Origin of the sequence: Cylindrospermum sp. FACHB-282, assembly GCF_014697195.1 — a bacterium.
In the GTDB taxonomy this organism is placed as follows: domain Bacteria; phylum Cyanobacteriota; class Cyanobacteriia; order Cyanobacteriales; family Nostocaceae; genus Cylindrospermum.
Genome location: NZ_JACJRJ010000029.1, coordinates 1 through 57,671, shown reverse-complemented (window position 1 = coordinate 57,671; position 57,671 = coordinate 1). Strand labels below are relative to the sequence as shown.

Annotated in this window: 50 protein-coding genes and 1 tRNA gene (1 of these 51 running past the window's edge); 24 read left to right on the top strand and 27 right to left on the bottom strand. The window is 42.1% G+C overall.

Going from position 1 to position 57,671, the window contains the following annotated elements; translation table 11 throughout:
• Positions 1 to 351 carry the 3' end of an undecaprenyldiphospho-muramoylpentapeptide beta-N-acetylglucosaminyltransferase gene (murG, locus tag H6G32_RS15955; RefSeq protein ID WP_190460000.1) on the top strand. It extends 723 nt beyond the left edge of the window, so the window shows 351 of its 1,074 coding nt (coding positions 724-1,074); the start codon falls outside the window, past its left edge; the stop codon is at positions 349 to 351.
• A gap of 44 nt (positions 352 to 395) precedes the next feature.
• On the top strand, positions 396 to 2,363 hold the full coding sequence (locus tag H6G32_RS15950; protein WP_190459998.1) for a DNA cytosine methyltransferase: 1,968 nt from the start codon (positions 396 to 398) through the stop codon (positions 2,361 to 2,363).
• A 535-nt stretch (positions 2,364 to 2,898) separates the two neighbouring features.
• Here H6G32_RS15950 and H6G32_RS15945 read toward each other — a convergent pair.
• Entirely contained in the window at positions 2,899 to 4,401 is a 1,503-nt protein-coding gene (locus H6G32_RS15945; protein WP_190459996.1) for a glycoside hydrolase family protein, read from the bottom strand.
• Positions 4,402 to 4,885: 484 nt separating this feature from the next.
• Between H6G32_RS15945 and H6G32_RS15940 the strand changes: the two genes are divergently transcribed.
• Positions 4,886 to 5,371 (top strand): hypothetical protein, encoded by a 486-nt coding sequence (locus tag H6G32_RS15940; RefSeq protein WP_190459988.1) that lies wholly within the window; start codon positions 4,886 to 4,888, stop codon positions 5,369 to 5,371.
• A 125-nt stretch (positions 5,372 to 5,496) separates the two neighbouring features.
• On the top strand, positions 5,497 to 5,736 hold the full coding sequence (locus H6G32_RS15935) for a DUF6737 family protein (RefSeq protein ID WP_190459986.1): 240 nt from the start codon (positions 5,497 to 5,499) through the stop codon (positions 5,734 to 5,736).
• Positions 5,737 to 5,750: 14 nt separating this feature from the next.
• Here H6G32_RS15935 and H6G32_RS15930 read toward each other — a convergent pair whose 3' ends face one another.
• Positions 5,751 to 7,085 carry an MFS transporter gene (locus tag H6G32_RS15930; protein WP_190459984.1) on the bottom strand — a complete coding sequence of 445 codons (1,335 nt, stop codon included), beginning with the start codon at positions 7,083 to 7,085 and terminating at the stop codon, positions 5,751 to 5,753.
• 28 nt (positions 7,086 to 7,113) lie between these two features.
• Entirely contained in the window at positions 7,114 to 7,704 is a 591-nt protein-coding gene (locus H6G32_RS15925; protein WP_190459981.1) for a thioredoxin family protein, read from the bottom strand.
• A gap of 126 nt (positions 7,705 to 7,830) precedes the next feature.
• On the opposite strand from H6G32_RS15925, the gene H6G32_RS15920 reads away from it, so the two are divergent.
• Together H6G32_RS15920 and H6G32_RS15915 are read left to right on the top strand one after the other, a co-directional pair.
• Complete coding sequence (locus H6G32_RS15920) at positions 7,831 to 8,235, top strand: NIL domain-containing protein (RefSeq protein WP_190459980.1); 405 nt, start codon at positions 7,831 to 7,833, stop codon at positions 8,233 to 8,235.
• Positions 8,236 to 8,371: 136 nt separating this feature from the next.
• Positions 8,372 to 9,340 (top strand): CHAD domain-containing protein, encoded by a 969-nt coding sequence (locus H6G32_RS15915; protein WP_190459978.1) that lies wholly within the window; start codon positions 8,372 to 8,374, stop codon positions 9,338 to 9,340.
• Between the two features lie 49 nt (positions 9,341 to 9,389).
• Here H6G32_RS15915 and H6G32_RS15910 read toward each other — a convergent pair whose 3' ends face one another.
• The 3 genes from H6G32_RS15910 to H6G32_RS15900 form a co-directional block, all read right to left on the bottom strand.
• Positions 9,390 to 10,022 carry a hypothetical protein gene (locus H6G32_RS15910; protein ID WP_190459976.1) on the bottom strand — a complete coding sequence of 211 codons (633 nt, stop codon included), beginning with the start codon at positions 10,020 to 10,022 and terminating at the stop codon, positions 9,390 to 9,392.
• Between the two features lie 120 nt (positions 10,023 to 10,142).
• Positions 10,143 to 10,559: a hypothetical protein gene (locus tag H6G32_RS15905; RefSeq protein ID WP_190459974.1), complete on the bottom strand. Its 417-nt coding sequence runs from the start codon at positions 10,557 to 10,559 to the stop codon at positions 10,143 to 10,145.
• An 89-nt stretch (positions 10,560 to 10,648) separates the two neighbouring features.
• Positions 10,649 to 11,281, bottom strand: coding sequence for a hypothetical protein (locus H6G32_RS15900; RefSeq protein ID WP_190459972.1), 633 nt, complete (start codon positions 11,279 to 11,281; stop codon positions 10,649 to 10,651).
• Positions 11,282 to 11,494: 213 nt separating this feature from the next.
• On the opposite strand from H6G32_RS15900, the gene H6G32_RS15895 reads away from it, so the two are divergent.
• On the top strand, positions 11,495 to 12,079 hold the full coding sequence (locus H6G32_RS15895; protein WP_190459970.1) for a hypothetical protein: 585 nt from the start codon (positions 11,495 to 11,497) through the stop codon (positions 12,077 to 12,079).
• A 5-nt stretch (positions 12,080 to 12,084) separates the two neighbouring features.
• On the opposite strand, the gene H6G32_RS15890 is transcribed toward H6G32_RS15895, so the two are convergent.
• Positions 12,085 to 13,023: an N-acetylmuramoyl-L-alanine amidase gene (locus H6G32_RS15890; RefSeq protein WP_190459967.1), complete on the bottom strand. Its 939-nt coding sequence runs from the start codon at positions 13,021 to 13,023 to the stop codon at positions 12,085 to 12,087.
• Positions 13,024 to 13,505: 482 nt separating this feature from the next.
• Here H6G32_RS15890 and bchH point away from each other — a divergent pair, with 482 nt between their 5' ends.
• Positions 13,506 to 17,204: a magnesium chelatase subunit H gene (gene bchH, locus H6G32_RS15885; protein ID WP_190459966.1), complete on the top strand. Its 3,699-nt coding sequence runs from the start codon at positions 13,506 to 13,508 to the stop codon at positions 17,202 to 17,204.
• Positions 17,205 to 17,221: 17 nt separating this feature from the next.
• Here the strand turns inward: bchH and H6G32_RS15880 are convergent, their stop codons facing one another.
• From H6G32_RS15880 to H6G32_RS15870, 3 genes are all read right to left on the bottom strand, one after another.
• On the bottom strand, positions 17,222 to 17,713 hold the full coding sequence (locus H6G32_RS15880; RefSeq protein ID WP_190459964.1) for a GNAT family N-acetyltransferase: 492 nt from the start codon (positions 17,711 to 17,713) through the stop codon (positions 17,222 to 17,224).
• 129 nt (positions 17,714 to 17,842) lie between these two features.
• Positions 17,843 to 19,240 (bottom strand): hypothetical protein, encoded by a 1,398-nt coding sequence (locus H6G32_RS15875; RefSeq protein WP_190459962.1) that lies wholly within the window; start codon positions 19,238 to 19,240, stop codon positions 17,843 to 17,845.
• 202 nt (positions 19,241 to 19,442) lie between these two features.
• Positions 19,443 to 19,661 (bottom strand): hypothetical protein, encoded by a 219-nt coding sequence (locus H6G32_RS15870; RefSeq protein WP_190459960.1) that lies wholly within the window; start codon positions 19,659 to 19,661, stop codon positions 19,443 to 19,445.
• 418 nt (positions 19,662 to 20,079) lie between these two features.
• Here H6G32_RS15870 and H6G32_RS15865 point away from each other — a divergent pair, with 418 nt between their 5' ends.
• Positions 20,080 to 21,678, top strand: coding sequence for an Hsp70 family protein (locus tag H6G32_RS15865; protein ID WP_190459958.1), 1,599 nt, complete (start codon positions 20,080 to 20,082; stop codon positions 21,676 to 21,678).
• Positions 21,679 to 21,697: 19 nt separating this feature from the next.
• Here the strand turns inward: H6G32_RS15865 and H6G32_RS15860 are convergent, their stop codons facing one another.
• Together H6G32_RS15860 and H6G32_RS15855 are read right to left on the bottom strand one after the other, a co-directional pair.
• Positions 21,698 to 21,892: an RNA-binding S4 domain-containing protein gene (locus H6G32_RS15860; RefSeq protein ID WP_190459957.1), complete on the bottom strand. Its 195-nt coding sequence runs from the start codon at positions 21,890 to 21,892 to the stop codon at positions 21,698 to 21,700.
• An 89-nt stretch (positions 21,893 to 21,981) separates the two neighbouring features.
• The gene (locus H6G32_RS15855; RefSeq protein WP_190459955.1) at positions 21,982 to 22,518 is read right to left on the bottom strand and encodes a L,D-transpeptidase; all 537 of its coding nucleotides are present in this window, start codon (positions 22,516 to 22,518) and stop codon (positions 21,982 to 21,984) included.
• 742 nt (positions 22,519 to 23,260) lie between these two features.
• On the opposite strand from H6G32_RS15855, the gene H6G32_RS15850 reads away from it, so the two are divergent.
• On the top strand, positions 23,261 to 23,503 hold the full coding sequence (locus H6G32_RS15850; protein ID WP_190459953.1) for a hypothetical protein: 243 nt from the start codon (positions 23,261 to 23,263) through the stop codon (positions 23,501 to 23,503).
• Positions 23,504 to 23,852: 349 nt separating this feature from the next.
• Here the strand turns inward: H6G32_RS15850 and H6G32_RS15845 are convergent, their stop codons facing one another.
• Together H6G32_RS15845 and H6G32_RS15840 are read right to left on the bottom strand one after the other, a co-directional pair.
• Positions 23,853 to 24,365 carry a L,D-transpeptidase gene (locus tag H6G32_RS15845; protein ID WP_190459952.1) on the bottom strand — a complete coding sequence of 171 codons (513 nt, stop codon included), beginning with the start codon at positions 24,363 to 24,365 and terminating at the stop codon, positions 23,853 to 23,855.
• Positions 24,366 to 24,454: 89 nt separating this feature from the next.
• Positions 24,455 to 25,087: a bifunctional 4-hydroxy-2-oxoglutarate aldolase/2-dehydro-3-deoxy-phosphogluconate aldolase gene (locus tag H6G32_RS15840; protein ID WP_190459950.1), complete on the bottom strand. Its 633-nt coding sequence runs from the start codon at positions 25,085 to 25,087 to the stop codon at positions 24,455 to 24,457.
• Positions 25,088 to 25,258: 171 nt separating this feature from the next.
• Between H6G32_RS15840 and H6G32_RS15835 the strand changes: the two genes are divergently transcribed.
• Positions 25,259 to 25,537 (top strand): hypothetical protein, encoded by a 279-nt coding sequence (locus H6G32_RS15835; RefSeq protein WP_190459947.1) that lies wholly within the window; start codon positions 25,259 to 25,261, stop codon positions 25,535 to 25,537.
• A 120-nt stretch (positions 25,538 to 25,657) separates the two neighbouring features.
• Here the strand turns inward: H6G32_RS15835 and H6G32_RS15830 are convergent, their stop codons facing one another.
• The 3 genes from H6G32_RS15830 to H6G32_RS15825 form a co-directional block, all read right to left on the bottom strand.
• A complete protein-coding gene (locus tag H6G32_RS15830) occupies positions 25,658 to 26,536 on the bottom strand; it encodes a DUF4231 domain-containing protein (protein ID WP_190459945.1) in 879 nt (292 codons plus the stop codon).
• A 432-nt stretch (positions 26,537 to 26,968) separates the two neighbouring features.
• Positions 26,969 to 27,097 carry a hypothetical protein gene (locus tag H6G32_RS27120; protein ID WP_255502427.1) on the bottom strand — a complete coding sequence of 43 codons (129 nt, stop codon included), beginning with the start codon at positions 27,095 to 27,097 and terminating at the stop codon, positions 26,969 to 26,971.
• A 3-nt stretch (positions 27,098 to 27,100) separates the two neighbouring features.
• A complete protein-coding gene (locus H6G32_RS15825) occupies positions 27,101 to 27,361 on the bottom strand; it encodes a hypothetical protein (protein ID WP_190459943.1) in 261 nt (86 codons plus the stop codon).
• A 779-nt stretch (positions 27,362 to 28,140) separates the two neighbouring features.
• On the opposite strand from H6G32_RS15825, the gene H6G32_RS15820 reads away from it, so the two are divergent.
• The 4 genes from H6G32_RS15820 to H6G32_RS15805 all read left to right on the top strand — a co-directional run bounded on the left by H6G32_RS15820 (position 28,141) and on the right by H6G32_RS15805 (position 33,950).
• Positions 28,141 to 30,039, top strand: a complete 1,899-nt coding sequence (locus H6G32_RS15820; protein ID WP_190459940.1) for a transketolase — start codon at positions 28,141 to 28,143, stop codon at positions 30,037 to 30,039.
• A gap of 498 nt (positions 30,040 to 30,537) precedes the next feature.
• Positions 30,538 to 31,380, top strand: a complete 843-nt coding sequence (locus H6G32_RS15815; RefSeq protein ID WP_190459938.1) for a DUF2382 domain-containing protein — start codon at positions 30,538 to 30,540, stop codon at positions 31,378 to 31,380.
• 584 nt (positions 31,381 to 31,964) lie between these two features.
• A complete protein-coding gene (locus H6G32_RS15810) occupies positions 31,965 to 32,861 on the top strand; it encodes a DUF2382 domain-containing protein (RefSeq protein ID WP_190459936.1) in 897 nt (298 codons plus the stop codon).
• 225 nt (positions 32,862 to 33,086) lie between these two features.
• Positions 33,087 to 33,950 (top strand): YsnF/AvaK domain-containing protein, encoded by an 864-nt coding sequence (locus H6G32_RS15805; RefSeq protein WP_190459924.1) that lies wholly within the window; start codon positions 33,087 to 33,089, stop codon positions 33,948 to 33,950.
• Positions 33,951 to 34,033: 83 nt separating this feature from the next.
• On the opposite strand, the gene H6G32_RS15800 is transcribed toward H6G32_RS15805, so the two are convergent.
• Positions 34,034 to 35,221, bottom strand: a complete 1,188-nt coding sequence (locus tag H6G32_RS15800; protein WP_190459922.1) for an MFS transporter — start codon at positions 35,219 to 35,221, stop codon at positions 34,034 to 34,036.
• Positions 35,222 to 35,331: 110 nt separating this feature from the next.
• Here H6G32_RS15800 and H6G32_RS15795 point away from each other — a divergent pair, with 110 nt between their 5' ends.
• From H6G32_RS15795 to H6G32_RS15780, 4 genes are all read left to right on the top strand, one after another.
• Complete coding sequence (locus H6G32_RS15795) at positions 35,332 to 36,246, top strand: ion channel (protein WP_190459921.1); 915 nt, start codon at positions 35,332 to 35,334, stop codon at positions 36,244 to 36,246.
• 287 nt (positions 36,247 to 36,533) lie between these two features.
• Positions 36,534 to 37,040, top strand: coding sequence for a phage tail protein (locus tag H6G32_RS15790; RefSeq protein WP_190459919.1), 507 nt, complete (start codon positions 36,534 to 36,536; stop codon positions 37,038 to 37,040).
• 43 nt (positions 37,041 to 37,083) lie between these two features.
• On the top strand, positions 37,084 to 37,566 hold the full coding sequence (locus tag H6G32_RS15785) for a GNAT family N-acetyltransferase (protein WP_190459917.1): 483 nt from the start codon (positions 37,084 to 37,086) through the stop codon (positions 37,564 to 37,566).
• 40 nt (positions 37,567 to 37,606) lie between these two features.
• Positions 37,607 to 38,437: a hypothetical protein gene (locus tag H6G32_RS15780; protein WP_190459915.1), complete on the top strand. Its 831-nt coding sequence runs from the start codon at positions 37,607 to 37,609 to the stop codon at positions 38,435 to 38,437.
• 8 nt (positions 38,438 to 38,445) lie between these two features.
• Here the strand turns inward: H6G32_RS15780 and H6G32_RS15775 are convergent, their stop codons facing one another.
• Positions 38,446 to 39,102 (bottom strand): hypothetical protein, encoded by a 657-nt coding sequence (locus tag H6G32_RS15775; protein WP_190459913.1) that lies wholly within the window; start codon positions 39,100 to 39,102, stop codon positions 38,446 to 38,448.
• A 129-nt stretch (positions 39,103 to 39,231) separates the two neighbouring features.
• Positions 39,232 to 39,417 (bottom strand): hypothetical protein, encoded by a 186-nt coding sequence (locus tag H6G32_RS15770; RefSeq protein ID WP_190459911.1) that lies wholly within the window; start codon positions 39,415 to 39,417, stop codon positions 39,232 to 39,234.
• A gap of 194 nt (positions 39,418 to 39,611) precedes the next feature.
• Between H6G32_RS15770 and H6G32_RS15765 the strand changes: the two genes are divergently transcribed.
• Complete coding sequence (locus tag H6G32_RS15765; RefSeq protein WP_190459909.1) at positions 39,612 to 41,285, top strand: alpha/beta hydrolase; 1,674 nt, start codon at positions 39,612 to 39,614, stop codon at positions 41,283 to 41,285.
• 574 nt (positions 41,286 to 41,859) lie between these two features.
• On the opposite strand, the gene H6G32_RS15760 is transcribed toward H6G32_RS15765, so the two are convergent.
• The 7 genes from H6G32_RS15760 to alr all read right to left on the bottom strand — a co-directional run bounded on the left by H6G32_RS15760 (position 41,860) and on the right by alr (position 52,878).
• Positions 41,860 to 44,862 (bottom strand): hybrid sensor histidine kinase/response regulator, encoded by a 3,003-nt coding sequence (locus tag H6G32_RS15760; protein ID WP_190459907.1) that lies wholly within the window; start codon positions 44,860 to 44,862, stop codon positions 41,860 to 41,862.
• 158 nt (positions 44,863 to 45,020) lie between these two features.
• A complete protein-coding gene (locus tag H6G32_RS15755; RefSeq protein WP_190459905.1) occupies positions 45,021 to 47,873 on the bottom strand; it encodes a methyl-accepting chemotaxis protein in 2,853 nt (950 codons plus the stop codon).
• A gap of 62 nt (positions 47,874 to 47,935) precedes the next feature.
• The gene (locus H6G32_RS15750; protein ID WP_190459903.1) at positions 47,936 to 48,433 is read right to left on the bottom strand and encodes a chemotaxis protein CheW; all 498 of its coding nucleotides are present in this window, start codon (positions 48,431 to 48,433) and stop codon (positions 47,936 to 47,938) included.
• A 4-nt stretch (positions 48,434 to 48,437) separates the two neighbouring features.
• Positions 48,438 to 48,815 carry a response regulator transcription factor gene (locus tag H6G32_RS15745; RefSeq protein ID WP_190459900.1) on the bottom strand — a complete coding sequence of 126 codons (378 nt, stop codon included), beginning with the start codon at positions 48,813 to 48,815 and terminating at the stop codon, positions 48,438 to 48,440.
• A gap of 72 nt (positions 48,816 to 48,887) precedes the next feature.
• A complete protein-coding gene (locus tag H6G32_RS15740) occupies positions 48,888 to 49,928 on the bottom strand; it encodes a response regulator (protein ID WP_190459898.1) in 1,041 nt (346 codons plus the stop codon).
• Between the two features lie 1,575 nt (positions 49,929 to 51,503).
• Positions 51,504 to 51,585, bottom strand: a tRNA-Leu gene (locus tag H6G32_RS15735).
• Between the two features lie 105 nt (positions 51,586 to 51,690).
• Positions 51,691 to 52,878: an alanine racemase gene (gene alr / locus H6G32_RS15730; RefSeq protein ID WP_190459896.1), complete on the bottom strand. Its 1,188-nt coding sequence runs from the start codon at positions 52,876 to 52,878 to the stop codon at positions 51,691 to 51,693.
• Between the two features lie 430 nt (positions 52,879 to 53,308).
• On the opposite strand from alr, the gene H6G32_RS15725 reads away from it, so the two are divergent.
• From H6G32_RS15725 to H6G32_RS15710, 4 genes are all read left to right on the top strand, one after another.
• The gene (locus H6G32_RS15725) at positions 53,309 to 53,806 is read left to right on the top strand and encodes an HNH endonuclease (RefSeq protein WP_190459894.1); all 498 of its coding nucleotides are present in this window, start codon (positions 53,309 to 53,311) and stop codon (positions 53,804 to 53,806) included.
• A gap of 857 nt (positions 53,807 to 54,663) precedes the next feature.
• Positions 54,664 to 55,944: a DHH family phosphoesterase gene (locus tag H6G32_RS15720; protein ID WP_190459892.1), complete on the top strand. Its 1,281-nt coding sequence runs from the start codon at positions 54,664 to 54,666 to the stop codon at positions 55,942 to 55,944.
• Between the two features lie 164 nt (positions 55,945 to 56,108).
• A complete protein-coding gene (locus H6G32_RS15715; RefSeq protein ID WP_190459890.1) occupies positions 56,109 to 56,579 on the top strand; it encodes a DUF29 domain-containing protein in 471 nt (156 codons plus the stop codon).
• 15 nt (positions 56,580 to 56,594) lie between these two features.
• Positions 56,595 to 57,644 carry a hypothetical protein gene (locus tag H6G32_RS15710; protein ID WP_190459888.1) on the top strand — a complete coding sequence of 350 codons (1,050 nt, stop codon included), beginning with the start codon at positions 56,595 to 56,597 and terminating at the stop codon, positions 57,642 to 57,644.
• The last annotated feature ends 27 nt before the right edge of the window (positions 57,645 to 57,671 follow it).

The following is a 57,671-nucleotide window of genomic DNA, read 5'->3' as shown; positions in this document are numbered from 1 at the left end:
TTTTACAACGATATGGCACCATTATTGCGACGAGCAAATTTAGCAATTAGTCGTTCTGGCGCCGGCAGTTTAACAGAATTGGCCGTGTGTGGTACTCCAGCGATTTTGATTCCTTACCCCTTTGCGGCGGAAGATCATCAATCTTACAATGCAGACGTGTTTACCAAGGCTGGTGCGGCCTTAACTTTTAAGCAATCAGAATTGACGGCGGAGATATTGCAAAATCAGGTTTTGAGTTTGTTGCTCTCACCAGCAGAATTGGCGAAAATGGCAGAATTAGCAAAGGCGATCGCAGTTCCCGATAGTGCTGAGAAGTTGGCTTCTTTGGTGCGTGAGGTGGTGGAGACATAACACCTCAAAACTTTATTATGGGAGAGTTAAGCTCAAAAGTCAGTATGCAACAACTGTCCCTGCCTTTAAATCTACCAAACGCCGACATTGATCAAATTACTTGGTTCCAAAAAATATTAACATTTCTAGGAATAAATCGTGGTGCGGCATGGTGCGATCAATTTGGCTTATCTCTCCGTTACAGGCTAAATCAACAAAGTCATAGTCCCATAAAAACCCTCAGCTTGTTTTCTGGGGGTGGTGGACTGGATATTGCATTTCATGATGCAGGCTTTGATATAGTTCAAATGGTAGAACTAGAACCTAAGTACATCCAGACCCTAGAAAAAAACTCACAAACAGGGCAATGGCTAGAAAATTCTCAACCAATCTGCATTGATATTCGCAAATTTTTCCCCAGTCCTGATTTAAAAGTTGATTTCATCATTGGTGGGCCACCTTGCCAAAGTTTCTCAGCAGCCGGTCGCCGGGCCGCTGGAGTAGCCGGAACTAAAGATACTCGCGGGACACTCTTTCAAGAGTATGTACGGCTACTAAAAACACTACAGCCAAAAGGCTTCCTCTTCGAGAACGTCTATGGAATTACCGGAGCACAAAAAGGAGAAGACTGGCAAGAAATCCAAAATGCCTTTAAACAAGCCGGTTATACAATTCATTTTCGGTTGCTAGATGCTGCGGATTATGGTGTACCCCAGCATAGAGAACGTTTATTTATTGTGGGAGTGAAAACAGGGAATTATCTTTTTCCCTACCCCACTCACGGGCCTGACTCCCCTGGAAAAGAACCTTTTTACACAGCCAAAGAAGCCGTTACAGGAGTTGATAAATCCCACACAGAACCCGGACTTACTGGTCGCTACGGTCATTTGCTGACAGACATACCACCAGGACTAAATTACAGCTTTTACACAACAGAAATGGGACACCCTCACCCAGTGTTTAGCTGGCGTTCCAAATTTTCAGACTTTCTCTACAAAGCTGATCCCCATAGTCCAGTACGAACAATTAAAGCACAGGGGGGACAATATACAGGCCCTTTCAGTTGGGAAAACCGCAGATTTACAATTGCTGAATTAAAGCGGTTACAAACAATTCCTGATGCTTATGAAATTGTCGGGAATGATCAAGCCTGTATTCAACAGATTGGTAATTCAGTACCACCCCAACTTGGTAGAATTTTGGCTTTGAGTATTTTGGATCAAATTATGGGTGTGGCCCTACCATTTCCCATGCAATACATGAGTCCCAACAAGCAATTAGGATTTAGGCAGCGTAAACGACAGCTAACCAAAATATACGCCCAAAAAAGCTCAGAAGCAATTGCTCTTTTATATATTAAAAATAAATCATCAAATATTCAAATAATTACAGGGAAAGAAGTACGATTTTTATCCTCAGATTTTGGCTGGAGTAAAAACAAATCTGATCACAGCATCAAAATAAATCTAACATACGAACTAAATACATCTTGCTGGATGATTACAGCACAAACTAGTGATATCTTGACAGAAGAAAATAAATTTGTGCTTGACGTGTTTCCCACTTTGGGTAACGAAAATTGGGTAATAGAGACAGACAAAGTCAAGTTATGTGCTAACGAGTTAAACCCCCATTTATTTACAGCATTATGGAAAGCTTTTGAGGAAAAGATTCTCGATATAACTGGTATGGCAGACTTAGTACAGTTGTCAGGCTATTATCAATATAATCCTCGCTTTCATGGGGTGATGACTTTTTCTCCTGGATTACAAATAAATCTTTTCTGGCTTGTTGTTCAATGTGTCGTTAGGGGGATAGGAGTGGCAAATCAACTCTCTGCTCAAAATTTGTCTTTGCTATGGGGAGTAAAGACAGAAAATATATTTTCCTACCTTCAGTCTTTGCGTAGCATGGGTTATGAAGTTAGAAATCATCATACTAACCCCCAAATTCCTCAAGGAGAGTATTTAATTCCTTATATTTTCCCAACATTAACACCAAGAACTGTACAATTGCGAAAAAATCTAGGTTAACGTCTCTACACCTAAATTCATGCATCCTACCCGTAGTGTGCGTTCCCTAACGCACAACCTATAGGACTTTCAGATACCCATATTTACCGTTTTTTCTCAATGGGTAAGTCCTATATAGCAATCCGATTTGATTTTTGAAAAAATCTAAGTAGATGTAGGGTGTGTTGTGTTACGGCTGACCTAACGCACCATCCGAAAGTTTTGGTGCGTTAGCCTATGGCATAACACACCCTACTGGCGTGGCAAGCCTAAAAGGTTGCAAAAAATTTTCTTGTGGTGTAGGCATCTTGCCTGCACTGGACGGGCAAGATGCCCATCCCACAAGAGTTTGCCAATGCACAAATTTAGTCTTGACACGCTACTACTGGCGTGACACGCCTTAAATGTTGCTTTAGAAAAATGCTCGAAACTTGATTGAACAAGAACAAAGACCGAAAATCGATTGCACTATTTTAGCCTTGTCACGCCACTACGTGTATTTCAAAAATCAAATATGAGTCCTATAATTTTACAAACCAAATAGACACAGGGAGAATTATGGTTGAGGACAAGTACCTTTTTCCCAATCAACAAATAAATCACGGGGATCTGTGTCACGTAACCAACTTACCAATTGCTGGAAATCGCCAATACCATAAACGCCGATGCAACCGATAGTACCTGGAGAATTTGCTCGGTTCCAGTCAAGATGAATAAGTATTTCACTGCGTCTAGTCTTGCCAGGTTCGACATAGTTTAGAGGAATTTTTACTGGGCCAAGACCATCGCCAAAACTTCCGCGATACTTATCTTTTTCCCCTACCCACTGAATATTATCAATATACCATTTTCCTTCTGGTAATGGCTGTGCATTGGGGACGCTTTCTCTACCCGTCTCGAACAATTGACGGTGAGGCTGTCCAGAGCAGACATCTATACTACCCTGTAATTGTCCATTTTTGAAATACTCCAACTTTAAAATGAAACATCCATAGGTATCTTTGCGCTGAGTTTTAGTCAGCCGGAGATAATTTTTACCTGGAGTACTGGAAGCAGTGGAAGTGGGAACAGAAACAGTAGGTGCATCAATTCCCCATAATTTACTCCAAGTATTACTTCCTACTTTACCATCAACTGTAATCGATTGCTTTTTCTGAAATTCTCCTACTGCTTCTTCAGTTTTTTTGCCAAAGATGCCATCAGCTTCACCAGCATCAAAACCAAGATCATTTAATCGGTTTTGGAGTTTTTTAACATCATCACCTTCAACACCACGAACTAACAACGGAGTATTGAGAGTTGGTGGATTACTTACCTTGAGAATTGTTGGTTTTCTAGCAGTAACTAAAACCCGTTCTCCACTAGGAATTACCTTTGTGGCAGGGGCAAAGACAAAATTTCGCGCATTTTTATATTGTTCCAATACGGAAATTAGGTCAGATTTTTCTAAGGTGGATAGGGTGAGAATTTCCACAAGTTTGTTAACACCATCAGAGCCATTCCAAGCGACAATAACATTTTGATCATTGTCCCGATATCCTTCCAACCATGTAACCTGATCTTGGGGGGATATTGGAGCATTAAGAGGGATTGCTTCTCCGTCTTTTTTCTCAAACAGTGTTCGCTCGTCTTTTCTGCGATTAGTCAAACCAGCAAATACAACTTTTTCACCGTTGACTATAGCTTTATTCCACCTCTCAAACTCTGACGCTGCACCAACAAAGTCATTTGCTTTCAGTTTTTTCAACAGGGTACTTTCTGCTAATGCCCCTGTACCCAAGTTATAGCAAAATGATACAAGAGCATCAAATTGATTCTGGTTCAGTGAAATACCGCTAACTAATTTAGAGACTTCTTCGGCTTTTTGATCACATTCGTCTTTCAGGTAAGCTTTGGCTTGCTGTTCTGTTATTTGATCACCCAGCCGCACCTTTTTACCATTGGGATATTGAATAGTTCCATAACCTATTGTAGGAATATTAACTGGGTCTAAGTAGGCATTTAAAAAGAGTCCTTCCCATTTTTTAATTAGTTCTAAACAATTCTGCGAAATATTCATAAAACCCTCCAACTAAACTATTAAATTTCTAGCGCTTTTGCCAATGGTTATCCAAAATCTTTAGAACAGATCACAATAAAATGCTGGAAATACTAGATCCAAATTTTTCAACTAGATTTATTTTTAATAACCTGTTGTTGAATACCTTTATAAGAATAGAGCTTTATAGGCATCTACTGCTAGAGTAATGTTACTCTAATAACCGATTAATCCAAGTACTTTCCACCTAATCTATTAAATTTATAACTAAAAATAGCTTTAATCAAGGGGAAATTGCTGTTTTTAAAGAAAGTTAGTACTATTTAAAACTTAGAAATATTGTATTGCTTTTTACTCTGTTTGAAAACAGGAGAATTCAGTAGGGCCGGACTATTTGCTTAACAAAACATCTCGGTTCTGGAAAATACTGATCCCAGGGGGTCTCAACCCTGATATCGTTATGATACAGGCTAAAATAATACACTCTTACCGAGAGTAGACAAAAATGCTTAAGAGTAACTTAACGAAGCAAATAACCTATGTTCCATTGATAGCCATTTTTGTTATGGGGCTATTAGGACAGTCAAGGATTGATCGGAGTCACGAAAAGCAAATTCAGATGGGAATAAATTCATCACTTGCGGTAGCTGGATTAGGGAAACATATTGCGGTGAAGGTTGCTCAGACTACCAGTGGACTGGATGAAAAAGTAGCTCAAAATCTAGTCTGGAAGCTACCACAAGTGCAACGCAAGGCTAGAGAAATTCAAAAACTCTCTAAGGGGAGTATCTGGGTTGCGTCTGTTGTTGATAGTTCTCCTACTGCTGATGCACCTTACTATGCAGTTAGAGTGTTTGAAAATCACCCAAATAAAACTACAGACACGATTTATTGGTTTCGCGTCTTGAGTCCCAGTGGTGTGATTGAGGCTCTAGATTTGGTGAAAAACGAATACATACCCTTAGCCAAATGGAACCCTGATGGACGCTGAGGTTTTTGAGTTTGCTTGTGGTGTAGTGTCGGGCCAAGGGGAGTGTTAGGGGAAAAAAAGAACTGTGTGCCCCAACACTGCGCTAAAACTTGTTAAAGGACAATTCCCTTTCTTTAATTAACCCAATGTCTGAACAAAAGCCGATAAATCCCTGGAACTACAAGCCTTGGTGGTGTCAACCTTGGTCTATACTCCTCACAGGTGTGACGCTGATTAGTGGTAGCTGGTTGCTATTTAAGATTATCTGGCTAACTGTTCTTGTGGCTATCCCGTTATTGGCATGGATGGGATTTTTCTTGTTAGTCTGGCCGCAGCTGATGATTGGTAGTGGTGTTTTGGAATCTGATCAAAATCCTGAGGTTTGAGAAGCTGGGGAGCTTTACTCTGCTAAAGTTTGACCTTGAGTTTCAATTACCCAAGGCATAAAAGCTAGTCCTAGGAGGGGGATAAAACCAACCCAAAAGAGTACCTGTAAGCCACTATTTAGGGCGTTTGCACCAAGAGATGCGATCGCCTCCGGCGGGCGTTGCGCCATCGCACCTACTAAAAAAGGGCCAATGGCTGCCACTACACGTCCAATGTTATAGCAAAAACCCGCACCGGTCGCCCGGAGTCTCGTCGGGAAAAGTTCTGGTAGGTAGTAAGTAAAGCTGCCAAATACACCAAAGACGCTGATACCAATGGCGAAATACAGGTAAAGGCGAATTTCGGGAGGGAGTGGTAGCCCAAAGGTTACCATAATGGCGGCAGATGAGAGTATGAAGTATAGAGCAAACATCTTCTTTCGTCCCAAATATTTAGCTGCGGGAATCGTCAGCAGTGTGCCGATTAAACCTCCCAAGTTAAAGCTATTAGTTGCAATGACTTTCCATTGCTCAACTAGTGCTAAGGTAGCGCTTTTATCGAAACCTTGAGCATTCGCAGATGTCCGAGCTAATCCTGTAGCAATTACGGGAATGAAAGCATTACAACTCCACCAGGTGAGTAAAGCAGTTAAGGCCATTAAACAGCCACTGATGGTTAAAGGTAAATTCTGGCGGTTGAAGAGTTCGCTGAGTTTGGGAGGAACGGCTGTGGAGGCAGCTTTGTGCCAACGTTCTGGTTCTTTAATCAAGAAGCTGATGGCAAAAGCGACTACTGCGGGAATCAAACCGCATAAAAATACATAGCGCCAAGAGGTTTCAGGATTTGCGGCAAATAGCACCCCGGCAATTTGGAAGTTGAGGAAGGTGGCTAAAAATAAACCGGCAGATGCTGAAGTATACAAGAGTGCGCCGGCTTCTACCCGTGAGTTTTCTGGTACTACTTCCGCTACCATTGCTGCTCCTGCTGCCCATTCGCCGCCAATGCCCAGGCTAGCAACAATCCGGCAGAGGATCAAAACCCAGATGTTGGGAGCAAAGGCACAGCTAGCAGTGCCCAAGGCATAGATTACCATTGTCAGCAGGAGGGTTTTGCGGCGCCCGATGCGATCGGCAACTTGACCAAAAATCACTCCCCCTGCTGCCCAGCCTAACAAGAGGAGAGAGGTTAAAAGACCAGTCCAAAAAAGTGTTGCTGCTTTAGCTTCTGGTGAACCAATGGTTAAACCTAAGAGTGTGGGTACACAATTAGGAGCGACGTAGTTAAATAGGATACCGTTGAAAATATTGAAGCCCCAACCCAGCCAGGCTGCTAATAGTACAGTCCATTGGTAACGACTCAGACGCAGCATTTTTTTTCGCAGATAAATAAATTACCTGCTAATTTACCACTTGGTTGCCATGGCTGCGGGGGTCATCTTGATTTGTTGTTGGTGCTAATGGGGCGGAAAATTTGGAAACTTGCCCGTTGGCTTTAGCATAGGGGAGAGTTGAACCTGTAACTAAAGCCTCTAAATTGCTTGCCATGATTGTGCGTGGTTGATCACCGATCGCTTCGGCTATGGTTTCTCCATTTTTACGCAAATACACAAAATGCGGAATTCCATCTACGCGATATTTCAGCATTTCCGGTAGCCATTTGCTATTATCTACATTCAGCATGACAAAATTCAGCTTGTCAGCATACTGGGTTTCCAGTTGGGCCATGTCTGGGGCCATTTTCTGGCAAACAGTACACCAATCGGCATAAAACTCTACCAGTGAAGGTTTGCCATTGCTTACAGCTACTTCTAGGGGTGTTGAGGTTTGGTTTAACTTGACTAGGGAAACTGAGGTTGTCTCGGCTCGTAGTCCTACAAATAAGGATACCCCCAGGGAGATCGCTACTATGGCAATTAGGAAGTTGCGGAACCGCTGCCCAAATGTAGATTCTGCCTTGGTGGGAGAGTTCACAGGTGCATTTGTACTCATAACAAATTTATTAAAAGATATTAAGCGCTGTCATTATTTAGTTTAGCTCTTTGTCTTTCTCCATCCTCTGCCGTTCCTGAAACTGCCCAATACGCTACAACAGAGAGGCAACCCACTTCCCTACCGATGAAAAAACGAGTTACCCTCACTTTTCCCAAACGGGCCATTCAAATGCCAGTCACCTACCGACTAGCAAAAGATTTCAACGTTGCTGCCAATATTATCCGTGCCCAAGTTGCCCCAAATCAAATTGGCAAATTAGTTGTGGAACTAGCTGGGGACATCGATCAGTTAGATGCGGCTATCGAGTGGATGCGATCGCAGCATATCAGCGTTTCCCATAGCTTAGGTGAAATTGCTATTGATGAAGATGTCTGTGTTCACTGTGGCTTGTGTACTGGGGTTTGCCCTACGGAAGCCCTCACCCTTAACCCAGAAACATATAAACTGACTTTTACGCGATCGCGCTGCATCGTCTGTGAACAGTGTATTCCTACCTGTCCGGTGCAGGCTATCTCCACTAATCTCTAGCCTAGCTGCAACACATCCGCCTTTTCAAACTGTTAAATAATTCAGAATTCCCAAATAAAAAACACAACAGTAGATGTCAATTTTTACCTAATGCTATGATACAAACACCAAATTTGGTATTGAATTTTTACCAATTATGAAATTAGCCACAAAAACAACGGCAAATACTCTTGGCGATTACGCATACCAGGCGATTGAAAAACACGCAAAGAAAACCTGGAAGTGGGAAAAAGCAGTTAAGAAAGATGAAGATCCAGAAGCACTGCATCAAATGCGCGTGGGGATGCGTCGCCTACGCACTGATATCAGCAAGTTTGGGCTGGCGTTGGATTTATCGAAACCAGTCAGCGAGAAAAATATTGCTAAAATTGCCCGTACTCTGGGGAATCTCCGAGATTTGGACGTGCTAAAAGAGGCTTTAGAAAATAATTATATACCACATTTACGCCGGAAAGAACAAGCATCTCTGCAAACAGCCTTTGGTGCTTTATCTAAACAACGTGAAATTGAACTAGCTAATGTACAAAAAACATTAAAAGATGAACATTACAAATCTGTCAAACAGGGATTTCAAGACTGGTTAGAAAAACCCAACTATCAACCTTTAGCATCTTTGTCAATTCAACAAGTACTACCAGATTTACTTCTCCCGGCAGTAAGTACTTTATTGTTGCATCCGGGCTGGCTAATTGGTACTCAAATTGTCAACTCAGAGGTAGTAATTCCCACTGATTGGACATCAGAAAAGCTAGAAGAACAATTAGCAACGCAAGGGGAAACTCTTCATAGTTTGCGGAAACAAGCTAAACGTGTCCGCTACCAAATGGAGTTATTTACTGAAATATATGGTGAATCTTTTGCAGCGCATATTGCCGAAGTCAAAAATATCCAAGAAATTTTGGGTGCGATGCAAGATAGTATGGTTTTAGCTGAGTGGCTTGTGGATATCTTCAAGTCAGAAACTCGCACTCAGTTAGGTGGGTTAACTGCTTTGTTAGCAGAAAATCGTTATAACTTGTGGCAGCAGTGGCAACCAATACAGGAGCGGTATCTGAAAGCTGAAACTAGACATAGTTTTCATTTAACCATACTGCATTCTCTTTAAAAATTCAAAATTCAGAAGTTAATTTTGCTTTGTCTTAAAGAGGGTTGGACTAGCGAGGAGATAAGTTGATCGGAGCCTCAAGTGATAACACATAAATACTACTTTGGGGAATCTGTACAACACGGGTATTTTCGGCGGAACGCAAGCCAGAAACCAATCCCACCGCACTTCCTAGCATGGCTCCCCGGTCAAACTGCTCAGGATCACCTTGATTTAAAAAGCCCAAGGTACTTCCGCCAATTCTCCCCCAAACAGAACCATTTTCGACAGCTTTATCATTAGCTCGCTTATGGGTAATAGTAGTACCAGGAATCGTTTGACTTGATGCTTGAATGGAGACAATTCGACCATTGATTACTAATGACTGTGCCACAATTTTAGCACCGCCATTAGTGGGTTTGAGAACAATGGTTACAGGAGTATTTTCTGGCGCTATCACATTACCTTGAGTATCTTTAATCGCACTTGCTAAAGGCACTGTCAGGGGATAGTCTTTTTTTTGCCCGACATCTACGGTAACAGGTGCTGGAAATGAGACAATCACCGCTGTATCTTGAGGGATGGTAATCTCTTGACTGCTTTCTGGGGACGGGGTTGGGACTGATTGGGCAAAAGTGGGTATTGTAACGGTACCCAACAGAGACAGAGAACAGGCAAGGCTTAACAAAATTTGCGTTTTCATGACTGTTTTTTCCTTTGATGTGATTGTGTTTTTGAGGTTTGCATCCCTCCGTTAACAATCAATAGGTTTGTTGTTTTTGGTTTATGCAGTCTGATTGTAGAAAACGAGCAAAAAAAAAATTTAGTGGCCATGTCTGTGCCAGTACCATCCAGAACCTGGACGGGTAAGCCAGTCGTTGTCAAATTCAGAGGGATGATAGATAGAGGGATCAGAAAATTCTGAGCCGCCTTGGACACGAATTCTGACATCCCTACAATTGCCCTCTATTTCAATGGTGACAGTGTTTTGGGGATAGCTTGGGGTTGGTAGCAGCAGGCTATCTCTGATAATACGTCGCTGTCTATCGGCTTCCTGTCTCTCTCTAGGCAGACAACGCAGTCTCACTGTTGAGTTATCCTGAGGATTATCTAGCAGATAGGGCAAAATTTGGGAATTACGAATTTTTCGATCTGGCGTTTGGGCGATCGCTAAAGATGTTATGGACAGACACAGGATTGTACTGAGGGCAATAATTCTCCCTCCTCTCAGGTTTCTCATTCCTTGCTCCTGAAGCTAAATAAAGCAATTACCAGGGTGCAGACCTATAGCAAACCCTGGCATCTTCAAAATTTAAAATTAATCGATAATTATTTATTTTCTAGCAGTTGATTCACCTGCTGTCCCTGACGACCAGTTTTGATTTCATAGCGGCGAGTGAGGTTGTCTTCGTAGTTCATGTCTCTAGCGGCGGCGGAATTAACGAAAGCATCGCAATTTCTGCCTTGAACTACCGTTGAGGAAGCGCTGCTGTTTTCTTCTGTGCGGTTGTTGCGGCGATCGCCAGAATCACTATTATTTTTACTACCTTGACTGGCACCACTACCACTGACGCCAATACCTAAAAAGCTCACACCACCTCCACCGCCATCATTGTGGCTGCTGGAAGAACTAGAACGAGTACTGGTAGAGGTTACAAGAGCAAGTTTGTTAGCACTGTTGCGGGTGTTACTACCCAAACCCACATCGCTACATAAGGCGCGGGGGTCTTTTGCTAAAGTTTTCGGATCCACCCAAGATTGATGATCACCTAATCCTTGCACTTCAGTATTCCCATTTGGATTACTAGGAGTGCTAGGAGTTCCATTCCCTACGGCTGCACCTGGGGTGACAGGTGCGAAAATACCAGGCTTGAGGTCAAAGGGCCCAGCAAAAGCAGGTAATGTAGTAGCCAGAAGTGCGGTAGCTGTTAGCAAAGAACCAGTTAAGTTACGGAATTTCATGGTCTTTCTCCTAAAGTTTCAGAAAAGAGTGTTTATCTTTGGGTTCCAACCCCTTCACTGACTCAATAGGTTGACCTCTTTTTGTTTATGCACCCCCTAACCAAATTTTTTTAGCTGTTCTTCCCCAATCCCCAATCCCCAGTACCAAAATGTTATTTAGCTTACAAAAATGGGATAAATAGGGTGAGAGATGGGGAGTTTTTCACTAAACCTATGCAGTATCCGCTCGAATTCACTTTCAAACTCTGGGCATTTGCGCCCCAAATATCCGTTGTTGACAGTCAAAGCAATTTAGTTTTCTACGTTAAACAGAAACTCTTCAAGCTCAAAGAAGCAATCACGATCTTTGCTGATAGTGAGCAAACCCGCCCCCAATACTACATTAACGCTGATCGGATTATTGATTTCTCTGCCCGCTATGATTTCACCGACAGCAACGGCGCTTATATTGGTTCTGTCAAACGGCGGGGATTGAAATCTCTTTGGCGTGCCCGCTATGACATATTTGATGGTGACACAGCTACCTTCAACATTCAAGAGAAAAATCCCTGGGTGAAAATTGCCGATGCCCTCTTTGCAGAAATCCCAGTTTTAGGCATTTTCACTGGTTATGTGTTCAATCCAGTCTACCTAGTGAGCCGAGATGATGGCACGGTTGTGATGCGTTTGGAGAAACAAGCTTCTTTTTTCTCCAGAAGATTTACCGTCAAAGCCGTCGATCAACTTAGCGACCGCCAAGAGCAGCAGGTTTTGTTAAGTTTGTTAATGATGCTGCTCTTAGAACGGACTCGCGGTTAGTCAAACTAACCAATTAATTTTTGCCAGGATGCTGGCCCGACAATCCCATCAGCAGTTAAACCATTTTGCTTTTGAAATTTCTTAATTGCTGCCTCTGTCAGTGGCCCGTAGACACCATCAGGGTCAACACCCACACGATATTGCAAGTATCTGACAATCGGGCCACCAGCATTTGCTCGGATGACTCGTTTTGCTAAAATCAGATTTATTGCATCCCATGTAGTTTGTCCGGCGATTCCAGTTGGGAGAACTCCCGCAATCTTCTGAAAGTTTAATATTGCAGAGGTTGTTGCCGGGCCAATTGCGTTATCTTCTGCCAAAACTTTACCATTTTTATCGGTTATCTTCAGTCGATTTAAAGCTTTTTGCAGCCGAACAAGACTGGTATCTCCATTCTGCGATTCATCTGGGGCGGTGTTTACTGGAGCGCTTGGTACTTTGCCCGTTAAGCCTTTGACGATCGCATTAGCCATTGCTTCCCCGTCATATAGTCGCATATCTTTGGCAGAATCGATAAAGCAACATTCTACGAGAATCGCCGTCATATCTGTATTTCTCAAGACAAATAATTGCGAACCATTCTTAACACCACGATTAAAAAAGCCTAATTTGACAATTTCATCTAATACCGGTTTAGCGATTTTATTACCTGCATTGCTAGTAGCAAATACTTCTGCGCCATTGGCTTGTCCATTAAAGGCATTAAAATGAATAGAAACATAAATATCGACTTTGTTAGTATTCGCTTTAGCACATCTTTTCGATAGTGATTCGCGTACTGAACTGGCTTTATCTGGTTTACATGATATGACGTCATGTCCTAAATTTTTTAACTTAGCGATAACTTTATTGCCCACCTCTACGACTAAGTTATCCTCAAACTTAATCCCATTAGCTCCAGTGTCTGGAGGGCAATTGTGCCCTATATCAATTCCGAATTTCATTTTTAGCTCCAGAAATTATTTTTGCAATATCTCAAAACTCTGCCGATTCAATTATAGATGTCAACTTCCGTTAATCACTTTGTTTAAGTGCTGGTTAGCAATTGGTAATTGTAGTATTATCTTCACCATGAACACTCTGATAGAGAGAATAGGTATTTGAGCGAACTAAACGAGCAGGTTTTAGTGTATTTTAACAAAAAAAGAACCTACTTATCACGATTGGGAGTAATTAGGTAATTTTAGCAAGAGGTGGTGAAATGGTAAAGAGTAAGTGTTGAATAAAAATTCAATTCCTTTAACCCTTAACCAGTTTTCGACTTCTGCAAGAAATTCCATATACTCAAATCCATTAATTACGACGATTTTTTAGAAGATAACGCCTGTGGACGAATTTCCCAGATCAAACTGTAGGTAGATATTCCCCCATCAGACCAAAAGCAGGTTTAAGATCGAGGTAAAGAAATATTTCTTAGACTAAGGACATGAAACGTATCGTCTTGATTGCTGGATTTGAATCGTTCAACGCTGACTTGTACAGGAAAGCAGCTTTTGTGGCTAAATCTCGCTGTCCGGAGTTGGATATTCGGGTGTTTAGCGATCGCGATATTACCACCAAGGGGATCGAGGTAGAAGCGGCCCTAGATCACGCAGATGTGTTTTTCGGTAGCTTGCTGTTTGATTATGACCAAGTTATGTGGTTGCGTCAGCGCCTCACCCAAGTCCCCATCCGCCTCATTTTTGAGTCAGCCTTAGAATTGATGAGTTTAACCAAACTGGGTGATTTCGCCATCGGCGACAAACCCACAGGAATGCCTAAACCAGTTAAATTCATCCTCGACAAATTTAGCAACGGTAGAGAAGAAGACAAACTCGCCGGTTATATCAGCTTCTTAAAAATCGGCCCCAAACTCCTAAAATTTGTGCCAGTGCAAAAAGTCCAAGACTTACGGAACTGGTTAATTATCTATGGTTACTGGAATGCAGGCGGGCCAGAAAACGTAGCCTCATTATTCTGGACACTAGCAGAAAAATACCTAAAGTTAAAAATCGGCGACATTCCCCCACCAGTCGAAACCCCCAACATGGGATTACTCCATCCCGACTATCAAGGGTTTTTTACATCCCCCCGCGACTATTTAGAATGGTACACCGGAACACAGGCGTCACGAAAGTCGGTGGAAAATACCAGACAAAAACCAATTATTGGCATTCTTCTTTATCGCAAACACGTTATTACCAAACTACCCTATATTCCTCAACTAATTCGCTATTTTGAAACAGCCGGATTAATCCCCTTACCCATTTTCATCAACGGCGTAGAAGGACACGTTGCAGTACGCGATTGGATGACAACGGACTACGAAATTCAACAACGACAACAAGGTAATATTCAAACTCCTTCACTCTCCAATGAAGCCATTAAAGTAGATGCCATAGTTTCTACCATCGGCTTTCCTTTAGTCGGTGGCCCAGCAGGTTCAATGGAAGCAGGACGGCAAATAGAAGTTGCCAAGCGCATCCTCACTGCTAAAAATGTACCCTACATCATCGCCGCACCGCTGCTAATTCAAGATATTTATTCATGGACACGCCAAGGTATCGGCGGGCTGCAAAGTGTAGTATTGTATGCTTTACCAGAACTAGACGGGGCAATTGATACTATTCCCCTCGGCGGTTTGGTGGGTGAACAAATTTATTTAGTTCCTGAACGGGTAGAAAGATTAATTGGTAGAGTCAAAAGCTGGGTTTCTTTACGGCAAAAGCCTGTATCAGAACGCAAAATTTCTATTATTTTATATGGGTTTCCCCCCGGTTATGGCGCTGTAGGTACTGCGGCATTATTGAATGTTCCCCGCAGTCTGATCAAACTTCTTCATGCACTCAAAGACCAAGGTTATACTGTCGGCGATATTCCTGATGATGGGGAAGAATTAATTCGCCGTGTTAAAGAAGCAGATGAAGTTAATCCTCTGGTAGAACAGGCGGCTCGGTTAATAGATAATACAAATACCATTAAAGCGCGTACATTAGAAAAATGGTTAGGATATCTCTTCACTTCCCGGATCGAAAAACAATGGAAATCTCTGACGGGAACGGGTATTAAAACTTATGATGATCAATTTAATATTGGCGGTGTGCAGTTAGGAAATATCTGGATAGGTGTACAACCACCTTTGGGGATACAAGGCGACCCGATGCGCTTGATGTTTGAAAGAGATTTAACTCCCCATCCTCAATACGCTGCTTTTTATAAATGGCTACAAAATGACTTTCAAGCTGATGCTGTAGTTCATTTTGGTATGCATGGAACTGTGGAATGGTTGCCGGGTTCACCGTTGGGTAATACTGGTTATTCTTGGTCGGATATTCTGTTAGGAAATTTGCCTAATCTCTATATATATGCGGCAAATAATCCTTCTGAGTCTATTTTGGCAAAGCGTCGCGGTTATGGGGTGTTAATTTCTCACAATGTCCCTCCTTATGGTCGTGCAGGTTTATATAAGGAGTTGGTGGCTTTAAGGGATTTAATTGCTGAATATCGCGAAGATCCTCAAAAGAATTATCTGTTGAAGGAGGGGATTTGTAAGAAGATTGTTGATACTGGTTTAGATGTTGATTGCCCGTTTGAGGATGCTCAACGTTTGGGGATTGCTTTTAGTCCGGAAAATGTGCGGTTGTTTAGTGGTCATGCTTTTGAGCATTATCTGGTGAAGTTGTATGAGTATCTGCAAGTTCTAGAAGGTCGTTTGTTTTCTTCTGGGTTACATATTTTGGGTGAAGCGCCGAATGAGGAGGAGTTGGCGGGGTATTTGGATGCTTATTTTGGGGAGGAGAATGAACCGCCAAGACGCCAAGAACGCCAAGAGGAGGAAGGGGAAATTAGGGATTTGTTGATGCAGTGTACTGATGAGTTAACTAATCTTTTGCGGGGTTTGAATGGGGAGTTTATTCTTCCGGCGCCTGGTGGTGATTTGTTGCGGGATGGGGCTGGTGTTTTGCCTACTGGGCGGAATATTCACGCTTTAGATCCTTATCGAATGCCTTCGCCTGCGGCTTTTGAAAGGGGTAGGGAAATTGGACGAAAGATTATTTCTCAGCATTTGCAGGAACATGGGAAATATCCGGAAACTGTGGCGGTTTTGTTATGGGGTTTGGATGCGATTAAAACTAAGGGTGAGTCTTTAGGTATTCTTTTGGAGTTGGTGGGGGCTGCACCTGTTAAGGAGGGGACTGGTAGAATTGTTAGATATGAGTTGAAATCTCTTTCTGATGTGGGACATCCCCGGATTGATGTGTTGGGGAATCTGTCGGGAATTTTTCGGGATAGTTTTGTTAATGTTATTGAGTTGTTGGATGATTTGTTTCAACGGGCTGCTGCTGCTGATGAGTCAGAAGATGAAAATTTTATTAGAAAACACGCTTTGGCTTTGAAGTCCCAAGGGGTTGAAAATTCATCGGCGCGGTTGTTTTCTAATCCTGCGGGTGATTTTGGTTCTTTGGTAAATGATCGGGTTGTGGATGGTAATTGGGAGTCTGGGGAGGAGTTGGGGAATACTTGGCAAGGTCGCAATGTTTTTAGCTATGGTAGGGAGGATAAGGGCCAAGCTAGACCGGAAGTTTTGCAGACATTGTTGAGGACTAGCGATCGCATTGTTCAAGAAATTGACTCGGTAGAATATGGGTTAACTGATATTCAGGAATATTACGCCAATACGGGGGGTTTGAAGAAGGCAGCCGAAAAACAAAGCGGTAAAAAGGTGACAACTAGCTTTGTGGAAAGTTTCTCTAAGGACACTACACCCCGTAATTTAGATGATTTGCTCCGGATGGAATACCGCACTAAGTTGCTAAATCCCAAATGGGCCGATGCAATGGCTAATCAAGGTTCTGGTGGTGCTTTTGAAATTTCCCAACGGATGACGGCGTTAATTGGTTGGGGTGGAACTGCGGATTTTACTGATGATTGGGTATATGACCAAGCGGCAGATACTTATGCTTTAGATGCAGATATGGCGGAAAGGTTACGCAAGGCAAATCCTGAAGCTTTCCGAAATATTGTCGGCAGAATGTTAGAAGCCCATGGGCGCGGTTTTTGGCAAACTGATCAAGATAAGTTAGATAAATTGCGTCAGTTGTATGATTTGACAGATGAGGAATTGGAAGGGGTTTCTTTAAAGTGATCCAATTTTGGCTGACTTTAATTAAACTCCCCAAGTAGCTTAAGATAAACGCGATCGCATCTTGCTGTTTCTACACCTGTGGCTGGTTTATAGCCGTTGCTTTCATACAGCTTGACGGCTTCGGCTAATACACTGGCGGTTTCAATCCAAATTTCTCGAAAACCACGAAGGGCGATCGCTATTTCTAGCTGTTGTAACAAATATTTTCCCAATCCTAAGCCCCTAACACTCGGTAAAAGATACATTTTACGGATTTCTACAGCTTTTTCTCCCCGATGTATGGGGTAGTATGCCCCTGTACCTACTACCTGATTTCGATGTTCAATTACCCAAAATTCGCCGCCTGTTGCTAAGTAACATTCTTCTACTTGCAGCACATCTCGGTCAGCACCCTCTGGTTCCCAACCTAAACCATACTCTGATAATACTGAATTAATCACGGCGGCGGCTGTGGTGCGATCGCTTTCTTCCCAATCACGAATTAAAAAATCTTGAAAACCATCTTGCATATAAAAATTTTTAATTGGCAGATCCAGCTTCAACAAGAGATGTGTTTTGATTTTGGGTTAGTCCGCGTAGGCGGACTTGGTTTGTATAGCCGCGATTTCTAATCGCCAGGGCTAGGTGCAAGATATAAGTTAAGGTTTTTCTGATGGCAATCCATACCAACTATACCAATGACGTACCGCCAGCCAAACGGCTGAAAGCAAACCCGCTAAACTTAGGGTAAGACCGCTAAATGGTACTAATAAGCCAAACACTGGTAGCACCGCCCCAGCGATGGTACAAACTATCGCAGCTAGAGAAGCCTGACGGGTTGAACCTAAGCCATAAGTTAAGGCTAGTAAGATTAGGGAAATCATACCCCAAGCAAGCTGGGCATTGATTAACCGTCCCAAATAGGTTAAGGTCAGCAAGCAAGCAAAGAAAATGCCAGCTGCGATCGCTACATTTTTTAAACTCATTGGTAATGATAAATATAGCAATAATATCCACCACAAAAATAAAGCTGGTGTTAGCAATAACAACCGGGGAAAGATGCCAGTTTTCGCAATGGGTTGGCTGTTGGTAAACACGCCAAAGGGATTTTTGACAGAAACATTATCCTCAAATTTCCAAGTAAATTGAGTGCTGCTGTCATCAACTTTAATCTCATTAGGGATAACACCACTGGCAAAATCCACAGGGCTAAAGCTAGCAATTGCTAACAGGCGAAAGTTAGACAGCAACTGTCCCCCAGCACTATAAACCCAGCGCGGCCCCCCTTGGGCCCGATAAGTAACCCTAAAGGTGGTTTCTTCTCCAGATTGCAAGCGGAAGGGAAAGCCATAGTCACCTGGATTAGTTTGTTGTAACCTGGTTTTGTCACGCTCTACTTTATAGCTTTCCAGTAAAGAGTAACCGTTGGGTGGCGGTGCTTCAAAGAAAAAACTATTAATATCTGTTAGTTTATTTACAACTTTGTAGTCGGCGGTGTAGTCTACGCCATAAATGGCGCTACGTCCTTTGACATCTACGCTTTGGTTAAGCTTTACCTGAATCTGCGAACCAGCTAGGGTGAGGAAGCGGGTGACTTTTTGGGTGGAATTTACCTGAACTATTTTGTCTTTAACTTGAGTAGTATAGGTGTATGGCTCTTGGGCAATGTAGCGCACCTGTGGCGCAATTTGTTCAAGTTTGTCACCAGCAACACTTTCAGTCACTTGAGTTACTTTGGCTTGTTCCCAATGGTGGTAACGGTTGCTCAAAGTTGAACAGAGAAAAAATCCCGGTACTACAAGAACTAATATCAGGGCTAAATGCTGTAAGCCCCGCAAAAGCTGGGAGTAATGCAGCGCCCATTGGCCAAAGAAGATCAGCTGTTCTGATTTATTGCGCCCCAGAGAAAAACTCATGAGTGCGATCGCAATTCCTAAAGCTATTACTAAAAAGACTAATAACAGTGAACCTTGGAGAGCCTGAGTACCAAATTGCACTAACTCTACCGGATGTGTTAAATCAGGTAATCCGGGAACGCCTTGAACAGAAGGAGGCATGGGCAGGTATGCGGATAATTTTATATACCTGACCAATCTTATCTGTTAAAAGTTTCGGCGTTGCTGATTGAGAATATGAATTTGTTTCGCGCAGAGGCGCAAAGGCTCAAAGGTACGAAGAAAAAGAAGGGTATTTTTGGCATTTCATACTTTGATTCAGCAACGCCAAAGTTTCTTAGTTAGTTTTGGCATTTTGAATTGCTCAATTGCTGGATTTCGGCTTCAAAAATAGCCAGGCCACAAAGAAAGTCCCCGCTGTAAATAGTTGCATCAGATCCAACGCCGATAGATAACCATCTGCAAAGGAAGCAATACTGCGATCAGTGATGCCAAATAGCCAAGACGAGATACCAAACAGCCAGATGCCATTCTTGAGATTTCCCACGAATTCTTGAGAGTCTGATGGTTGTTGGTTGTTCATGATCTTCTGCTCCTTTAGTCAAGAATCTAGCAATCAATCAACTGAGAAATTTTTTAACTCCTGACCCTGAAATGACATTTATATTAATAAATATTTTAATTACTTGACTTCACTACCTAAAGGCACATCTCAAGATGTTGATCTTTCACTCTTGTTTCTGTCGCCTTTGGGGGAAGGCGATGACTTGAATATTTAACTTCTCACCATGGGGCTAAAGCACTTTTCTGTCTTAACCACCAATAAAGTATACAAAAATTTATTTAAAAAAATAATACACCATAAGACATAGATATTTCAAACAGCAACCTTTCCATATCGGCTAAACTCAGATATTGCCAGCCTTCGAGAGGAAGAAGCCTCCTGTCTACTGGGAAATTTGCACTCTTGGTAGTTAATGCAGAATAATAAAAAATAAAAGATGGCGATCGCAATTGATTTTGGTACTAGCAACACAGTCATAGCCCGCTGGAATCCCGTCACCCAGCAGGCAGAAACCATTAATTTACCTGGTTTATCAATTCAACAAAGTCTGAATCCGCCACTGATTCCCAGTTTGCTTTATGTGGAAGAAGCAACTCAGGGTAAAGTACTAGTAGGGCAACAAGTGCGCGATCGCGGTCTTGACCTCAAAGGCGAAACCCGATTTTTCCGCAGCTTCAAACGGGGTATTGGTGCAGATATCCAAGGTTTTTTACCAGAACTAGATGGGCAAATCGTCACCTTTGAGCAAGTAGGGCAATGGTTCCTCACCAAGGTAATTGAGGAATTAGCACCTCAGCAAGGGGGGATAGATTCTCTAGTTTTAACCGTACCTGTAGACAGTTTTGAAGCTTATCGCCACTGGTTAGGCAAAGTTTGTCAATCCCTAAGGGTGGAACAGGTGCGGATGCTGGATGAACCCACCGCAGCCGCTTTGGGTTATGGTTTGGCAAATCAAGAAATGCTGTTGGTGATTGACTTTGGCGGCGGTACTTTGGATTTATCCCTCGTGCGCTTAGATCAATCTATGCAAGGGACTACCAAGCCTTTAGGATTTCTGCTCAAGTGGGGTAACAAATCCCTCGCTGAAGACTCTAAGCAAAAGGTAAAAACCGCCCGTGTTCTGGCGAAAGCTGGGCAAAATTTAGGCGGTACGGATATTGATAACTGGTTAGTAGATTACTTTGCTAAAACTCAAGGGCTGGCGGTAAGTTCCCTCACAACGCGACTAGCAGAACGGTTGAAAATTCAGCTATCTACCCAAAGCCAAGCCAGTGAAGTTTATTTCGACGATCAAACATTTGAAAGTTATGAACTAGAATTAACCCGCGAAACTTTAGAAAATATCCTCAAAGAACATGGGTTTTTTGAGTTATTGGATGATTCGATGACATCTCTATTGCAGCAAGCACGACGGCAAGGGATAGAATTGGCTGATATTAATGCAGTTTTGTTAGTTGGTGGTACCGTACAACTACCCGCCGTGCAGACATGGATAAAACAGTACTTTGAACCAGAAAAAATCCGTTGTCAACGTCCTTTTGAAGCGATCGCCCAAGGTGCTCTGCAACTGGCCCAAGGGTTAGAAATCAAAGACTTTCTCTATCATAGTTATGGTGTTCGCTATTGGGATCGCCGCAAAGGACGCCACAACTGGCACCCAATTATTCAAGCTGGACAAGCTTACCCCATGAGTCAAGCAGTGGATTTAGTTTTAGGGGCTTCTTTGGAAAATCAGCCCAGCATTGAGTTAATTATGGGGGAATTGGGGGCCGAGACCAGCAGCACCGAAGTTTATTTTGATGGCGATCGCCTAATTACTCGCCGGATAGATAATGATGTCACAACCGTCAAACCTCTCAATGATCAAGAAGGGGCGCGAACCATTGCCCAACTTACCCCTCCTGGATATCCGGGAAGCGATCGCATTAAAATCCTGTTTCAAGTTGATGAACAACGCTTTTTACGCATCACCGTTGAGGATTTATTGACCAATAATACCCTATTAGAAAATCAACTTGTGGCTCAGTTGAGTTAAATATGGGGAACTATCACTACTATTTACTGTTTAAGTCTCCCACCTCAAAAGTTTGCCCTTCAACTGTTACTTGGTCGCCTGATACTAATTTCCTTCCTCGTCTAATTTCAACCGTGCCATTAACTTTGACATCACCATCAACAATCATCAGTTTAGCTTGCCCTCCGCTGGGGGCTACACCCATTAACTTTAAAAACTGGTCGAGTTTAATCATGTTGCGATCGCAAATCCTATTTCCTATTTTATATAGCTAGTAGAGACGCTATTATTTCCATCTCTACAGCCATCAAAGTGCAATCTGACCTAGGGACGCACTACTACTAAAGTCCCCATTTGTGTCCAATTGTAAAGCTTACGGGCTTGCTGGACTGGCAAATTCACGCAACCGTGACTAACTGGAGTCCCAAAACGCTTATGCCAGTAAGCACCATGAATGGCATAGCCTTTATAGAAATACATGGCGTAAGGGACATCAGGAATATCGTAACCCCTGCCGCGCATTCTGTTAGTGCGATATTTAGAATTAATCCGATACTTACCTACGGGTGTAGGGGTCGAGCTTTTGCCCGTGGAAGTTCGGAAGGAATAAACAAGCTTTTTGCCTTCCCATGCACGTACACGTTGCTCAGACAGATCAATTTCAATCCTACGAGATAGTCCACTTTGTCTGGTCTTAGATACAGTTTTGCTGTTGTTGTTTACTGACGCGGCGTTAGCTGTAGCAGCGTAGGGGTCAGCTGCAATTGGTGGCGACCAAGACAGCAAATTTGCTAGCATCAGTGCACCCGTACAGAAAGTTCCAGAGCAACGTATTAAACCGCTGCGAATCCAGGTTTGCATGATGCAATCACCTTGTTGTTTTGCGACTCAACTTTTAGTTTGCCGTTGGGTTGGATGGAGTAGTTAACGGTTAACAGTCTTCACAATTGTCTACTGATACCCAGCTGCTTCACCTATTTTATCCGGCTTGGTTTTGGCGTTATTAGTAATTATTAAGCGCCATTAACCCCAAGTAAATGAGGAATTTACTGAGAGTTAATATTGAAAGTTGGAATTTTACGCAGGATTCACCAGGGTTTGGGTCGTTTTCACCGGGGGCAGGAGATTCTAAATGCCCTCTCTGTCTATATTAGGACTAAAGCTGCGTGTCACACTCAATGTAAGATTGTAGGGTGCGTCAGATATCGAAAATTTGTTGATGATTACCGAATTATCGAGTCTGACCAAGAGTGCAAAGCCATGCCAGTTGCGTAAGTCCTATATATATTATTTCAAGTTTTGTGCTGCTAATTCCGGCAACTATTCACCGCAATAGTGACAGTCTGTTGAGAATATAGCGTTTCCTAGTCTGCTGAGGTACAAATCTCTGCGTACCTCTGCGCTTTACTTTGCGTCCCTTTGCGTTTCAAAATATTATCTGTACCTCACGTAACTCTTAATCGCTATAAGGATTTCTAATTGCAATGATAAATTAATCATTCTCCTGTCTATAGTATCTTTATTTGCGATATTGTAGTATATTTACCATCTGTATTGATGCAAATCGTCCCTTAATGTGCAAATCATAAAACTTTAAAAAGATATGAAACTTATCAAAAAAGCCGACAAGCTTCTGATTCAGAACACAAAAACAACAGCGGAGTCAATAGAGTCACATTTTCAAGCTGATACTATTAATAGCCTCGAACTAACAGTTGAGGAACAGCTTGAACTGGATGTAGAGTATGAAGAAGAACCCAACTATAATCCTGTAGTCTTATCCGTTGGGAATACAGGCTGGCAGGTTTCTGATATTTGGAAGGATATTAGATTGGATAATTTCTAGTAAAAAAAATATCTAACATCTAGGGTGCGTTGCGCAGTTGTTAATCCATCCTACGAATACCAGATAATTGATTTTTTGGTATTACTTAAATCTTGCACCATTCTCAACAAGACCTAATAAACTAGGTTTCTCAACCAAAAATTAAGGGTTTCAGCTTCAAAAATTTTCAAGAAACCCAGTTTTTGACCAAGGTGCCAGATGTCAGTATTACCAAAATTCTCAAATCGCCATCAGTCCAATCATCTTGCCTGGCTCGATATATCCAATCCGAACTTATACAAGGCTGGACATTGCTGTTTATTTCCCGCTTCCATCCTGGAGCGATTTCCACTAAATTCTGTTTTCTTGGCTAGTTCTCAATGACTACATCTGTTCCTACTGATGCCCATGTAAATAGCCATTTGGCGTGATTTGGGGCGAGATTCACACAGCCGTGACTTACTGGCGTGCCAAATTTGTTATGCCAGTAAGCCCCGTGAATACCGTAGTTGCCTTGGTAAAACATCGCATGGGGGACATTGGGAACGTCATAGTCCCTACCCCGCATTCGGGTAGTTTTGAATTTGGATTGAATCTTAAAAGTACCAAGGCGAGTGGGGGTGGATTTTTTACCTGAAGAAATGTAAATAGCATAAACAGGTTTGCTACCTTCCCAAGCGATTAATTTTTGTTTTGAGAGATCAATCTGAATCCAGCGTTGATCAGATTTTTGTAGTGTCTCAATAGTTTGTTTAATGTTTTCGTTGGGGGAATTTGCCCAAACTTCACCCGATACTGGACTAGCAACACTCAAGGAGACTGCTGCACCAGCGATGAGTATTTTTAAGTGATGCATCCAGTCAGGATAAGTTTGGCTTTTCATGGTAGACACCGATAAATAAGGGAGTTTTAGCTCGTCGGCTTCTCTGCCTATGACAGTAATAGCCAGAGTTTTTGATGATTCTATCGTAACTAATCTAACTTTTTGATCAGATTTCTTGCCTGTTTAGCGATCGCATCCCAGTTTCTTTCTGTTACTGATTTTTGGGGAAATAATTGCCCACTCAAACCAACGGCGATCGCACCTGCTTGTAAAAATTGTTTCGCATTATCCGGCGTCACACCTCCAGTGGGAATTAAGGGAATGTGTCCCATGGGCCCTTGTAGGCTTTGAATATAGCTACTCCCTCCCATCGCTTGCACAGGAAACACTTTTACACAGCTGGCACCTTGATTATAGGCGGTGATAATTTCTGTGGGTGTGAGTGCACCGGGGATGATGGGAACATTTTTCGCTACTGCGGCTTGGATCATTTCTCCGTCAACATGGGGTGTGAAGAGGAATTGCGCCCCAGCGGCGATCGCATCTTGCAACTGCTGTACATTAAACAACGTCCCAGTTCCAATTATACAGGTGGGTAATTTGGCGCGGAGTTGACTGATTAATTCTCCGGGGCGATCGCTATTCCAGGTAATTTCAATCAGCTGCATTCCCCCAGATGCTACAGCTAAAGCCATTTGCTCCCCTATTTCCATTTTAGTCCCACGGATAACAGCGATCGCTCGGTGTTGTTGCAACTGTGATAACCAAACTTGATCAGACATTTTTAACTAACTTGTAACCAAAAGGCTCTGACACCTTAACTACAAGGGTGACACAGCACAAGCAATTTGGATTCAAGCTTGCTTATTCAACCAAGCTATGAGATATTGTTTATATACATCACAAAGCTTATCGAATTACCGTAGATTAAAAATTAATAAGGGCTAATTAAGATGACAACTGCACAGTCGGACATAGCAGCATCCCTAGAAATCAATCTTCATGATTCCCAAAATGCCAATTTAGCCCCCTTGTGGAGGCTGGTGCAACTAAGTAAAACTTACCTACAGCGCTTTTTATGGCACTCTCACGCTTATGGGACAATTTTTGCTGTCCTACTGCTAAGTTTGGTGAGTTTGATTTTCTTGAGTATCAATTGGTTTTACCGTCGGCTGTTTGTCACACCTCCCACCGTTGAGACAAAAGAATGGGATATCAGCCACAGCAATTAACATTTTTATGGCTCAAGCCTTCCTTATCTAAATCGCCAGATGGCAGAAACCTGAGACCAACTGATTGCTCATTTAGATTAACAAATCAATCCCAGCAAATGGCGATTTTGCATCATTAATTTAACTTTGCTCTGACTTAGACTGCTCTGATGAGTCTGGCTCTTTCTTCTCTTTCTTCTCTGCTGGTGAATCAGTTGTTTGTTTCACTAACTGGAGGTGAATATTATTCACTTGCATGATAAATTGTTCTATGGCTTGACTTGCCTTTTGTTGCTGTTCTGTTTCATCAATCACATCATAGCAACGATAAAGCGGAGTTACTCCCAAAATAAATTTTTCTTGTTCAGCCTCTAGCAATTCAACCGCTGTATTAGCAGCAAGAGAATTTTTCTGAAAAGGGAAAGAGGTAACTATACTGGCGACTATCGAAGCAGCAGCCGGACAAATAACAGGGAGCCACTTCAGCCAAGCTTGTCCTGCTTCTAATTTGTCTACCAAAACTAAAATTGGTGTGACTCCCGATAAAACCACGGTTGAAATTTGTAAACCATAATAAAGGTTTCTCGATACATTCCGCACCTTTTTATAGTCGTCAATTAAATCTTGGGAATATTGCAAAGCCTTTTGTCTGGCGGGAATGAGTGAATTTTGTTCCAACAAGGAGTTATTGCTGCTCAATAAATAAGTATAGAGTTCAGCTTTTTTAGTAAGTTCAGAGCGATTAACCGCATTTTGATAGTTTTGAAACAATTGCCGATTGAAGAGAAACAAAAAAATCAGAATAGTTAGAGAGACTGCCCCAGCAATTACATAATCTTTATTTTCTGAAAAGACATAAATAATCATGCTGGCGCTGACAAAAGCAGCCGCTAAAAAATACTCGATAAACTTCAAGGTATACAACATATTTTGATCCGATGTAGAAGATGGTTTTTCAATGCTATAGGAAATGTCTCTCTGGTTTGCCTGCTCAAGATTAGCCGTTTCAGAAGTAGTCATAAGACCTCGTGGGATGGGGGAAACGAGCGTGTCTTTAGGGCTGGGTTACTGACTGCCTCACACTCAATTTGCTCCCAGGAAAAATTTTGCACATCACTGTTACCCTAAACCCCGGATAAATAAGGCTAGGGTGGATCAGATTGGTGACAAAATCATGGTGAATTTGTCTTAAATATCAATACCATATCTTAGGTGATAACAATATGAAATTTAAGTATGTTTAATTAGAAGGGTTGATAAAAATGCTGAAATCAGTATTCCAGCATTTTTAAAGTTGTGCGTTACACACAGCTAAATCACCTTACAGATTCAAGATTGATGACTTCTTTGCTGCTCATCCCCCAATATTTGCAGTAGTTTTTGCGCTGGGAGAACACCGAGGACGGCAGCAGGGTGTCTAGCAGGTGTTAAATTATATGCGATCGCCGCACCCTAGTGATCAGCTACTTGGGCAGTCCGTGGCACAATCACCGCCAGCAAAGACTTCTGGATATCTGGTAGGTGTATACCACCCTTGTCACGGTGTGCTGCTGATACCGCTAAGTTTTGAATAAAGTCCAAATTTTAAACAGTGAGAAAAAACACAATTAAGATGATGCTGAGGGCAATAGCAAACACCAATGCATATTCAAATCGGCGGCTGAAAAATCCGACAACAGCAATTAAACCTGCAAAAAGAAGAGCAATACCAAAATACTGCTCTTTTTGCAAACCCTTAGCAATTAATGAATCCTTAGTAACAGCCCCATTCGCGGGAATTTCTTGAATTGCCTTAGGGGTAGGCGATCGCTTCGGAAGTGGGAATTCTTCAGTAGGTAAACTCATAACATCAACAAAATGCCAAAATAGAATTGAATTAAAGGCGAGGTGTTTAAAAATTAAGAAGTTATTTACAGAAGCAAGTATTACAGCTAAACCTTTTTTTGCCAGTAAAAATTTTATTGTTGTCAAAAGGCAAGAAGTAGAACGTAGGGGGCAAAAATTTATCAATTTTGTGATGGAAAAACTCATTAGGTAGATTCTGGTTATTCAGAGGCAAGTGGCCAAGTAGGCATCTAGAGAATCAGACATTCCTGAATTTTTATTCTATCTTTTGATAATTTTGTTATGCATTTTTGCCAAATAACTCTCTCTCAAGATTGAGATTAAGTTTAAATTATATGAAGTGAAACTTAAACTTTTCTTTTCTGGCGCTTCCCATTTTGTTGCCATAAATTAATAATTGGGACAATTTTTTTTGATTATTAATTGATATAAAAAAATAATCATGCAGATGTCTGTATACCCTGAGAAAGAAGGGCTAGTTATTCCATTAGAAAGAAGTATTTATTAATTTAACTTTCTAGAGTAAACCCAAGAAGAGTGTAATAACTCGCTAAACAATCTAGTACACTACTGGGGCGTAAGTTAACCTACCCTTCCCAATGTCTGAAAAGCTGACGCTGTATTACTTTTTAAGTTTTAATTTTTAAGTTTTAATTCCGCTCCGCCTTGGTGAAAGCGCTTCTCTTAGAGAAGCCGGGCGTTAGCGAGACAAAAAAGCATTATTGAAAAAGTCTCACCCCAATACCCAATACCCAAGATTTTCATTTAGGAAAATAACCATGACCACACAGGAGCAACTACACCAATGGCATGAACTGGCACAACAGTTGCGTGTTAATAGTATTCGCGCCACAACCGCCGCTGGTTCAGGCCATCCGACCTCATCCATGTCCCCTGCCGATTTGATGGCGGTTTTAGTGGCTAAATATCTCCGCTACGACTTCAATAATCCAGATAATCCCCATAACGATCGCTTCATTCTCTCTAAAGGACACGCTGCACCGGTTCTCTATGGGATGTATCAAGCTATGGGGTTGATTTCTGACCAGGAGTTGCTGTCGTTGCGGCAGTATGGCAGCCGTCTAGAAGGTCATCCCACACCGGTTTTACCTTGGGTTGATGTGGCAACAGGCTCTTTAGGACAAGGATTACCCATTGGTGTGGGAGTAGCTCTGGCAGGTAAATATTTAGATCAACTTTCCTATAATATCTGGGTATTAATGGGCGATAGTGAAACCACCGAAGGGTCAGTTTGGGAAGCGTTTGATCATGCTGCACACTATAACTTAGATAATTTAATCGCCATTATCGATGTTAATCGCCTCGGTCAGCGTGGTCAAACTGAATTAGGCTGGAACACACAAACTTATGCTAACCGTGCTAGAGCCTTTGGCTGGCAAGCGATTGAGATTGATGGTCACAACTTGACGGAGATTGATCAGGCTTATAGTGCCGCTTTAGCCGTCAATGATCGCCCGACGGTAATTATCGCCCGGACGAAGAAAGGTAAAGGTGTGGAGGCTTTAGAAGATTTAGGTGGTTGGCATGGCAAAGCCCTGAAACCGAAAGAAGAGCAACAGGCGATCGCCGAATTAGGTGGTAAGCGCAACATTACTATCCAAGTAGATAAACCCGACGAACAAGAGCAACAGGCGACCCTCAGTCATCCTCAACCCCTGCAAATTCCCACCTATAACAAAGGCACAAAGGTAGCGACACGCCGAGCCTACGGTGACGCCATCAAAGAATTAGGAGCCGCTCGTCCCGATGTAGTTGTCCTCGACGCCGAGGTGAGCAATTCCACTTACGCCGAAGATTTTGCCGAAGTCTATCCTGAGCGCTACTTTGAAATGTACATTGCCGAACAGCAAATGGTAGCAGCGGCGGTAGGGTTGCAGGTGCGACAATACAAACCCTTCGCCTCCACCTTCGCCGCTTTCTTAACTCGTGCTTATGACTTTGTGCGGATGGCTGCCATATCTCGTGCCAACATTAAATTAGTGGGTTCCCATGCAGGGGTCTCCATTGGTCAGGATGGCCCGTCACAGATGGGACTGGAGGATTTAGCAGCCTTGCGAGCGGTGTGGAATAGTACTGTACTCTATCCAAGTGATGCTAATCAGACGGCGAAATTAGTGGAATTAATGTGCGATCGCGATGGCGTTGTCTACCTCCGCACCACCAGAGAAAGCACAAATGTGATCTATGATGCCCAAGAACAATTTCCCATTGGTAGCAGCAAAGTTATCCGCAGTTCCCAGAGAGATCAAGCCACGGTAATTGCTGCTGGTGTGACCTTGCATGAAGCCATCAAAGCAAGCGATCGCTTAAATAACGAAGGCATCGCCGTGCGCGTCATTGACGCCTACTCTGTCAAACCCATTGATGTGCAAACACTGCATCAAGCCGCAGCAGATACCAACGGTAATTTAGTAGTCGTTGAAGACCATTGGATAGAAGGCGGATTAGGCGCAGCAGTGCTGGATGCCTTTGCTGGTAATAGTACTTCTCCCCCCTACAACGGCCCGCAACTACGACTCATTAAACTAGCAGTCCGCGATATGCCCACTTCAGGCACCCCAGAAGAACTGCTCCATGCTGCCAAAATTGACGCCGATGCCATTGTCGAAGCAGTGAAATCTCAAATCAGACAGCTAGTGGGAGCATCAACCTCATAAGACCAATTCCCAGGGGTAAGTCTAAGATTTGGATGCGTCTCTTTTCCCATCCTACCCGTAGTGGCGTGACACGCCTTAAATGTTGCTTTAGAAAAATGCTCGAAACTTGATTGAACAAAAACAAAGACCGAAAATCTATTGCACTATTTTAGCCTTGTCACGCTAGTAGTGTGCGTTCCCTAACGCACAATCTATAGGAGCTTCAATGAATATTTACCATTTTTTGCCAATGGGTAAGTCCTAAGAAGTTGAAAATTTTTGTTTTGGACAGCATCTTACCAGAGTCTGATTTTTGGTAAAAATAAAAGTTGATATATAACTTGAGAAGGATATAAATCGGCAATCAAATTAGCTCATAATTCCTGTTATTTGCCTGATAAAGTATGTTCTCTAGACTATACAGTCTCTCACTTTAGTTCAGTCGTCAGCCAGAGGGCAACAAGGAAAATAAATATTACGCTAGCTAGTGAATAAGATATTCTCAAGAAGTTAAAACCTATGTCTCTTCATAAGCTCGAAGAATTTGACCCCAACTACCGGGAAACCTTTGGTGGTGACGACGTTAAAAGTTTATTAGTATGCAATCAGGGAGATGAAAGAGTTGGCTCAGTTGTTGATGCTCTAGTTGACGAAAACGGCCGTTTTCGATATTTAGTAATTAACGCCAATGTAAATAATGTTAGTAAAACCATATTAATACCAATTGGTCTTACTCGCATCAACTACCCTGCCAAACGTGTTTATATTAACCAACTGAGCAGACAGCAGCTAGAAAATTTGCCTGAGTACCAACAAGATACAATCCTTGATGAAAATTATGAAGAAAAGGTACGCTATGTCTTTCGTTCACCCACGAGTGATATAACTTTTGATCGGCAAACCTACACTTACCAGCAAGAACCAGCTTTATATGATTTGAATGAACAATATCATCAAACTCTCCGACTGTATGAAGAACGATTAATTGCTAGCAAGCACCGCGTTAAAACCGGAGAAGTTGCAGTTAGTAAGCACATTGAAACGGAAGTTGCACGGGTGGGAATACCTATTCAAAAAGAACGTGTTGTCATTGAGCGAGTTCCTGCTACAGCAACAGGAACATTTGTTGATCCCAAGGAACTTAAGTTTGAAGAAGGGGAAGTAGCACGCATAGAAGTGTATGAAGAAACGCCTGATATTCATAAAGAAGCGTTTGTACGCGAAGAAGTCCGAGTCAGGAAAGTCATAGATCGAGACATGGTAGAAGCACAAGATACCATTCGTCGAGAAGAGTTAGATGTCAATACTGCCGGTGATATTCATTTTCATGAAACTGATGTGAGAAAACAAGAACCGATTTAAGTAGATGGCGAAGACATTGGTTGAAGATATAGTACAGGCAGGGTTGATTTTTCTCCCTGTCTGCATAATTGCTATAAGTAATCATAGTTTGCTAGACATATAGCAATCCTAAATCATTTGTGAAACTTGCAACCTCTCTGATTATTCTCTTTCCCTTGGCGTTCTACAGCCCTTTGGGCAAGAGCCTACGGCACGCTTCGCGAACGCTGCGCGCGGGCGTCTTGGCGGTTCGTTTAAAAAAAACTGTTCACAAATCAAATAGGATTGCTATAGTGTAATAAACTTCAGTTAGAAAAATTAATTGTAGTTGGGTTTTGTCTTGGGTTTTACCTAACAAAATATTAGTGATGTTAGCTTGGGTAGCTTGACTTCAACGACCCAGGTTGATGTATAAGACTTTAACTAAACTTTATTGAGCTACACTGCCGATGATTTTTTAGATGCAGTGAATCTAAAATAGCTCTAACTTTTGATTATTAGTTATTGAGTGAATTCAGTCGTGAGAAAGATGAAGAGCCATCAATAATTTCCTATTCTAGGAGATAGGAGAAATGTAAGGGAATCTTTCTTTGAGGCAGAATAATATGGTACTTCACAAATTAGCAGATTTTGACCCCCAATACCGGGATAGTTTTGAAGGTAAAGACATTAAGGGACTTAGTGTTTACACAGAAAACACAGACGAAAAAATTGGCACAGTTACTGATGTTTTAGTTGACGAAGAAGGTCATTTTCGCTATCTGATCGTTGACTTAGGCTTCTGGATTTTCGGTAAGAAAGTGTTGTTACCAATTGGTCGTATCCGCGTTGATTATCCGGCTGGCCGCATTTACACCATTGGCTTGACGAGGGAGCAAGCAGAAGATTTACCTGAATTTAATGAACGCCTAGCGGTTGATTATGACTATGAGGAACGAGTGCGCGGGGTATATCGCCATCCGCTAGATCAAACGCGACCTGTAGAAGCATCAAGTGCCGTAGAAACACCAGTACCGGTAGAAGGGAGAACTTATCAGCCAACGACTGCACCCACCTACGATCGCGATCGCTACAGTTACGAACAAGAGCCTTCTTTGTACGGGTTAAATGAACAAAATCATCAAACTCTGAAATTGTATGAAGAACGTTTAATTGCCAATAAACGACGCCAGAAAACTGGAGAAGTGGCGATCGGTAAGCACGTTGAAACTGAAACTGCACGGGTTGCAGTACCAGTAGAAAGAGAACGAGTTGTAATTGAGCGTGTAACGCCAACAGATGCTGGTCAAACTGTTTCTTCTCGCGAAGCTAATTTCCAGGAAGGCGAAGTTGCTCGTGTAGAAATCCACGAAGAAACACCTGAAATTCGCAAAGAAGCCTTTGTCCGTGAAGAAATTAGAGTCTCAAAAGTCGTTGATCAAGAGACAGTTGAAACTCAAGAAACCGTCCGCCGCGAAGAGTTGGATGTGGATACTTCCGGTCTTCCACGTGAGCAACGCTAACTCACATAATTAACTAGTAGATTTTTGTAAAAATCCCCAAGTCGAAAAACATGGCATATTTACCATGTTTACCAGATGTTGATTAATTGAATACAGTACAGGTGAGGCTTGTTAATTAGCCTTACCTGTTTTGGTAAATCAGTAATAGGATTAATATCATTAATCTAGATAGACTCAGATTGACAAAAGTTACTTCATAAATTCTGCATACCCATAGCCAAAAAAATGGCAAATAAAATTGGAGAAGCAAGCCAGACAATTCGCATTAGTACCTTGCTAAAAAGCTTGAAAGACAAAGTTAGAAATTTTGCCGTGATTGATAGGCAAAATCAGCAAATAGGCAAAGTTCAGGATTTAATTGTCGATGCTAATCGCCAGCTAAATTTAGTGATATCTAAACAGGTCAATCAACAAGTTGTCGATAGACACCCATTATTCCGCTTGCGGAGCCAGAGAATCACAAAGATTGACAACCCCAAAAAATCTGTTTTCATAGACCTAGAAAAATCAGAAATAGAGTATATGCCTGAATATTTAGAAACAGCAAAGCCAGATGAACAGCAATTATTAGTAAGTTCAACTGAGCAATCTAATCAAACGGCAATTATCCCAAGTGAGTCAGAAACATTATCAGAAATTGCCGAAGAAAATACTATTCGTCTACTAGAAGAAAGGCTAGTTATTGACAGTCGTAAACATAAAGTTGGTGAGGTGGTTGTTCGCAAAGAAATCGAAACTAAGATGGTACAAGTTCCTGTCCGGCGTGAGAAATTGATTGTAGAACAAGTCAGCCCAAAACACCAACAACTTGCAGAAATTGATTTAGGTCAAGGAGAAATTACTGGTATTGCGTTGACCGAAGGGAATGGATGGGAAATTGCCAGTTTTGACGGTGCTTTAACAGTAAGTGGTGAATTTAGCTCACCTAAAATTGCTAGTTTACTTTTAAATGCCATCGCCCTAGAACATAATCATGGATGTAAGCAGGTGAGAGTTACAATTCATGTTGATGATGAGTCACACCAGCAAAAATATCAGGAATGGTTTAACCGCTGTTCTAAAGGTCAAAAACCAAAACCGGCAAGTTAAACAATTCAAAATTAAAAAATAAGTTATTTGTAGGTTGGACATTACCCAGCCTACTTTTTTATGATGATTTTGAGATTTTTGAATTAACTTACTTGAGCTTGAGGCGTATATCTTTTGCGAGTGGCGATCGCTAAAAACAATACTCCAAAAGTCAGCAATCCCGCTAAATATAAAGGATAGGCATAAGTCTGAGGATTTGATTGACTAACGATCATTCCCGCAATCACAGGCCCAATCCCATTGGAAATACTTAAATAAGATGCATTCAACCCCATTGCAGTTCCTTGATCTTGGGGTTTAGCGTTCAAAGAAATTAGCGTGCTAATCATCGGTTGCACCAGAGAATTAAACAGTGAAAACAATATGCTGACTGCCAGAAAATAAGTAATACTGGGCCAAACTGGCATTAACATAAATGATAGACTGCGGAAGAATATACCTAAAAATAATATATTCACCAGATTAATTTTTTGAGTCAGAATTCCCACTCCCCAAGTCTGCATCACTACAGCAATGATGCCAAACGCGAGAAACAATAGTGTTAAAGACTGACTATTTTGATTTAAAACATGAATATAGTATGGTTGGAAGGCAAAAGTGAACATTGTAAAAGTAGTGCCCATAAAAAAGTTCAGAATAATCAGGATACCTACTTTCGGCATTACCAAACCTGTGATTAAGTTTTCTAAGCCTAAATCAAAGATATTTTTGGCCTTCTCCGCCCTATTTTGTAGAGTTTCTGGTAAGTACAAAATTGTAATTAACAATCCTAAAAGTGCAACTGCACCTGAAACTAAAAATGCAGTACCCAAAGAAATCTGCTGTGCCAGCAAACTTGTGACGGGCCCTAGTACGAAGCCTAAACCCATTGCTGCACCATAAGTCCCAAACCCCTGAGCCCGGTCTTTCGCATCAGTGATATCGGAAATAACCGCTTGAGCCACAGAAGCATTTCCACCGGTGATGCCATCGAGGAATCGACCGAAAAAGAGAACACTTGCGGTTGTCGCTGTTCCCGCTATCAAGTTAGCAACTACAGTCCCAGCCAAACTGATAATCAGTAAAGGCTTGCGTCCAAAGCGGTCAGAGAGTTTACCAATAACAGGAGTAGCAAAAAACTGAGCTATGGAGTACATGGAAAATAACAAACTCGTGTGGAAATCATCCAGACCAAATTGTTTGCCATAAAGATAGATAATGGGAATTAAAATCGTAAAACTGAGAGAATTAATAAAAGCAATTAAAGCGATAATCCAGAAATTTCGATTCATCAGCGGTATATAACCATTAGGTTTTTACTGTGCAACTGTAACTAGAACTGAAAACAACGACTTTTCAACTTTAGTCATCCTACCATTCGCCGTTCTTTTGGCTACTCTCAATGAAATTTCGACCGAAGAGACTTTTAAGGAAGCAACGAGTGCGTCCCCTCTCACGAGTTCACATTAAAATCCACAATGGACAGTTAGAGATTATGGGGATGGGTGCATGGTATTCCTACTGGCGTGATCCCTACCATTTGCTGCTGACTCTTCCTTGGTCTGGCTTTCTCTGCCTCATTTGTATTTTTTATGTGACTATAAATGCCGTTTTTGCCTTGGCTTACTGGGTAGGAGGAGATTGTATTGCCAATGCCCGACCAGGTTCTTTTTTAGATGCCTTTTTTTTCAGTGTGCAAACTTTGGCATCCATCGGCTATGGTGCGATGTATCCGAAAACAACTTACGCCAATATTATTGTCACGATTGAAGCGATGATCGGCGTGATGGGAATTGCGATGTTAACGGGGCTAGCGTTTGCCCGTTTTTCCCGACCAACAGCCCGGGTAATTTTTAGCCGTGTAACGCTGATTACAGTTTATGAGGGAATGCCCACTCTCACATTTCGCACTGCTAACCAGCGCCGGAATATGATTTTGGAGGCACAGATGCGACTGTATTTGATGCGCGATGAAGTAACGGCAGAAGGGCAGTTTATGCGCAGAATTTATGACCTCAAGCTGCTGAGGAACCAAACACCTAGCTTCACCCTAAGCTGGTCAGTGATGCATGTTATTGATCAATCTAGTCCGCTTTATGGAATGACACCAGAGTCACTGATTCAGACAAATACTATGCTTATAGCCTCGGTTAGTGGCATTGATGAAACGGTTTCACAGGTGGTTCATGCCCGTCATAGCTACGGTGCTGATGAGATTTTGTGGAACCATCAATTTGTCGATATTATGCACCAAACACCTGATGGACATCGCTATGTTGACTACCAATACTTTCACGATGTTTTGCCTTTAGAATAAGTTCGTAGTCAGGACTTTAGTCCTTGCCTTGAGCGCTTCAGCGCTGACTACAAACCCAGCAAAGTTGTGCTAGACCACTAGTAACTTGACAATCGCTCAATTCGAGTTAATTGAACCTCTAATTCCCAAAGCTAAACCTCGTGGTCGTCCAAGAGAAGGGGGCTGAAACTGGGGAAATTACTGAATGCGATCGCCAATCTGCGAAATGTCGGTTGGACTCAGGCTAGTGTATTATTTTTACAGAGAGAAAAATCTAGGATTGTACTAAATCCACAAAGGAGTCGTTTATGAGTGAACCCTTTATAGGTCAAATCATTCTGTTTGCTGGCAACTATGCACCCAAAGGATGGGCTTTGTGCCAAGGACAAATTTTATCCATTTCTCAGAACCAAGCTTTGTTCTCAATTCTCGGAACTACCTATGGAGGGAATGGGCAAACTACATTTGGACTACCAGACTTACGAGGTCGGTTCCCTATTGGTACGGGGCAAGGTCCAGGTTTGACTAACCGCGATCTTGGTGAATTAGCTGGTAGTGAGAGGCTAACTGCATCACAATTACCCGCCCATACACACCAACTAAATGGTACTGTTAGTGCCGCTACTTCGGGAGATCCCACAGGCAAATTACTAGCTAATTCACGGGCTTCTACCTATGGTACTGGTTCACCAGTTGCCTTAAGTGCATCCTCAATTAGCGCTGGAGGTTCAGCCTCACCTTCAGAAACAATGCCACCCTATCAAGGCTTAAACTATATTATTGCTCTAGAAGGAATTTATCCTTCACGGAATTAAATCAGCTAGAAGTCTTGTTTACTTGTATATCTTGAGAAATACAGTGGATTTCACTTCTCTAAATTCCCGTCTTGTTTGTCTTGAAGATGAACCCTTTATCTTCCAGCTTTATGCTAGTAGATGGGTAGAGCATTTAGAAAATTGGGGTTGGAATCTAGAACAACAAGAAAAGTTTCTGAGATTTCAATTTCAAGCACAACAGCATTCTTACCAATTTAAATTCCCTGATAGAGAACATAGAATAGTTCTCAAAGCCAATCAGCCAATTGGCAATATCTTGATTATCAGTAACGCAAATTATATCTGTCTTGCTGATATTGCTTTACTACCTTGCTATCGCAACCAAGGAATTGGAACTTTACTGATTCGTAACTTATTAACTGAAGCTGCGAATAGCAGAAAACCAGTTCATCTCCAGGTAGAAAGGTTAAATCCTGCAATTCATTTATATGAACGGTTAGGATTTTTGAAAACTGAAGACACAGGAACTCATTTCATCATGGAGTGGAGTTCCTGTGAAATCTAGTTTAGCATAAGTGTCTTGTTTTTAAGGATATATTTTAGCTATGACTTCAAATATCAATGCCGATTACTTACCACAAATTTGGGGACGCACAACCAAACGCCGAAATTTTCTGCTGATGGGTTCAGCATTCTCAGCCAGTTTTATCTTGCCCATAGTTCTAAAATCTACTGGTTTAATCGCAGCCAGCAACTACAACAATCAGATTACCAAAAATCTGGCTGATAATTCTAGCTCTGAAGTGGGATTTTGGCATTCAAATCCCAGCTTAGTTGAGAATAATCACTTTGCCGCAAATATGATTTCAGCCCAGGAATTGCCATCTGGAGATTTAGCTTTTGCACAGCATGGAGCTAGAATGAAGATTCATGGATTATATCTACCAGATAGTTCAAACTTGCGTTCATTGACAGTGCATCTGCACTATAAACCGAGCGAACTTCAAGCAGAAGTTAAGGTTTGTGCTTGGTGTTATACAACAGAGCCAATCACCAACATTGCTCCAGCTACAAACTTTTTCGTTCCAGTTGAGCAATTGCAGGGCATAAAGCTATCATTGGAATGGGAGAGTTCACTAAATGCTAGTTCAGAATCTAAACAGTCGCAAATTGAAAACAACTCACTGCAACTATCTCTTGGACATGAGGAAAGTAAGTCAAAATTGCAGCGCGGTACTTACTTGATTACTGCTCAGAATCAATCTGTCGGGGAACTACCGCTGTGGAAAGATTATGAGATTAGGTCTAAGGAATTAGGTAATGAAAATTTACCACACCAGATATTTCGATTTGACCAAAACCATCATAAATTAGTGGCAGTAAATTTTCCTTACCTAATCATTTCTATTGACTACGAGAAACAAACTTCTGTATAAAACAAAATTTACAGACTATTCTTCTGATGTCTCTTAATCTGAAATTGCCTGCGCTGACCTTGCCATAAAGCTACAGCAATACCAGATGTAAAGAGTAAGGTACCTGGGAATGTTGTTGGTTCTGGAACATCAGTAGCAGGCGGCAACGAGCCAAGATTAATGTTATTAGAACCTGTAGAAACAGTTTCAGCAATAGTGTTATTAAAAGTGCCGAAACCATCATCAGGATTAAATACAGTAGTCACCAAAAAGTATTGGGTATTAGCAATCAAGTTAATACCATTAAATCCTGATGATAAAGTGTCAGGAAAATTATCATTGGCAATCACTGCATTAGTGAGGGGATTTTCTGGATCAAAACTATTACCATACAATATGGTGACGTTATTCCAATTAGTAGCTCCAGGGCTCAAAGGTTGAGTAGTAAGTCCAGTAACTTGACTTAAAAAATTGTACGTGCCAGAATTGCTGACAAAAAAGGGTTGACTGATATAAGGAAATATTTCACCGATATTAACAGTAGAAGTAGGTGGATTACCCTCGTTAGGAGAATCAAATAAGGGTGCTCCTGTGAGATCTCCTGTAAAGGAAATACTAACTGCTAGAGAAGGTAATGAAAATATAAAAAAGGATACAATTGTAGTACTTAAGTACATAAATTTCATAGAATTACCTTAAAAATTGATTGCAGAAACCTATTTGTTTGCAATAATAACCTGGTTTCACAATTTCTAAAAGTTTTTGATCAATAAACTGGAAAATGCTGCAACTGATTGGATAAAGTCGAGCTTAGATTAGTTAGTCGTCAAAGTTTGCAATTTTTTAACGACAACGCGGCCATTTTCAACCACAGTGCAATTTTTCTCTGCATTTTTACTGTGGTTGCCAGAGATATTTTGTTCCTGTTGTTGGTGAGAGATATTTTGTTCCTGTTGTTGGTTGAGGACAACTACACAACTGGGGCAATTTGGGAAAGACATATAATCGCTTTGATCTCTAGATTAATTATGGCGCTTCGGTGCGATCGCTTCAATCAAGGGTAATTCGCCCCAATCTCACCCCAAAATTACGCCATTTTTGCTTTCAATCTTTCAATTTTATAGCCCACAGGCGTAGGGGCACAATATATTGTCCTCCTACAATGACTGTATTCCACACATTTGAAAATTGCTGTATGAAAAAAACTCTGAAATACCTGAGTTTAGGGCTGCTATCTACATTTTTGACGGCAACCCCTGGACTGGGAGCGGAGCGTATTAGCTTTTTTTTCCCGCCCTTTGGGGAATTTTCTTTGTCTGCTGACTCTTTAGAACTCTTTGCCAAAGAAGGCAAAATTAATCATGAATTAGAATTTTATGCTCAACGCGCCACTCGCCAACAACTCGATCAACTGCGGGATCTCCTCCAGCAGCGGTTTAATGTCACTCCCACCTTGGTGTCTCAGTTTACCTATTCACCTATAGGGGAAAAGGTGGTGCAACGTTTAGGAGAATTGGTGCTGACTGATTCACACCAGAACGGCTTTTATGCCTTACGTAGCGCTTTCATTTTAGCGGCTGCTGACCCCCAAGGCTTTACAGTTGTGAATGTGCTGCGTAAGTATCCCAGCAATACAGTGCGGCTAAATTTTTCTGAAGGGTTAGAGATAGTCAAAAACTTGTCAGAATTGCTGAAAACTAGGGATGCAGTTGTAACTTTTATTCAACAAGAGGCCAACACACAAGCTACTAATTCACCTGTTGACTTCTCCCAAAAGCCAGATTTGCGCCTACCAGGAACCTTTAGTTTTGAGAAAATCAACTTTACTCTCAATGATAGTAAACGCGATCGCCGTTTGCCGGTGGATCTCTATTTGCCCCAAGCAACCCCCCAAAGCCCAACAGATGCCGCTTCACCTCCCTTTCCCCTGATTATCATGTCTCATGGTCTGGCCTCAGACCGCTATGCTTTTATTTACCTGGCTCAACATCTGGCATCCTACGGTTTTGCTGTCGCCGTACTAGAACACCCTGGTAGTAATGCCGAACGCTTTCAGCAATTCTTCGCGGGTTTGGCAGGGCCACCAGATGCAAAGGAATTAATCAACCGACCAATGGATGTTAAGTATGTACTAGATGGACTCCAGCAAATGGAGAAATCTGATCCCAGTCTCCAAGGAAAACTCAATTTTCAGCGAGTTGGGGTGATAGGTCATTCTTATGGCGGCTACACTGCTCTTACCTTGGCTGGAGCAAAAATTAACTTTCAGCAAATCCGCCGAGTTTGCAATCCCAATAGATCCTTAAATTTGTCGGTTTTGTTGCAGTGTAGCGCTACTGACTTACTGCCCATAAATTATCAGCTAAAGGACGATCGCATCAAGGCAGTTATTGCAATTAATCCTTTTAACAGTTCCATCTTCACTCAAAGGGGCGTCAGTCAAATTCAAGTGCCAGTCATGCTGGTAGGGGGCAGTCAAGATATTGTCACCCCAGTAGTACCTGAGCAAATTCTCCCCTTCACTTGGCTGACTTACCCCAACAAATATCTAGTCTTAATTGAAAACGCCACCCATTTTACGGCACTTGCCGAACCAACTCCTGAGAATAGTGTATTACCTGTGCCATCCGCCTTGCTAGGCCCAAACCCTGGCCCTGCTTATTCCTATCTCAGAGCGTTGAGTGTGGCTTTCTTACAAACCCATCTGCTCAACCGCCCCGAATATCGCCCTTACTTGCAGCCATCCTATGGTCAATACATTAGTAAGGAGCCTCTTAATCTCAGCCTTTTACAGTCGTTAACGACAGATCAGTTAGCTCAAGCATTGAACGGGGCAACTCGTCAATCAGTCGCACCATCAAAACCTTAAGGTCATAGCTAGGACTTACTTTTCAACGGGGGTTACCCCCCACCACCCTAGCTTCTCTTGCCAGAGGTCGATGTCTACTGTTAATTAACGCCAGAGCGAGAAAATTGCCATTGTTGAAGGCACAAGGGCGAAAACCGTTTTTATCTACAACTCTAAGTTAGCCATCAGCCTGACGATGACGTGGGTTAATACCCCCTAGGTTCCTCACCAAGGGCCTTGCTTTTGAAGAAAGGGATTAACTTAAATTGAACTAGCAATTATGGAAATTTTTCCTCTGTTAGTTTCCTGTTTTATCTCTCTACTAGCTGTAGATAGTTTTCAGAAACTTTTAGATACATTGGGGATTAGTTTGTGAGTATCAAAGACGACGAACGCGGCAGCGGCAGGTTTAGCCTCAAAGGTTGGGGGCACTCTCTTGATTTTGGTGATTTTAACAACATCTGCACAAGCGATATATTTGAGAAACCAAACCGAATTGGGAGTTGAAGAACCGCCTGATGGGGAAGGTGGCCTACCCGAAGCAGAAAAACTTCACCAAATAAAGGCCCCATTACCACTTTTCAATTTCCTCTCTTCAACTAGATGGCGCCGTACCTGATACGGTAAAAATCAATTCTTCTACTGTTCTCAGTAATTCTTGCTCATTGTAAGGTTTAGAAAAGTAGGCACCTGCGCCCAATTGCATGGCCATTTGCCGATGTTTATTACTACTACGGGAAGTAAGCATAGCTACTGGGATATTCTTCATATTAATGTCTGTTTTTACACGATCTAAGAAGCTATAACCATCAAGGCGAGGCATTTCAATATCGCAAATCACAGCCTGGACTTTCAAGCCGCTTTGAAGTTTTTCCCAGGCATCTTGACCGTCTCTAGCTTGTTCTACTTCATATCCTCCTTTTTCCAGAGTTAGCGCTAAGTAACGCCGAACATTGATTGAATCATCAACAATCAAAATAGTCCCTTTTTGTTTGACTGGGGTTACTGGTGGTTTATCATTTTGAGGTATGAGAAAAGCCGTTTGTAACCTAGCTGAAGGCAATGGATTTTTTCTAGGTGTGCGCTGATTAGTAGTAATCCAAGAAAGTAACTCGTTGGTATTCACTAGTGCCACTACCCGACCATCACCAAGAATTGTGCAGTTGCTGAAACCGTTAGGCAGAGGTATATTTCCCTCAACTTTGCGGATGGCAACTTCCTGCTCACCCCAACAGCGATCAACTTGCACAGCCACTAGCTGATTATCGCCTTTGACTATTAACACACTACTAGCATTAATTGCTGGCGGGGTTTCCAGTTCTGGGCTATCGTAGCGGTGGCAATTAAACTCGAAATAACGACCAAGGCGAATTAGCGGTAACCTGGTATCTTGCCATTTGAGGAATTCACTACCAGCGATTGAGAAAACCTGCTCATTTGACAGTAAGAAGATTTCCGCAACCACATCTGTAGAAAATGCCAACAGCATTCGATGGCTTTCTACCAGCAGCACCCGTGCCACTGAAAGTGCAAACGGGACTGATAGTGTAAAGGTGGTGCCGATTCCTGGCTGAGTATCAACATTCACGTCACCCCGCACAAGTTTGAGGTTGTTACGAACCACATCCATACCGACACCGCGACCAGATAATGCTGTCACTTGGTCGGAAGTGGTAAACCCTGGTTCAAAAATTAGTGATAATAGTTCTTCTTCACTAGCACTAGCCAGCAGTGAAGCATCTAACCCCATAGCTAAGGCTCTAGCGCGAATTTTCTCAAGGGAAATGCCCTGACCATCATCACGCATAGAAATTATGGCGCGATTACTGTGGTGAGTGGCTTTAATTTCAATCAACCCCTGTTCTGGCTTGCCTTGGTAGCGCCGTCGGTCAGCATCTTCGATGCCATGATCAAAGGCATTGCGTAACAAGTGCATTAAAGGCTCATTCAAAGCTTCCATAATGCTGCGTTCAATTAAGGTGTTACCACCTTCAATTTTCAACTGCACATTTTTGCCATACTCTACATTCAGGTCACGGATGGCTCTCGGAAAGCGTTCGACTAAATCGGAAAAGGGACGCATCCGCACTTGGGTGAGCTTTCGCTGCAATTGCTTTGATGTTTTGTTGAGTTTTCTGGCAATTTGATCTGTATCGTCAACGCTGAGTTGAAGATCGGTTGTCAGTTCTTCTACCTGAACAATAGTTTCTATAACTTCCTGGGAGAGCAGGTTTAATTCTTGATAGGGATTATTTTTTAAGGTAGCAAAACTACTTTGATCATCTGTTGTCTGGTGGTGATCGGCAGTCTCTCCTAGTGATGATAAACTGGAGGGGATCACGGCTGGGGCGGTAATTTTCTTGTATGCTGTATGTAATTCCTGATTTTCGCGGTCAAGTGTTTGTACTCGTTGGCTGAGAGAGCGAATCAGTTTGCGTAATTTTTCGAGTTGTGAGTTCAGCCCATTTCGCTGGATGATCAGTTCTCCAAATAAATCATTAATTTGCTCTAGTTGCTTGCTGGGAACTCGGACTGTGTTTTCATGATTTTCCCGGTCTTTGCCAACAGTGATTGGCTCGTCTTTGCGTTGGTTCGTTTGGATATCAGCCCAAAGGGAGTCAGGCACAGAACCTTCATCGCTAAATCTATATTCTGTTGGGGAAACTTCGGGGGTAAATCCTGGGTTTGACTCTGGGAACTCAACAGCGTTAATTTCCTCAGCCATCTGGGTTATTTCTTCTACTGACCAAGTTTCGTCAATGGAGACTATTTCTGTGGGTAGAATCTGTTCTTGGGTATAGCTGATTGGGGTGTTGGCTAAATTGCTAAAGTCAAGTTCTGTAGGTAAGCTATCGAGTTGATTTGTCAGTACCAGAGCTTGCGATCGCCGCCATGCTTGCAACGCTAACTGAGCAATTTCTGTCAGGCGATCGCTATTTGCTGCTTCTAAATGATGGCTAATTGACTCACACAGCTGGGTAAAAGCTCTCAACTGGAGCATTTCCCCCAAACCACCCAACTCACCAGCCATAATAGCGATTTCTGCTGGCAAACCTGATTTTTCCTGATCTGCCAACAGGGATTCTAGACGCTGCAAACAACCTTCTACTTCTGTGGCAAACAACAGGGGGATGATATCTTGTCCATCTTCTGATGAGAGCATGGTTGCAGCATCTTCTGGGGAGGGATCACCCAAACGCTCGTGCAGTTCATCAAAAATTGGGTAACAAAAAGTTCCTAACCATGCCTCTTCTAAAACGTTCCCTTCTGAAAGCAATTCCACAATTTGCCGCAGCCAGTCAACGCCAGATAGCAACAAACTTTGCAAATGGGTATCAACTTCTAGAGAATTTCTCTGAGTTTTTAAGACTTTAAACGAATCTTCCAGACGGTGAGCTAAATCACTCAACACCCGAAATCCCATCATCGCTGCACCACCTTTGATCGAATGAGCAGCGCGGAGTGCGGCATTGATTTTTTCCAAATCGATGCGGTTAATTGTGTCGAGTTGGAGTAATACCCCTTCTAAAGTATTCAGATAATCAGTCGCTTCTTCCAGAAACTGCATCTGGATTTCCAATTCTTTGTCTTGTGACATAATTATTTTTTATCCTTGTTCAAGCCCCTGAAGTCATTCGTCGTCGTCGGGTCTTTAATTCTGAATGAGAGAATTTTGTGCCTCTTGCTCCAGGTGCTACGAAGACAGCACAGGTGCGGTCGGCTCTATGAGAGAATTTTGAATTGGGGTTGATTGGCTTAACTGATTTTGAATGTCCCGACTGTCTCCTGCAATTCTTGGGAAATCTCCACAGTTTTTTGCAGAGATTGGGAAACTTGGCGCGAAGAATCGCTGCTGCGTTGTGAGACTGCGGCAATATCTTTCATTAATTGGCTGACTGTTTGTGATGTTTGCACTTGAGAAGCAGTAGCAGTGGAAATCGAATGTACTAAAGAGTCTATTTGCCGCGACACATCCAAAATCTGACTCAAACTCTGTTTAGCATCTTCGACAATCCGCGTACCTTCAACTACTTGAATGCTTCCCACTTCCATCGCCTGCACGACTTCGCTAGTTTCTCGTTGGATGTTTTCAACAATTTCTTCAATTTCTTGGGTGGCTGCGGCACTCCGGGCTGCTAGTTCGCCTACTTCTTCAGCAACTACAGCAAAACCTTGCCCTTCTTCTCCGGCACGGGCCGCTTCAATGCCGGCGTTAATCGCTAACAAGTTGGTTTGCATGGCAATTTGGTTAATCAAAGACACCACGCGGGAAATTTGTTGAGAAGATTCTCCCAACCGCCTGACTTTTTTGGCAGTTTCACCAACTGTTTCCCGCAAAGACAAAATATTTTGCACTGTCAGATCCATCGCTTGTCCACTCTTGGTAGCGTTGTCGGCTGCATGGTTGGCTATGACGGCAGTTTGCTTGGCGCTTTCTGCTACGGCTTGCATGGAATTGGTCATTTGGTCAACTGCATCTAGGGTGCGGTTGATTTCGTTAGCTTGAGTGAGTGCTTCCTCGGCTAGCTGGCGGATGGCGCTTTCGTTGGAGCCGATCGCCTCATTTACTTGAATTGCCGCGTGTTTAACTTGGGTAACAATATCTCGGAGGCTTTCGACAATTGAGTTGAAGAAATCGGCGACTGTGCCAATTTCCCCTGATGTGACATCAGCCCTGACTGTTAAATCTCCCTTGGCGGCACTTTCTACATCACTGAGTAGTTCTAAAAGTTGCCGGTGCAGAATTTCTTTTTGTTGTCCTTCTGCTAGGGAGTCTGTAGATAAAATTGCTCTAGCCCGTTCTACCTCTGCTAGCAACTGAGCTTGTTCTTGGGCATAGCCAACTTGAATTGCTATCTGTTTAAATAAGTCAATTTCTAGTTGTTGCCAAATTCGGGGACTCTCGCATTGATGAGCCATCAATAAACCCACTAGTTGCCCTTGGATGATAATCGGGGCGCTTAAGTTGCCTTTGATGGCAAATTTCTCTAACATTTGGCTGTAAGAATCTGCATTATTCAGGCTTGGCTCTTGATGAATATTGGCGTTTGCCTGCACCCGACTATCTTGATAAGTTTCTCTATAGCAATCGCTTCCACCGGGGCGTAGCCCATCGCTAAAACCAGGATCATCGATGTTGACGCCAAACATTTGCGGCCAAGCATCAGCCACCGATTCGGCGATCACAATTCCCCCACTGGTATCGGGATTGAGTTGATAAATAATGACTCGGTCTGTTTTCAACGCTTGGCGAACTTCTTTAACTACTGTTTGATAAATGTCTTCAGTTTTAATACTTCTGCGAAGCCCTAAGGTAATATCTGCAAGTAATTTAGTCCATTGAGTATCTATTCCCTGTTCACTGGCTAAACTTTCTAATTTCGCGGCCATTTGGTTAATATTATCGCTCAATTGCCCTAATTCATCTTTTCCTCCTATTTCCAAATGAGTATTGAGTTCACCTTGACGGAGTTTTGTTAAGGCCGCAGTTGCCTTGACAACTGGCTGTAGAGCACCCTTGGCTAACCAATTCGCCATCGCCCCGACGATCATGGCTGTTAATCCTGTCCCCGTTACTATCAGCCACAACAATTGTTTTTGAGTCCCATAGACAATTGCTGTATCTGTAGACAAAAGTACCTGCCAGTTGAGGGCTGGTAGTCCTTCTATGGTTTTCGATGATACATAGCTTACCAGTTCTGGCTTTTGATTAATTTGCTGAACTGCTTTAAAAGTCTCAACCTTGTTTGCCGTTGGCAAATTAGCTAAACCGGGATATACAGCTTTTGCCTCTTTACCCAAAAAATCTTGTCGGGGACTGAGAAAAACTTTGCCAGAGGCATCGAGCAAATGGTATTCATTGCCATTAGCGACATAGTTGTTCATCACCCCGGCGATTGATTGTACAGGCAACCGCCCTCTTACCACAGCGATAGTTTTACCCGTCAAGGCATCTTTGACAGGTGCAGCTATGTAAATATTAACTACACCTGTACTTTTTGAGGTTTCTGGCTCACTGATCACAGCAGTGCCTTTGCGGAGAACCTCTTGTAAAGAATTACGAGCCTTATCTTTACCCAGGGGTTCCCCTGTAGATTTGAAAATCACTTTTCCTTCCAAATCGAAGACAGCAACGCTGCTATAGGCTCTATCAGCTGCCACAAAACTATCTAGCACAGCTTGCTTTTCTGCGGTAGTTGTGCTAGCGCTGACTTTGGGATTTGTTAAAAACAGCAAATTTGCTAGTACTTGAATATCGCCATACCGTTCAAACATGAAATGGTTCACATTGTCAGCTAGGCTGAGGGCTTGCACTGCTTGATCTTGGCTAATTTGCCGAGTAATTGATTTGTTGGCAAAGCTATAAGCTACAGCACCAATTCCCAAGGCTGGTATTGTACCGAAGGCGATCGCCAAAATAGTCGCCTTCGTACCCAAGCTTAATTGCTGTAAACGGCTAACCACATCATGCAGAGGAAATTTACCAGCAGTTTTAGTTGGAGTCTGAAAAGGTACTTGTACTATATTATCAGTGGACTTCTCCGATGAAATCCGCGATTTCTGATTTTGAGCATCACTACTCTTAGCAATGTCAGTTTTATTAAACATAAAATAATTCCCCTGAATATGTGAAAAAGCAGCCTAAAAATCCTTTCCTTTATTAGTCGATTTTAATCACTGTAAAGAATAGAAGATTGCACAATAGCCTCTGCATCTAATACCAGCAAAATTTTTTCTTTTTGCACAACACAGCCACGTAAATAAGGAACCAAGCTAGATGCCACTTGTCCCACAGGAGAGCAAACATCATCAGGCTTAAACTTGGTTGTACCTTTAATTTCTCGCACAACCAAACCCAAAAGCAAAGATTCCACTCGGATAACGATCACATTGTACTGTCGCAGGCGATTGTCTAAAGATTCTAAATTAAGTATTCTCGGCAAATCAATTACCCAAATTATCCGACTACGCCAATTCATTAAGCCTAAAATACAAGCAGGCATATTAGGCATCGCCGTCACAGACTCAACAGGAACAATAATCGCTTCTTGAGTATGTTTAACTGATAAAACAGCAGCAGTCTGTTGATTTAGCTGAAACTTCAAATAACTATTTACCAGATTATTTGAACTAGATTGAGTAGAAATTGTAATTTTTGAATTAGTCATATATTCAAATCACAACTGATTTAATAGCACCCAAAAGTTGTTCGCGAGTATAAGGTTTAGTTATATAAGCATCAGCACCCTGTCTCATCGCCCATAATCGATCAATTGCTTGATTTTTACAACTACAAATTACAATTGGCACTTTTTTTGTAATTGAATTTTTTTTCAAAGAGCGACATAACTCAAAACCACTCATTCCTGGCATAACTACATCAGTAATGATGACATCAGGCTTTTCTAAAAGCGCTTTTTCTAGAGCTTCTTTTGCACCAGTGGCTTTAATTACGTGATAACCACCTTCATTCAGATAATGACTCATTAGTTCCATCTCACTGGGAGAATCTTCCACAATTAGAATTGTGCCAAGCAAAGTTAAGCTCATTACTAAATCTCCTAAAAGACTAAATTTGGCTATTAATATTAATTCACTATTCCTCAACTCAGACTGACAAAATTAACCGATGTGTTGAAACACCATTTTTAATAAATCTGATTGTGAAAAAGGCTTAGTTAAATAGCCTGATGATCTGACAATTTTCGCCTTAGCCTTGTCAATAAATCCTGTTCTCCCAGTCACCATAATGATGGGTGTCTGCTTAAAAGCTGGATGCCTCCGCAGTAAAGAACATAATTCATAACCATCTAAACTTGGCATTTCCACATCTAGCAAAATTAAGTCTGGGTTGCTCCGTAAAATTTGCATCAAAGCTTTTACAGGATCATTAATCATCACAACTGAAAATTTGCTTCCATCCAAAAAATGATTGATAGAATTTAAGACGGTTTGACTATCATCAATACAAGCAATCTTATATAGACTGTTACTCACAGGTGGTTGAGAAATTTCGTTATTTCCCTGAACAGTCCCAAGTTGGATTTTGGTTTGTGGCTGAGTTAGTGGTGGCTTCGTCTTGGGTAAAACTCGCGAACCTCCATCAGCCGGCACTGATGATTGAACATTTTGCCGATTTCTTAACTGCTTTTGACAGTATTCGACTAATAACCGCAAATCCAGATGGCAAAACTTTGGTAGTTCATCCAAAGATTTATCAGGATTAAATTCATAGTTCCCTTCTTTTAAAGACAGAAATGACTCCAGCACTTCTTTCGCTAAGTCGTCTATCAAAATTGCAGCTTGTGCATCTGTGATATATTCCTGAGTAACCAACCAACATATAGCTTGATAATCTGGATATGGTATTAACTCATTTTCATTCTGGGTTTCAAACATCAACCGCATCTGTAGGCGAGTAGCATTGTCCAGAGTGGGATTTTGCTGCTCTAAGCGTCGCAAGTGACTATCAAGCCGTTCAAACAGTTTATCTGAGTAGGAGGCATAAATTAGTTTACCTTCCTCTAGATAGATTGACCAAAATACGTTTTCGGTAAATATCTTTAAGCACCCTGTAGTACGGCGACTGGTTAGTTGTGCCAACAGAGATAGCGGATGTAGTTTTTGGAACAACCTGTAGCTACCTATAGAAGTTGTACTCATTTTGCTTTTACTTGGGCTAAATTTAATATGTGTAAGCTCGATTTGTGTAGAAGCACTTTCATGATTTAAATCAAATATCTGAGATCGGATCTTTTGTAACATAAAGTACTAACATTGAAGACTATGTTTGTGATATAACTCAACAGCAGCAGCTTTATTTAAAGATTATTAAATCTTCGTTAACTCGTAAATCGTTGTTAATTTACACACTTTTCTTGAGGTTATCAGACATCTTTGGGGAATTACTCCTTTCCCTTTTGTCAGATTATCTATTTAGTTAACCCCAGAGGCGCAGAGGACACAGAGAGAGGATTGAGAATGATATAGGTAATCTCAGACTGGAAAGGGAGTAACGGAGTAATATTGAATTGCCGTCGGATATACAATTTGCCATTCTGAGCCTAGCTTTGCTCTGAATGACACCTTTAAGCGCAACTTGGCATAGCCAAAAATGTTACACTAGATAAGGTTACTTTTAATGGACTAACCCGGAAAAAACTACAGTAATAATACTTAAACCAATCTGAATTATAAAAATTGGTTATTGCAGAGGAATATGATGCCGCCGATTTTTTTGTCTGTCAGCTTTAAACTCCGGGCTTGATCCTGTGCTATTGCAGACACAACTTGGGTATATATACTTTTTCAATGAACCCAACCTTGAGGCATATTATGAGAAAGCACCATCTAGTTTTCAGTCTTTAGTAGCTAGGAACCTGGGAGATGCAAATGCTCATTTTTGGTTAGGGTATATTTATTTGATTGTGCTCAACAATCTAGATAATTTCATCACAGAACCCAAATTATGGTTATGCAAATCTTGTATTAGTCAGTTATCCTGATGAGGAAAACACTGAAGAGCCAAAAGTTTTAATCCGGGTATTGAAGCAGCAGCAGACAAACTTTTGTGCCTTTAGTCAAATGTCTAACTTATTGTTGGCAGCGAATCAAAAGCCAGAAGCCGAGAAATTGCTTGAGGTGATATTGAATATTGAACTGTGAAGCTTATTTAGAGCAAGACTATGGAATTCTAAGGAAGTAGGCGAAAAGAAATCAAACTATGTTAAGTTAAGTAAAAAATATTGAAATTAGCTTGTAGTGAGCGGTTCTCAGCCCTACTTTGTTCGCGTAGCGTCTCGTATCGCCAAAGGCGAGGCTGCGCCAACGCGGAGCGTCTCCGACAGGAGATAGAGAGGGCTAAAGCCCTGACTACCAACCTTAACTTATTTACGCCAACCTACTTAAATCAGTATATTTGTATTGACTTGTGCAACTGCTATCCAATGACTTTATGCTTGTCCACAAATGTATAGGCTTGTCTATGGATTTGTCAACTGAGGAATCACTCACAAACAAAATTTACGTGACGTCGGGGAGCTAAATCGAAATTAGTTCAATTTTGAATTCCTGAGCAGATACCCTAAAATTAGGGTAAAACAGGGTTCTTGATAGGCGATACATCTGGCGGACTTCACTTAAACTACTAAAAGCAAAATCCTTGAATATAGGTAAATTCCACCTAGAAAATTTTGCTTTCAGTATTAATGCTAACCTGGAGGCTGCAATTATTCAAAATGCGGATAAAAGGACTTGAACCTTCACTCCTTTCGGAACTAGAACCTAAATCTAGCGCGTCTGCCAATTTCGCCATATCCGCATCAGGTAACTATCATACCATAACAAATTATTGATGGCAATAGGCAAACGGGTAAAACTAAAAGTGGGCTTAAATTCACCCAGCCCACTTCTGTCAATGCCTAAGCTACATCACAGCCACACGGGGCAAGCGATGCTTGAACCCGCAGAGAATTTCCCAAGAAATGGTGTCTAATTGATTTGCCCAGTCATCGGCTAAGATTTGTTCTCTTCCTTGTTGCCCTAGTAAGGTGACTATTTCTCCTTCTTGGATATTGGGGATGGAACTGACATCCAACATCAACTGATCCATTGTAATTGTCCCAATTTGCGGCACGCGCTGACCGCGAATTAACACTTGCATTTTATTAGAAAGTTGACGGGGGACGCCATCGGCGTAACCAATACCCACGACTGCGAGGCGCATTTCCCGTGGGGCGGTAAACTGATGACCATAGCTGACACTAGTTCCTGGGGCAATGGTTTTTACCTGGGTAACTCGTGCTTTTAGTTGTAAAACGGGTTGAAGTTTAATTGTGTTTTGTAAATGGGGGGCGGGGTAGAGTCCGTAAACGGCTAAACCCACGCGCACTATATCGTAGTGTAATGCGGGATTTGTGAGGGTAGCGGCTGAGTTTGCCAGGTGTAAGCAGGGTGGGTGGATTCCCTTGGCTTTGATTTGGGCGATCGCCTCTTCAAATCGTTGATGCTGTTCTTCCATCCCTGTGGGATTGGGGCTGTCTGCTGTGGCCAAGTGGGAATAAATGCTGGCAATGGAAAGATGGGGTAAGCGCTGGACTAATTGCACAAACTCACTTGCTTGCTGCCAGTTAGTTCCTAACCTAGACATTCCCGTGTCTAATTTGATGTGTACGGCAATGGGGGAAGCATCGTTAATGCTTTCTAGGACGTTGGAAAATACCAAAGCTTGTTTAGGACTGCACAGGGTAGGCTGAAGTTTCCAATGAGCGATCGCCTGAATTTGCTCTGGTGTGTGGGTGGCGCCTAAAATTAAAATCGGCGCTTTAATGCCACCTTCGCGCAATTGAATCCCCTCTGGCACTGTGGCAACTCCCAACCAACTAGCTCCCGATTCCAATACGGTTTTGGCAACTGTTACCGCCCCATGTCCATAGGCATCAGCTTTTACCACTGCCATTAGCTGAGTTTTAGGCGATAAAAACTTTACCAATTGCTCTACATTGTACGACAACGCCCCTAAATCAATTTCTACCCAAGCACGTTGGGAGAACCAGGCGTAGGTGTCGCACTGCTGATTATCGGCAACACCAGAGGTTTGTTCGCGACTTAACATTTGACTCACTCCTATCACACCACTGCTAAACGTCCAAACTATCTATTGATTCGCGCTCCTAAAAGCCATATCAAATTAATCAGGAAGTTTACCGCTCATCCGGGAATTGATACAAGATGCCTAAACCCTCGATGGGTGACTAAAAGCACGGCAGACTTGCCCACCATTGCTACTTATCTCCTCTCTGCTATGTTTAGTTGTTGATTGCTAGTTAATTTTACTCCTGGGGTAGCAGGCGGTATTAGCCACCTATTTTCATCATCAAGGCCCGGAAGCGTTGCCCCTTGCTCAAGGGTTACAAGAATTTCTCACCTAATTATGGGGAATTTATTACTTTAATAATTATTCCGGAAGTATCATTTCTTCTCATCTCCCCAGCAGAGTATATATGTGTTAATATATGTAAAACTAATACCTTGAGCGCAGATTCATGGGGAAGGTTTTAGTCTTAAACGCCTCTTACGAACCGCTCAACATAACTAGCTGGCGACGTGCTGCGGTTTTGTTGATTAAAGGCAAGGCAGAACGCATAGAACACAACGGTAAATTCCTTTATTCGGAGTTTCCATTGCCAACCGTCATCCGGTTGCGCTACTACGTGCGCGTTCCCTATAAGGAAATTCCTCTTACTCGCCGGAATATATTGCATCGTGACGGTCATACTTGTCAATACTGCGGTTACACAGGAGATGAGTTGACCCTAGATCACGTCCTACCGCGATCGCGTGGTGGGGGAGATTCCTGGGAGAACATTGTGACAGCTTGTGTCCGTTGCAATGTCAAAAAAGGGAGCCGTACACCTCACGAAGCGCATATGTTTTTGCGTCATTCTCCTCGCCAGCCTTATAGTAGCCTCTATTTTGAGGTCAGCAAACAACTTAAGAGTGGACTACACCAAGAGTGGCAAAAATATGTAATAGGTCTTTGACATTACACAGATCAGCCCTATAAAGGCAGGGGAGTCTTCACCTTTAGATTTTCCTGTTTGACCTTCGCCAAAAAAAAACTTAGCCCAGTTCGGGAAAACTTAGCTTTGGGTAAAGCTCATCTATAGCTTGTGAGGGATATTGTTCCACAAAAGCTGATAGAAGATCGTGCCAAAATTTAGGCTAGTGATATACCAGCACCCCATCATACCTTATGGCGGTGGAAAGTAAACTGTTCTAGATTTTATTGGCATCTAGCAGCCAGGATATTTGCCTATAGTGGGTTGGTGATTTTAAATTTTGTGCCTCTTGCTTCCTTTGCCAGAGCAACCCTTACAGAATATCTCAGCACCAAGGGAGTGATCTGCTAAAGCGTAGCGTGCCCTAGGCAGATTTTGAATTGGGAAAAAGCTACATTTATTGCCTATTTTTTGGGGAAAATTAGAGTTAATTGCTCATTAGCCACAAATATGGGAGTATTAACTTCAAAAAGCTGTGTAATTTAAAGCTAAGTGTAAGATATGAGTCCGATATTATACCCCAAACCAGATAAATATTCAAGATAAACTATTTAGCTTTTGATAAAAATCTGCTGATTAGAAGAAGACGAGAAATCAAGATTTATGTTACCAGATACAGCACAAGATGCCTTGTGTCTTGGTTTCCAATCCCTATGTATATTCTCGTCAGCAGTGGCAGATTGAGGCCCGACGCGATAGATCAAAAATAGACCGATGTATATAGTGCCACGACTCAAGTTTTCTGCGAAGATCGTAATGTGTGGCTAAATCAGTACTTTACTGGTTTAAGTATCTCTTATTGAAATAAAACTAGCCTCACACTTAGAAAAGAGTTCCCTATGTATTTGAATTCTCCCGTGACTCAATTTGAGAGTTTGTCATTGACCACAGAGCCAAGCCCAGAGGATGCTGAAATAGACAGAGAACCAATTGAACTACCGCTTACCCGTCCCTCCTTACCGCCAGCGACAGGTGAACCAGGCATCTACATAGCTCAACGTGGCAATTCTCTAGCCCATCAGAAGTCAGAAGAGTTGCAAAAAACCCTTCTAGGCCATCGACATGAGCGTCAGTTGCTAATTCTACAAGATTTTCCTGACCCTGATGCCCTCTCTTGTGCTTGGGCTTACCAGCTAATTGCACAGCAATACGATATTAAATGTGAAATTATTTATGCTGGTACTTTAAGCCACCAAGAGAATATTGCTTTAGTCAAGCTGACTAATTTACCTGCCCAGCGCTGGACACTGCAAACCCTGAAAAGTAAGGACTTATCATTTTATCAGGGTTTTGTCTTAATTGATAACCAGGGAACAACTTCTCAGCTAATGCCTGTGGTGCAACAAGCTGGAATTCCCTTGGTGGCGGTGATTGACCATCACAGTTTGCAGGTAGAACTCAAATCAGAGTTTGTTGATGTCCGTCCTTATGTGCGAGCAACGGCAACGATTTTTACCCAGTATTTACAAACTGGCATCCTGAAATTAGATAGCAGCATCAATCAACACGTAAAATGTGCTACGGCCTTGATGCACGGCTTGAGATCGGATACAAATCGGCTAATGCAAGCGCAAGAGGAAGACTTTATGGCCGCTGCGTATCTCAGCCGATTTTATGATGCTCAACTGCTAAACGCCATTTTACAGGCAAATCGTTCCAAACGGGTGATGGATGTGATTGAGCGATCGCTCAAAAACCGCATTGTCCAAAATAACTTTTCTATAGCCGGAGTTGGTTACTTACGCTACGACGACCGAGACGCCATCCCCCAAGCGGCTGATTTTCTCGTCACCGAAGAAAACGTCCACACAGCTGTAGTTTACGGCATTGTTCACGATGAAGATGATGAACTAGAAGTAGTCATCGGTTCTTTGAGAACCACCAAACTCACTCTAGACCCCGATGAGTTCATTAAAGAAGCTTTTGGGCAAGATAGCACAGGGCGGTTTTTTGGTGGTGGTAGGACAGGTGCCGGCGGTTTTGAGATTCCCATGGGTTTCTTATCTGGCGGCAACGAAAATTCTGGCTATGCCAAAATTAAATGGGAAGTATTCGATTCGCAAATTAAGCAAAAGTTGCTGAGGTTGGTTAATCCTAGAGATAACCCGATTCAGTCTTAGGGGAGATGAAAGAAAATTCCTAACTATTGCTGAGGTTAAGGTAGAGACGTTGTATGCAGCGTCTCTACAAAGGTTTAAATGGACAGTAAAGCCGTTGACACCAACATCTTGATTGACATCAATGAGCCGCGTGATCTAGTCAAGCCAGGAATAGCCGGAACGCCATGAAGACGATAGAACTGCAAATGTTACAAAACTTGTATGAGCAAGATTTTTGTGCTTGGGTAGAGCAGACAGCAGAGCTTTTGCGATCGCAACACTGGGACGCAGTGGATTTAGAAAATTTAATTGCGGAAGTGGTGGACTTGGGTAAGAGTCAACAGCGTGCGTTGCAGAGTGCGTTGCGGTTGGTGTTGTTGCATTTGCTGAAGTGGAAATATCAACCCGAACGTCGTAGCCACAGTTGGCAAGTAAGCATTACCCGTGAGCGACTAAATTTAGATGAATTGTTGGCAGAAAGTTCGAGCTTGCGCCGTTTTTTAAGTGATGCCGATTGGATAAATGCCACCTATCAAAGAGCGCGACGAGAGGCAATGGTAGAAACTGGTTTATCAGAGGATCATTTTGCGATCGCTTGTCCTTTCTCTGTCGATGAGATTTTAGACTTGGATTTTTATCCGAACGCTGAGAAATAACTGTAAATTTATCCCGTGTGCGATCGTACAAAAGCCGCAGTGTGCAAAATAACTTTTTTAAAAGGATTGATAAAAGCAATGGATTACTTAGGTGGTAGACAAAATCCTATTCCTGAAGTTCCTATTAGGGAATTAAATAAAATGCTTGCCGTCTTGGTATCAGAGTTTGATGCAGGATGGTTGAGATCAGGGTATACTAACCCAGTTCAAAAATTGTGGCAAAGAATGGATTACCTCTCTACATGTGAGTTGTTACTATTAGGGAATGCACTCAAAAAGTTGAAACCAATTGATCCTCATTGGGTATCTGCTCAGGTAAAATTAATTAAACAAGAAGATAAAAACAATAGACGTGGTGCATTATTTGAGCTACTTGCTCTAAGTCTATTTGATGGAGAAGGAGTTTCTGTAAGACCTGCCGCCTCTTCCAATCCTGGTTATGATGGGACAGTTTTGCTACCAAGAAATGCTTCAATTCAGGTTTCCGTTAAAAGCTATGGTACATCTAGCCACCAAGAAGTATTTAATAATCAATGTAGTATGATTGAGGCTCTACTTACAGCAGCCCTTTCTAAACGCCAATTAAATGCAGTTGGAATCTATGTCTTTGCGAAAAGTTATCCTACTCAATCTGACTGGGAAGTCTTGAAAAGAAGATTGCCGGCGATGCTTGATTCTGTTGAAAATAGAACTAATGATTCATTTGAAGATATTCAAAATAGTTGTTGGGATATTATAATCAATAATTTGCACATTGAAAATTGTCAATTTAGCCCAATACACAAATCATATACATTTATAGTATGCTCTCCATACCATAAAAATGAATACAAAAACCTTTATAGCAAACTAGACGATGCATATGTAAATTTCACAAGACACGCTGGAAGTGTTGATCCACTAACAACACGAATGGTGTTTATTGACATACCAACATCGGCGTCTATTACTTTATGTAAAGAATGGGCTAAACAATACTTTCAGCTTGAACAGCAAGGAGCCTCTCACCTACCCGCAAGGGAGGTGACGAGAGGAATTGCGAGACAAAAACGAAACGTCCCTTGACCACATCAATCCGCAGGATTGACCGAG

Excerpts from the sequence above, each read along its gene's own strand:
- H6G32_RS15875 (WP_190459962.1), bottom strand. The coding sequence starts at position 19,240 with ATGCCTCCTTCTGTTCAAGGCGTTCCCGGATTACCTGATTTAACACAT.
- H6G32_RS15720 (WP_190459892.1), top strand. The coding sequence starts at position 54,664 with ATGTATTTGAATTCTCCCGTGACTCAATTTGAGAGTTTGTCATTGACC.
- H6G32_RS15770 (WP_190459911.1), bottom strand. The coding sequence starts at position 39,417 with ATGTCTTTCCCAAATTGCCCCAGTTGTGTAGTTGTCCTCAACCAACAA.
- H6G32_RS15825 (WP_190459943.1), bottom strand. The coding sequence starts at position 27,361 with ATGAGTTTACCTACTGAAGAATTCCCACTTCCGAAGCGATCGCCTACC.
- H6G32_RS15850 (WP_190459953.1), top strand. The coding sequence starts at position 23,261 with ATGAAACTTATCAAAAAAGCCGACAAGCTTCTGATTCAGAACACAAAA.
- H6G32_RS15800 (WP_190459922.1), bottom strand. The coding sequence starts at position 35,221 with ATGAATCGAAATTTCTGGATTATCGCTTTAATTGCTTTTATTAATTCT.
- H6G32_RS15740 (WP_190459898.1), bottom strand. The coding sequence starts at position 49,928 with ATGAGTACAACTTCTATAGGTAGCTACAGGTTGTTCCAAAAACTACAT.
- H6G32_RS15845 (WP_190459952.1), bottom strand. The coding sequence starts at position 24,365 with ATGAAAAGCCAAACTTATCCTGACTGGATGCATCACTTAAAAATACTC.
- H6G32_RS15780 (WP_190459915.1), top strand. The coding sequence starts at position 37,607 with ATGACTTCAAATATCAATGCCGATTACTTACCACAAATTTGGGGACGC.
- H6G32_RS15950 (WP_190459998.1), top strand. The coding sequence starts at position 396 with ATGCAACAACTGTCCCTGCCTTTAAATCTACCAAACGCCGACATTGAT.
- H6G32_RS15900 (WP_190459972.1), bottom strand. The coding sequence starts at position 11,281 with ATGAAATTCCGTAACTTAACTGGTTCTTTGCTAACAGCTACCGCACTT.
- H6G32_RS15895 (WP_190459970.1), top strand. The coding sequence starts at position 11,495 with ATGCAGTATCCGCTCGAATTCACTTTCAAACTCTGGGCATTTGCGCCC.
- H6G32_RS15830 (WP_190459945.1), bottom strand. The coding sequence starts at position 26,536 with ATGACTACTTCTGAAACGGCTAATCTTGAGCAGGCAAACCAGAGAGAC.
- H6G32_RS15750 (WP_190459903.1), bottom strand. The coding sequence starts at position 48,433 with ATGACTAATTCAAAAATTACAATTTCTACTCAATCTAGTTCAAATAAT.
- H6G32_RS15925 (WP_190459981.1), bottom strand. The coding sequence starts at position 7,704 with ATGAGTACAAATGCACCTGTGAACTCTCCCACCAAGGCAGAATCTACA.
- H6G32_RS15880 (WP_190459964.1), bottom strand. The coding sequence starts at position 17,713 with ATGCAAGATGGTTTTCAAGATTTTTTAATTCGTGATTGGGAAGAAAGC.
- H6G32_RS15795 (WP_190459921.1), top strand. The coding sequence starts at position 35,332 with ATGAAATTTCGACCGAAGAGACTTTTAAGGAAGCAACGAGTGCGTCCC.
- H6G32_RS15755 (WP_190459905.1), bottom strand. The coding sequence starts at position 47,873 with ATGTTTAATAAAACTGACATTGCTAAGAGTAGTGATGCTCAAAATCAG.
- H6G32_RS15775 (WP_190459913.1), bottom strand. The coding sequence starts at position 39,102 with ATGAAATTTATGTACTTAAGTACTACAATTGTATCCTTTTTTATATTT.
- H6G32_RS15790 (WP_190459919.1), top strand. The coding sequence starts at position 36,534 with ATGAGTGAACCCTTTATAGGTCAAATCATTCTGTTTGCTGGCAACTAT.
- H6G32_RS15890 (WP_190459967.1), bottom strand. The coding sequence starts at position 13,023 with ATGAAATTCGGAATTGATATAGGGCACAATTGCCCTCCAGACACTGGA.
- H6G32_RS15815 (WP_190459938.1), top strand. The coding sequence starts at position 30,538 with ATGTCTCTTCATAAGCTCGAAGAATTTGACCCCAACTACCGGGAAACC.
- H6G32_RS15745 (WP_190459900.1), bottom strand. The coding sequence starts at position 48,815 with ATGAGCTTAACTTTGCTTGGCACAATTCTAATTGTGGAAGATTCTCCC.
- H6G32_RS15945 (WP_190459996.1), bottom strand. The coding sequence starts at position 4,401 with ATGAATATTTCGCAGAATTGTTTAGAACTAATTAAAAAATGGGAAGGA.
- H6G32_RS15940 (WP_190459988.1), top strand. The coding sequence starts at position 4,886 with ATGCTTAAGAGTAACTTAACGAAGCAAATAACCTATGTTCCATTGATA.
- H6G32_RS15835 (WP_190459947.1), top strand. The coding sequence starts at position 25,259 with ATGACAACTGCACAGTCGGACATAGCAGCATCCCTAGAAATCAATCTT.
- H6G32_RS15760 (WP_190459907.1), bottom strand. The coding sequence starts at position 44,862 with ATGTCACAAGACAAAGAATTGGAAATCCAGATGCAGTTTCTGGAAGAA.
- H6G32_RS15805 (WP_190459924.1), top strand. The coding sequence starts at position 33,087 with ATGGCAAATAAAATTGGAGAAGCAAGCCAGACAATTCGCATTAGTACC.
- bchH (WP_190459966.1), top strand. The coding sequence starts at position 13,506 with ATGAAACGTATCGTCTTGATTGCTGGATTTGAATCGTTCAACGCTGAC.
- H6G32_RS15870 (WP_190459960.1), bottom strand. The coding sequence starts at position 19,661 with ATGAACAACCAACAACCATCAGACTCTCAAGAATTCGTGGGAAATCTC.
- H6G32_RS15910 (WP_190459976.1), bottom strand. The coding sequence starts at position 10,022 with ATGAAAACGCAAATTTTGTTAAGCCTTGCCTGTTCTCTGTCTCTGTTG.
- H6G32_RS15860 (WP_190459957.1), bottom strand. The coding sequence starts at position 21,892 with ATGATTAAACTCGACCAGTTTTTAAAGTTAATGGGTGTAGCCCCCAGC.
- H6G32_RS15855 (WP_190459955.1), bottom strand. The coding sequence starts at position 22,518 with ATGCAAACCTGGATTCGCAGCGGTTTAATACGTTGCTCTGGAACTTTC.
- H6G32_RS15840 (WP_190459950.1), bottom strand. The coding sequence starts at position 25,087 with ATGTCTGATCAAGTTTGGTTATCACAGTTGCAACAACACCGAGCGATC.
- H6G32_RS15915 (WP_190459978.1), top strand. The coding sequence starts at position 8,372 with ATGAAATTAGCCACAAAAACAACGGCAAATACTCTTGGCGATTACGCA.
- H6G32_RS15715 (WP_190459890.1), top strand. The coding sequence starts at position 56,109 with ATGAAGACGATAGAACTGCAAATGTTACAAAACTTGTATGAGCAAGAT.
- H6G32_RS15725 (WP_190459894.1), top strand. The coding sequence starts at position 53,309 with ATGGGGAAGGTTTTAGTCTTAAACGCCTCTTACGAACCGCTCAACATA.
- H6G32_RS15765 (WP_190459909.1), top strand. The coding sequence starts at position 39,612 with ATGAAAAAAACTCTGAAATACCTGAGTTTAGGGCTGCTATCTACATTT.
- H6G32_RS15865 (WP_190459958.1), top strand. The coding sequence starts at position 20,080 with ATGGCGATCGCAATTGATTTTGGTACTAGCAACACAGTCATAGCCCGC.
- H6G32_RS15930 (WP_190459984.1), bottom strand. The coding sequence starts at position 7,085 with ATGCTGCGTCTGAGTCGTTACCAATGGACTGTACTATTAGCAGCCTGG.
- H6G32_RS15935 (WP_190459986.1), top strand. The coding sequence starts at position 5,497 with ATGTCTGAACAAAAGCCGATAAATCCCTGGAACTACAAGCCTTGGTGG.
- H6G32_RS15920 (WP_190459980.1), top strand. The coding sequence starts at position 7,831 with ATGAAAAAACGAGTTACCCTCACTTTTCCCAAACGGGCCATTCAAATG.
- H6G32_RS15905 (WP_190459974.1), bottom strand. The coding sequence starts at position 10,559 with ATGAGAAACCTGAGAGGAGGGAGAATTATTGCCCTCAGTACAATCCTG.
- H6G32_RS15810 (WP_190459936.1), top strand. The coding sequence starts at position 31,965 with ATGGTACTTCACAAATTAGCAGATTTTGACCCCCAATACCGGGATAGT.
- H6G32_RS15820 (WP_190459940.1), top strand. The coding sequence starts at position 28,141 with ATGACCACACAGGAGCAACTACACCAATGGCATGAACTGGCACAACAG.
- alr (WP_190459896.1), bottom strand. The coding sequence starts at position 52,878 with ATGTTAAGTCGCGAACAAACCTCTGGTGTTGCCGATAATCAGCAGTGC.